Below are 57,671 nucleotides of genomic sequence, written 5' to 3'. Positions count from 1 at the left end.
CCTATCCATACCTTTATTTCACCATTATACGGATCCATTGCCATCATACCAGTATTCAGCATGACGATATAATGTCTTAAAGAATCCATAGTAGAATAATTGACATCCTGCATACCATCCCAAGTGAACACTTTCATATTTTTTTTCTTATCCAGAATTAAAAACACAGAATCCTCATTACGATAGTGTTCCATCAATTCTTTATAAACCGGAAGCTTACGGGCATGGTTTTCCAAAAAGTCAGGCAATACCTCTCCTGCTTTATCCCTCCAAGGTTCTTGATTACGCCAAGTATTTTCCAATCGCCGCTGCAACTCTTTCATCTGTGTTGCGACGACATCTTCGGCAATTTTTTGCATCCGTGAATCAATAGTAGTATATATTTTTAATCCTGCTTTGTAAATATCTATTTCATTATCTTGACTCCATTTATCCAACCAACGCTCCACAGCCGCACGCAAGTAAGAATCGCTTGCATCTCTATTATCTTGATAATTTAAGTTCAATCTTAACGAATCTTGACTGAGTTGTGCGACTTCATCTGAAGTAATAAAATTCGCTTTTTGCATTTGATTCAGTACCACGTTACGTCTTTGAAGCGCATTTTTAGGGTTTCGGGTTGGATTATACATGGTGGTCCCCTTCAGCATACCTATTAATAAAGCGCTCTCGTTCACGTTAAGAGCACTCGGTAACTTATTGAAATATCGAAGAGATGCTGATTTTATCCCATATGCATTGTTGCTAAAAGACACGGTATTCAAATACATGGTAATGATCTCATTTTTTGAATATTTTCTTTCCAGCTTATATGCAGTCATCCATTCTTTATATTTGGTAATCAGGATACTAATTCCAGGAACTTTATTCAAATATCCCTGAGAATGGGCGTAACGTGTACGATATAAATTTTTGGCCAACTGCTGTGTAATGGTACTAGCGCCGCGAGGATCCCCTTTCAACGTTGAAACAGCCCCAGAAACTAATCCCAAAAAATCAATCCCGTTATGTTTGTAAAACCGAATATCTTCTGTTGCTATTAACGCCTCCAACACGGAGGGTGCAATGCTATCGTAGAGCACTGGATCTCTGTCTTCTTCAAAATAACGACCTATCAGCACCGAATCGGCCGTATATACTTCAGAGGCCACATTTAAGGTCGGCATAACGATATCTCTTTTAGTAGGGGCGTAACCGAAAAGACCTAAGAAATTGAGTTGAACAGCACATGTAAATAATATAATGCTATAGATAGCAGTAAGAAGGTAGCGAAGTGGTTTGTTTTTAACTCGTCTAAACATGAGGTAAATATGAATAAAATGTTTGAAAAAACTACATATTAAAGGATTATTTGATATGGTCAAATAAAAAAATTAACGAATTTTAACAAATGATTATAACAGGTAAAAATCACCTTGTTACTTCTTAAAAGTATCTGGCTTCCTCTATAAAGCCGTCCTCATCACGATCCTAAATTTAAATTATCTCAATATAATTGACTAAATTTACATTTGTAATTAACTTAAGCATGTTAAAACAAACATTACAACAAAAATTACTGCAAAAATTATCGCCTCAACAAATACAATTTATAAAGTTGTTGCAGGTTCCTACTGCTTCATTAGATACCCGAATAAAAGAAGAATTGGAAGAAAATCCAGCACTTGAGGATGGCAGTTTGGCAAACATGAATGATCCTATTGAGGAGTATCCGGACAAAGATCCAGATGAAAACTTTGAAAGTAGTGATGAATCATTTGACGAAGAATTTAGTGTAGAAGAATATATACAGGAGGATGATTTCAATGATTATGGAAATAATTATTCGAATGATGATGAGGACGACCGTAAGGAAATACCCATCGCTATACAAGATTCTTTTTTCGAAAAGCTCCAAAATCAACTGGACCTACTCGCTTTATCCGATAGGGAATATCTTGTCGGAAACCAAATCATTGGAAGTCTAGATGACGACGGTTACTTAAGAAGACCCATTCCGTCGTTGATAGATGACCTTGCTTTTTCTCAGAATGTAGTTACAGACGAAAAAGAAGTAAAAGATATGTTGGCAATTATTCAGGAATTCGAACCTGCTGGTATTGGCGCTAGAGACTTACAGGAGTGTCTTCTTATTCAACTTCGGAAACGAGATCAAAATAACTTAATTATAAAAAAGGCAATTCAAGTTGTCGAAAATTATTTAGATGAATTTATAAAGAAACATTACGACAAAATAGAGAAACAATTAGGGGTGAATTCAGAAGAATTGAAAGGAATAATCAATGAAATTCTGAAATTGAACCCTAAGCCGGGCGATTCTGGGGCTGTAGCCGGAAAACAGTTGCATGTGATTCCTGATTTCCATATAATGAATAATGATGGTGTGTTACATTTAACACTAAACGGCCGTAACGCTCCAGAATTACGTGTTTCACGATCTTATCAAGATATGTTTGAACATTACGAAAAAACGGAAAAATCAGATAAGAAAATGAAAGAGGCAGTTCAATTTGTAAAACAGAAATTGGATTCTGCGAAATGGTTTATCGATGCGATTAAGCAACGTCAACAAACCCTTTTAAAAACGATGAATGCTATTATGGAATATCAATACGACTATTTCCTAACGGGTGATGACCGCATGCTTAGACCGATGATTTTAAAAGATATCGCAGACAAGATCGAAATGGATATTTCTACCGTATCCCGTGTAGCAAATTCTAAATACGTACAAACGGAATTTGGTACGTTCTTATTGAAATCATTTTTCTCCGAAGCGATTCAAACTGACTCCGGAGAAGAGGTATCGAATAAGGAAGTAAAAAAGATCTTAGAGGAATGTATAGCCAATGAAGATAAACGCAAACCATTGGCAGATGAAAAATTAACCGACATACTTAAAGAAAAGGGTTACACAATTGCCCGTCGTACCGTGGCAAAATATCGGGAAGCTATGAATATCCCTGTTGCCCGACTTCGTAAAGAACTATAACGAATAAAACGATTGGGGTAGGTAATTTGACCATCGTTTTCTTCTTTCTTCTAGTACTGACGTAAAATAACAGACCAAATAAGACGCACTTATCGCACGAAATACAAATACACAGGAGTTAAAAAGATTCAGCAAAGCAATTATAAAACTGTCAAATTTCAATTTCATATATAAATAGTCTTATTTTTTACAATTTATCAAATTTTTAGCACTAAAAATGAAGGCTATATAATATATTTGCACTACTATGAGTACAACATCATTTTTATCAAATAGGATTAACAACCTATCCGAGTCAGCAACTTTAAAAATGACCAAATTAGGTCGTGAGCTGGCTGCGAAAGGCATCAACGTCATCAGTCTTAGTGTCGGCGAACCTGACTTTAATACACCTGCACACGTAAAAGATGCCGCAAAGAAAGCATTAGACGATAACTACACACGTTATTCGCCGGTACCGGGTTATCCAGATCTGCGTCAAGCAATCGTAAATAAGCTAAAAAACGAAAATGGTCTAGATTATGACATATCACAAATAGTCGTTTCTACAGGCGCTAAACAATCATTATCCAATGTAATATTGACCTTAATAAATCCAGGTGAGGAGGTGATTATTCCTACCCCATACTGGGTATCTTACTCCGAAATGGTAACCTTAGCAGAGGGAAAATCTGTTTTTATCGACACCGATATTGAAAGTAATTTCAAAATTACTCCAGCACAATTGGAGGAGGCTATTACGCCCAATACTAAACTTTTTATGTTTTCTTCTCCTTGTAATCCTACTGGATCCGTATATAGCAAAGATGAGTTAGCAGCTTTAGTCACCGTATTTGAAAAACATCCGAATATTTTTATTCTTTCGGACGAAATATATGAGCATATTAATTTTGTCGACCAGCACGAATCAATAGCACAATTTGATAGCATCAGAGATCGCGTAATCATCGTGAATGGTTTTTCAAAAGCCTTCGCAATGACAGGGTGGCGCTTGGGCTATATCGCCGCAAATAAAGAGATCGCAGCAGCGAATGACAAGTTGCAAGGACAAACAACTTCTGGAACCTGCTCTATCGCGCAACGCGCAGGAATTGTAGCTTACGAGCAAGGACTGGAAAGTGTAAATACGATGAAAGAAGCATTTTTACGACGTCGGAAGTTGGTTTATGATTTGTTAAATGATATTCCAGGCGTAAAAACTAACTTGCCCGAAGGAGCCTTCTATTTCTTTCCCGAAATCAGCTCATTTTTTGGTAAAAAAGACCCAGAAGGTAATGAAATTAAAAACTCAGCTGATCTAGCATTATACTTGCTAAACTTCGGTCATGTTGCTACGGTAGGCGGAGATTCATTTGGAAATGACAACTATATACGTCTTTCTTACGCGGCTTCTGATGAGAGCTTAATAGAAGCGCTAAGAAGAATAAAAGAAGCACTTACCAATTTGATATAAGAATTAGGTATAATTTCAATGCAAAGGGGCTAGATTAAATCTAGCCCCTTTGCATATATTCTCAAATAAAAACGTAAGTGATCCTTTTCACTTATTATGCTCATTAAAATCCAGAAGAACAACCGATACTTGTTCCGTTAGGTATAACTGCATTTTTCTTTACCACCACAATTCCCTCCACTACTGTATAATGTTCAAAATCCCCATCATCTAGATGTTTCCCCCCTTTAATTCGCACATCGTTACCTATACGACAGTTTTTGTCCAAAATAGCATTTTCAATATAACACCGTTCGCCTACACCAATGGGGGGGGGTGTTTGTGAACTTGTAAGCTCTACCACCTCGTTCAAATCTTCATAGTAATCAGTTCCCATCATATAAGTATATTTAACAACTGATCCTTTGCCCACCCGCGATCGAATTCCAATTACGGAGCGTTCTATTTTATCCGCCATTAAGATACAACCGTCCGCGACAATCGCGCTGTTTAATGTCGAACCCGAAATCTTGGAAGGTGGAAGCATACGCGCTCGTGTATAAACGGTTTCCCCAAACAAATTGAAGGAAGGAATATCATCTGTCAATCCGATATTTGCCTCAAAAAAAGAAGGTATAGTACCGATATCAGTCCAATAGCTATCAAACTGATAACTTAAAACTTTACAATTTCCGATAGCCTCTGGAATAATCTCTTTACCAAAATCCATTCCGGGATTCTCTGACAGTAGTCTTCTCATTACACCTTTTGAAAAAACATAAATCCCCATCGAGGCAAGATATTTGCGTCCTTGCCTTTCTAAATCTTGAGGAACTTCAGAAGGCCAATCAGGAAGTAAATCTTTTGAAGGTTTTTCAATAAAAGAAATAACTTCATTAGACTCGTTAGATTTCAAAATCCCAAAACTTGAAGCCTCTTTTGCGACGACCGGAATAGTTCCAATAGTAATTTCACCACCATTTTGAACATGAAAATCAACTAAATCCGAATAATCCATTTGATAAAGTTGGTCTCCGGATAATATCAGCACATAATCGTAGTCTACATTAATTAAGTTTTTTTGCGTTCTGCGCACCGCATCTGCAGTACCCTCAAACCATTTGTCTCCATCGTTTGTTTGTTCGGCCGCTAGAATATCAACAAACCCTTTACTAAAAATACTGAAATTATAAGAGTTCTTAATATGTTTATTGAGCGAGGCAGAATTGTATTGTGTTAAAACAAAGATTTTATTATACCCGGAATTAAGACAATTAGATATAGGAATATCTACCAAACGATATTTTCCAGCAATTGGAACTGCCGGTTTTGATCTTTGATCTGTGAGAGGGTAAAGACGAGTACCTCTCCCTCCTCCTAGTACTAGCGATACTACTTTATGTTGTGCCATAGCTATTTAAGTAACTGGTTATATAATTCTACATATTTTTGAGCTGATCTATCCCATGAAAAATCAAGATGCATTGCTTTCTTACGAATCCCTTTCCATATTTTCAAATTGGAATAAATATCAAGCGATCGTAAAATTGCCTCAACAGCATCGTCTGCATTAAGCTTATCAAAGACAAATCCATATCCTCCATCTGCGACATCAACGACGGTGTCTCTAAGTCCTCCAATCGCACGTACTATCGGAATAGTACCGTATTTTAAGGCATAAAGTTGATTTAAACCACAGGGCTCTACTCTTGACGGCATGAGCAGCATATCAGATGCGGCATATACCTGATGTGCAAGGATCTCATCATAGCCAAAGAATAAGCTCAATTTTCCCTCAAATTTCAATTCCAGTTCCTTGAGCTTGTTTTGAATCTCTTCATCACCGGAACCTAAAATAAATATACTAATATTTTCCCGAACAGAAAATAATTTTACAAAAATTTCAGACAATAAGTCAGCACCCTTCTCTTTTGCAAATCTTCCAATGAAGGAAAGCAAGGGCAAATCACTAGAAAGGTTATATTTCTCACAAAGAATTTGCTTATTCTCTTCCTTACCTTTCTGCACAGTTATTTTGTTGTATTTCTTTTCAATTAATGTGTCGATCTGAGGATTCCAGTAAGCTGTGTCTATTCCGTTCACAATACCGTACCCTTTTGCAGATTCTGCATTAAACAGTCCCTGTAAACCATTGGCCTCGATAAAAAGTTCATTTAAATAACCTTCAGATACGGTCGTATACGCATCACTACATTTAATAGCAGTGGCTAGCGGATTAATCAATCCATCCCAATCCAATAGTCCCCATTTCCACGTATCAAAAGGAGGTAGCAATATCCCTTTATTCCAATTCATCCAACCTTGATATTGACCGTTATGAACTGTAAATATGGTTTTGATATCTACCAAGCTTCTAAATTCTGTACCATGTTGCAATAAAAAGGCAATCAATCCGACATGGTGATCGTGGCAGTGGATAATAGATGGATGTATACCGCTATTTTGTATCCAATGTAAAAAAGCGTGTTGAAAGGCTATCCATTGCTCTGCTTCGTCTGGATAACAGTACACCTCTTCCCTATCTAGCTTTCCTGGTATTTTAATCAGAAAAAGAGGAAATCCCAAAGTATCATTTTTTTCTTTATGCACCTCATAGTGTAACTCCTCGGATCCTTGAGAAAATGAGCCGGTGCCTACAATCTCGAATAGATGCGCTTTTACAAAAGGACGATCAAACCAAGGAATAACTACTCGTGCATCTATCCCTATCTTACGTTGATATTTAGGTAAAGCACCTACAACATCGGCTAATCCGCCAACCTTTGCTACGGGAAAACACTCAACACTTAAATGTATAACTTCCATAATAAGATATTTTACGTCGTTCTTTTAAACACTAACCCACCCAAAGGGGGTAAATTAATTTTGATAGAATTGGCTTTATGCATCCAAGGAATCTGTTCCGATTTAGCGTTTGGCGTTTCCGTACCCGAACCGAAAAAAGAGAGGTCGTCCGAATTGAATATCACTTCCCAATTGCCGGCTTCAGGAACACCCATTCGATAGCCTTGTCGGACAATTGGTGTCAAATTGACAACGACTATTACATCAGTAGAAGGCACAAATCCTTTTCTAATAAAAGCAAGCACACTATTTTCACTATCACCATATTCCAACCATTCAAACCCATCTCCACTGAATGCTTTTTCGTATAATGCAGGTTCTGATTTATATATCTCATTTAATTGCTTTATATACTGATACATACCTTTATGTGGTGCATACTCTAATAGATGCCAGTCTAATGATCGGTTTACATTCCATTCCGAAGTCTGCCCAAATTCTCCACCCATAAATAAGAGCTTAGTACCAGAAAAAGTAAACATATATAAATACAGGGCTCGCAAATTGGCAAATTTCTGCCATTCGTCTCCTGGCATTTTATCAATTAACGATTGTTTTCCATATACGACCTCATCATGCGACAACGGGAGCATAAAGTTTTCGTGAAAAGCATATACAGTAGAGAAAGTCAATTTATCATGATGAAATTTTCTATTAATTGGGTCTTCTTTAAAATAGTTGAGCGTATCATGCATCCATCCCATCATCCATTTCATACCGAACCCTAGACCATTATTAAACGTAGGACGACTCACTCCGGGCCAGGAAGTAGATTCTTCAGCAATCATCTGCACTTCAGGATAATTAGCATATACAGCTTCATTGAGTTCCTTTAAAAAATGAACGGCTTCAAGATTTTCACGACCTCCAAATTCGTTTGGAATCCACTGACCTTCATTGCGCGAGTAATCGAGATAGAGCATAGATGCAACTGCATCTACTCTAATCCCATCAATGTGATAACGATCTAACCAAAATAATGCATTGCTAATTAAAAAAGAGCGAACTTCATTTCGTCCATAATTGAAAATATATGATTTCCAATCTGGATGAAATCCTTTTCTCGGATCTTCATGTTCGTACAACGATGTACCGTCAAAATTCCGAAGTCCGTGATCATCCCCGGGGAAATGAGAGGGAACCCAATCCAACAGAACTCCAATTTCATTTTTATGAAGCAGCTCTATTAAAAACATCAAGTCCTGCGGATTACCATATCGTGAGCTTGCAGCATAATACCCCGTAACTTGATATCCCCATGAAGGATAATACGGGTGTTCCATTATTGGCATAAACTCAACATGGGTAAAGCCTAAATTTTTAACATAGGGTACCAGTTTCTCGGCCACCTCACGATAAGACAGCAGTCTCTCTGAATCATTTGGATCTCTAATCCAAGAACCCATGTGCATTTCATAAACAGAAATTGGTTTACTTAGGCTATTATTCACATTGCGATGCCGCATCCACTTCTCATCATTCCATTGATACCAAGTCGTACTTACAATAGAAGCTGTATGGGGTGGTATCTCCGTCATTAAAGCAAAAGGATCACTTTTTTCGACATGAGTGCCTGAAAAAGAAAGTATGTGGTATTTATATACTTCCCCTATTCCAATGTCAAAAATAACTCCCTCCCAAATACCACTTCCATCCCATCTAACATTTAAAGGATGACTGTGAGGGTTCCAGCCATTGAAATTTCCTACTACAGATACCACCTGCGCATTCGGGGCCCAAACAGCAAAGTAAACGCCTTGCTTGCCGTCTAAAAAAACTGTTTGAGAGCCGAATTTTTCATATAAGCGGAAATGCTTCCCGGCTTTAAAGAGTTCAATGTCAAAATCTGTCAGCAAAGAAAAAACTTCTACAGCTTTACTCATAATAGATTATTCTACGGTTATTTTTTTAAAATCATTTTCTACAACTACATATTTCTCACCATTCTCCGTAGATAACACCGGCACAGAGACACCGTCTGCTATTACTTGTTTTATTTCAAAAGGGAAACCGATCAGATATATATTGTAATCATCATATCTTTCCGTGAATAAGCCATCACGTTGCTGGAGAATCTTTACACTATTTGCTTCTCCAGTGAAAATAAAGTGCTTCTCCAAATAGACATTTTGTTCGAAAGCAAAAGTATCTCCATGATCGGTATATGCATAACTATCGTGCTCGCCCTCCGAATAGTATACATTTAATTTTAATGCCTCTATCTTTTTTTCATCTACGTATTGCATAACAGGATATTCTGGAAGAATCGTACCTCCTTTAATAAACATTGGCATTTGATCCAGCGGAGTTGATATAGACACTTCTTCTCCCCCTTTGAATACTTCATTGGTAAAATAATAAAACCATTCTCCTTTCGGAAGGTAAACCACCTTAGACATCTGGCCGGGATTCAAAACAGGAGATACCAATATTTTGTCGCCAAATGCAAATTCCTCCTCTCGAAGTAAATTTTTATAGACATGCTGTTCCAGCAATGCAACTGGCCGCAAGATTGGAAGTCCATACTTATGTTGTTGCCAGAATATGGAATAAATATACGGCAACAAACGATATCTTAATTCAATAAATTTTTTACATATCGCTTCCCACTCTGGGCCAAAGCTCCAAGGCTCCCTATCGCGAGTATCTCCGGCTGAGTGGACACGCATGAATGGTGAAAATACCCCAAATTGCATCCAACGTGTGTATAATTCTCCGTCGGGATTACCCGTAAAACCACCTATATCCGTACCACAAAATGATAATCCAGAAACGGACAAACGTTGCAATTGTAATACACCTATACGTAAATGTTCCCAGGTAGCAATATTATCACCTGTCCATACCGATGAATAACGTTGAGTGCCTGAATATGCCGCTCGTGTTATTGTAAAAGGCCTTTTATTTTTGTATAACTTAAGAAGCCCTTCATAAGTAGCGCGAACCATTTGCATACCATATATATTATGCGCTTTACGATGTGACCCTCTATATCCATCGTAATTATGACGAACATCGTCCGGAAATGTACCTCGTCCAAAAACCGCTGGTTCATTCATATCATTCCAAAATCCGGCTACGCCATCTTCCACAAGTCCTTTATACAAAGTACCCCACCAAGTTCGTACGTCAGGATTGGTGTAATCTGGAAACTGACACCGTCCAGGCCAAACAAACCCCTCCATGAAGTAATCGTCACCCCGACGACAGAAATATTTATTATCATGTCCTTCCTTGAAAACCCAATAATTTTCGTCCACTTTAATACCCGGATCGATCATTACTACAGTTTTAAAACCATTGGCCGACAAATCACTTATCATTTTTTTAGGATCTGGAAAGTAATGTTTGTTCCAAGTAAAACACCGATAACCCTCCATATAATCAATATCCAAATAAATAGCATCACATGGGATCTCACGTTTTCGGAATTCAGACGCGACATCGCGAACCATTTTTTCGGGATAGTAGCTCCATCTGCACTGATGGTAACCAATTGCCCACATAGGTGGCAAAAAATGAGTTCCTGTAAGGGCGTGATAACGTTGGACTACATCCATTATTTGAGGCCCATTTATATAGTAATACTGTAGCTCCCCCCCCTCAGACCAGAAACTCGTTTGATCCTGATGTTCTGCCGCAAAATCAAAAAATGTTTTAAACGTATTGTCGAAAAAAATACCATAAGCATCCCCTTGGGTCACACCAATATAAAAAGGAATTGTTTTATATAAAGGATCCTGATTAAAAGCAAAGGAATAGGTATCTGAATTCCAATTCTTAATTCTCCTACCTCGCAAATTCAAGCTGGACGCCTTATCACCGCCTCCAAAGAAAACCTCATCTTCATATGCTTTTTTTGTACAGTAGACATAATATCCCCCAAAATCAGGATTTTCTTCCCAATGCATAGGCGCATGATCCGCATTGAGCGTCTTTCCTTTTATATCTGAGAATGATACCAAAAAATCTTTTTTTGAAATCGTACAGATCACATTATTTGTCTTAACATGAAAATTTTTATCATCTTCTCTCAAATCATAAGAGTGCGTATGTTTTTCCTGTTCGATCACAGCATATGAAAAATCATCTAAAAAAGCACCCTGTGGAGCCAAACGTACCCTTATTACATCATCAGAGACCACTTTGATTTCTACTTGAGCTTTCCCGTCTGTAAAAACAAAATTATTTCCATCCTTAACATACCCAGTTATCGATCGGAGGTACCTTTTCTCTATCTCCGGCAAATCAAGGACTGGATTATTTACATGTTGTATAGTCCCTTCCAAAGATTCTTCTGTCACCATTTCTGATGCTATTTCCTGCTTTTTTATATCACCCATAAAATATTATTCTATCTTTTTACAATTGTCAGTATTAACTGCATTTAAAATACGACTTATTTTTTGTAAAAACACTTTTTTATGATAATAAACGAAAATTAAGTCTTTTTATAAGAACTACAATTTATCCAGAATTGTTTTCTATTTTTTACAACAATAAGAGTGCATTAATATCGAATAAAATGCTTACCTTTGTATTCTTTTTTATCTCCAATATGTAATAGGATAGAAATCATAAACATTGATTAAACGATGAAATTATCACAATTCAAATTCAATTTACCAGAATCACTATTAGCATCTGAACCATCAGAACATCGCGACGAATCTCGCTTAATGGTTTTACACCGTGATACTGGTAAAATAGAACATAAAATTTTTAAAGATGTTTTGGATTATTTTGATGACAAAGACGTTATGATCCTCAACAACACCAAAGTGTTTCCCGCCCGTATGTATGGGAATAAAGAGAAAACGGGCGCTACTATAGAAGTTTTCTTATTGCGCGAATTGAATAGAGAATTACGCTTATGGGATGTGTTAGTTGATCCCGCACGCAAGATACGTGTAGGTAATAAATTGTATTTTGGTGAGGAGGATTTGTTGGTAGCTGAAGTGGTTGATAATACTACTTCTAGAGGACGAACTATCCGTTTCTTGTTCGACGGCACAGATGAAGAATTTCGTCGTAACATCGAAATTTTAGGCGAAACACCGCTTCCTAAATATATTAAACGCAAGGCTACCCCGGAAGATAAATTTCGCTATCAAACAATCTATGCCAAAAATGAAGGTGCGGTAGCAGCTCCAACAGCAGGCCTGCACTTTTCGCGCGAATTGATGAAAAGATTGGAGCTTAAAGGGGTTGACTTTGCAGAAGTAACACTTCATGTGGGATTGGGAACATTCCGTACAGTGGAAGTGGAGGATTTAACAAAACATAAAATGGATTCTGAGCAATTCATTATTACAGATGAAGCAGCTAAAACCGTAAATAAAGGCATTGACAATAAACGTAGAATCTGTGCTGTAGGCACCACTTCTATGCGTGCGATAGAATCTTCTGTATCGGCAGACAGACATTTGAAGCCGGCGGCAGACTGGACGAGTAAATTCATTTATCCACCCTACGATTTTAGTATTGCAAACTCAATGATTACAAACTTCCATACTCCTGAATCGACTTTGTTAGTGATGATTGCGGCCTTTGCAGGATATGAAAATATTATGAATGCCTATGATGTTGCCGTTAAAGAAAAATATCGTTTTTACAGTTATGGAGATGCGATGTTAATTATTTAATTTTATAAAATATTTTATAATTTTAAGCGTGAATGATAAATTCACGCTTTTTTAATTTATCCACACCCCATGGTAAACAATATTGTGATCATTGTAGCTGGCGGCGCGGGATCGCGTATGCAATCGGATATACCAAAACAGTACCTTTTACTGGAAGGCAGACCAATCTTAATGCATACGCTTGAAGTTTTCGCACCTCTCGCTACCCACATTATTGTTGTGTTGCATACCGAAATGGAAAGATATTGGACAACTCTGTGTCAAAGTCACCAATTTAGTGTAAAGCATGATATCGTACACAGTGGTTTAACGCGCTTTCAAAGCGTTAAAAATGGATTAAGATACCTGAAGGATAAACATAGCGCAATATCATTACAAAGTGCCGCTATTGCTGTTCATGATGGAGCAAGACCATTGACCGATAAAATCTTGATCAAAAGATCTTTTGAAATGGCTCATATGGGTAAAGCTAATGTTTTGGCTGTGCAGAGTACAAATTCGGTGCGCCATGGAACAATTGACAATTCAAAAGCAATAAGACGAGATAGTATATGGTTAACGCAAACTCCGCAAACATTTCCCGCACCGCTTTTAATGGAGGCCTATGAACAGAAGGAACAGCCTGATTTTACAGACGATGCTTCGGTGGTAGAAAAAATGGGCAATCCCATTCATCTTTTGGAAAGCACTCATAAGAATATCAAAATTACGTTTCCAGAAGATATTGAAATTGCCCAGATTTATCTAAAAAAAATGAGTTAAGCGTTGCCGCGTATTACCCGCAATAAAACCACAATTATTGCTATTACTAATAAAATGTGAATTATGCCACCTGTGGCATAACCTCCAAAAAAGCTGATTGCCCAAATAATTACTAAAATTACTGCAATCGTGTAAAGTAAATTTCCCATAGTTTGAATAAGTATTAAGCCCTTTAAACAATTAATTTATAGTGTTACAATAAAATAACAAACTGAAGTACGGAAAGTTTTTGAAAGATAAATTTTTCTAACCTACTTCAATACTTAATTGGTCAAAGGAGACAAATACATTAGGAGGGAGTAGAGATTGGATTTCAGCATGTGTACCAAAACGGTGACTGATATGGGTAAGATAGGCTTGACTAGGATTGACATCATCAATGAAGGTCAGTGCTTCCTCCAAAGTAAAATGGGATATATGCGGCATCATTTGAAGAGCATTTACAACAATAACCTTTACCCCTTCTAACAGCTTCCTCGATTCGGCCGAAACAGTTTTGGCATCCGTAATATATGCAAAATCACCTATACGAAACCCCAGCACGGGCATTTTATAATGTAGCACCTCAACAGGCATGATCTCGTTTTCAAATAAATAAAAAGGTATTCCAGCTTCAATTTCTCGCAATTCCAAAAGAGGAACACCTGGATATTTGGTATCACTAAATGCATAGTAGAACTCTCGTTTTAAAGCTTCATGTGTCTCGACATTAGCATATATCGGAATGGACGCCTGCTGTAGATAGTTAAACGCACGTACGTCATCTAACCCAGCTATATGATCTTTATGGGAATGAGTCATCAATACAGCATCCAAATGGGTCACCTGTGCTCTCAACATCTGGAATCTAAAATCAGGCCCTGTATCAACCACAATATTATACTTTTCCAATTCGATAAGAATAGAAGACCTTAATCGCTTATCCCGTACATCTGTCGATCGACACACTTCACATTGACAAGCAATGACGGGTACACCTTGTGAGGTTCCAGTTCCTAGAAATCGAATTTTCAAAATTTATGCAGTTACTTTGATTAAAGATCTAAAAAATGTATACTGTTTATCGTCCAGGTTCCCCTTTTCTAAATCGAAGTCTTTTAAAAGTTGAACCAAAGACAAAATCTTGATTTCGAGATTAGAGAATTTGTTGACCACAACAACCTTTGAATTCTGGATCAAACACGCACCAGTTTTGAAATTTCCTTTCTCATACCTTACTTTATACCCCAAATCATTAAAGAGATTTTCTATTTTATCTAAATTATATTGCGTAAATGATAGTACCATATTCTGCTCAATATACTAATCCTATTTTTCAAAACAAAAGTTTACCGTACCGTATTTTTTTTCAACGCGACGCGATCTATATAATTTTGAATAAATCCGCTTCCATATGCTATCAATTGCGTAAATGAAGCTAATACAGACAGCATCGCTACACGAATACTTTTAGTCGAAATGAGACTGTGTACGAATAATACTGTGCAAAAAAGCAATATCAGCGTATTCCCAATCAAAGCCAAATAGTGCAAAAGAGTCATTTCGTCGAAAGTAAGGATGTTAACGAAATTTAAGATCAGCAATACGATAATGCTAACGGTGAAACAAGAAGGAAGTACATGAACGAATTTCAATTCGTTCGGATACAACTGCGCAATATCTATCCTTCCTTTACCAAATGAGTATATCTGCTTGTAAAATTGCGCAAAATTCACTCTTCGTTTATGGTACACAAATGCTTCAGATATTAACCCAACTTTGTAACCGCTTCCAATTACCCGAATACTAAACTCAATGTCCTCTGAACGTCTAGACAACTTATATCCCCCTGTTTTTTGCCATACCGTACGCGATATGCCCATATTAAAACTGCGTGGATGAAATTGTCCCACATGCCGTTTATTTCCGCGTATTCCTCCAGTAGTAAAGGGACTTGTCATAGAGTAGCTGATGGCCTTCTGAATAGAAGTAAAAGAGGAGTGCGTAGCATCTGGCCCTCCAAATGCATCCCATTTATTCTTTTCAATACTAGATAAGACCATAGAAAGATACTCAGAAGGAACAATTACATCGGAATCGAATACAATAAAAAAATCACCTATCGCTCTTTCAAATCCATAATTTCGGGCAAATCCTTGGCCTCCATTTTCTTTAAAAAAATACGTAATTTGGAGATCGGTAGAAAATAACTTTACAATATCTTCTGCCAAATTTGTAGATCCATCTTCCACAACAATTACTTCAAAATTGCGATATGTTTGAGAAACTAGGGATTCTAAAAGTTCCTTAATTTCTTGCGGTCTGTTGTAAAGAGGGATAATAATGGAAAAAAACATGCTGATTAAACTACGCGTTCGATTTGGTATTTATTTCGCTCCGAACTATTTCTAGATATCAGCTCCGCAATAAATCCGGTCAAAAACAACTGCGTACCTATCACAATACTTAACAATGACAAAAAGAATAAGGGCTGATCTGTTACATTCCTATAGGCAGTTCCTTGTGCTATACTCATTAATTTTTCACAGATTAAGTAAAAAGTAATGAAAAATCCAATTAAAAAGCTAATTACTCCAATGGGGCCAAAAAAATGCATTGGTCGTTTACCAAACTTGCCTACAAAAAATATCGATAACAGATCCAAAAATCCCTTTACAAATCTCCCAGGACCAAACTTAGTAGTACCATATTTTCGAGGGTAATGCTGGACTATCTGTTCCTGAATATCTATAAATCCCGCCCATTTGGCCAATACTGGAATATATCGGTGCATTTCGCCATAGACTTCAATGCTTTTTACGACATCTTTATGATAAGCTTTCAATCCGCAATTAAAATCATGCAGATTGTGAATCCCAGACATACTGCGGGTTACCGAATTAAATAATTTGGTCGGTATAGTTTTTGTCGGCGGATCGTACCGCTTTTGCTTCCACCCCGACACGAGATCAGCCCCTTTATTTTTCACACGATCATACAGCGCCGGAATTTCATCAGGGCTATCCTGCAAATCTGCATCCATTGTAATGACTACGTCTCCCTGCGCAGCAGCGAAACCAACATTGAGTGCAGCAGATTTCCCGTAATTTCTCCGAAATTTGACGCCCGTAATATATTCATTTTTCTTTTTCAAGTCCATGATTACTTGCCAAGAGGCATCCCTGCTTCCATCGTCAACAAGAATAATTTCGTAAGAAAAACTATGCTGATCCATTATCCGTTGGATCCACTCCGTCAATTCGGGCAAGGACTCTGCTTCGTTATATAAAGGTACGACTACCGAAATATCCATAAAAGATCTATAATTAATCGCTTAGTTAACTTTTTGTGTATTACTCCTAAATAAAAGAGCTAAAATCAACGCAAATATAAAATTCAAAAGTAAACTGATAAAAATTGGTGGAATAGTATTTCTAAAAGTCATTGGACTAAAAGCAAATTCACGATCCTGTTCAATAACCTCCATTTGTTGATCTATCTCTTCGTTGCTCGCTCCTTTCTCTTCCATCTCTACTATTTTTAAGTTCATCAAATTTTGATAACTTTCCTCCAACACAGTCTTATCCATTGTCTTCTGATATATGGTGATACCAAGTGAACTAACAATTATGCTAGCCGCTAAAAGGATATAAATGCTTTTTAGTGCTTTGCTAAATATCCATTCTCCACCACAGCTACGTCTTAATAAGTAGATAAAAAACACAGGAGTGGCTATCGACCCCACAATCTTCAATACAGTGCTGACAATGTATAGGTTGAAATAAGTCTCCGCATTTCGAGTATAATAAATACTCAGAACGGAGAGGATTATAGATATTACACCTACTACTGCTCCGAATATCAATCCATTTCTCTTTTCCTTCGCACTTAAATCATTCATAACTACTATTTATTAAAATTAGTAATGATCTGATAAAATGCCGTCTCTAGTGATTTATTTTTAGCATGTTTGGTGAATTCGGCAAGTTGATCGGACGACGGGTTTGGTTCGTAAAAGAAGCTAACGATAGGGTTAAAAAGCTCGTATAATTCATCTTCATCATGTACTGTCGTAGATACATTTGCAATTTCAGAATAATCACTTTCAACAAGTATCTGATTTGCAATGACTTTTTCATAAATGCGATACTCATCCTGAAACTCATCTTCTTCGACCAACAAAAACTCTTTCAGATAATCTTCCAGTTCTGGAGCAATATTATCATCCGCACATTCTTTAAGGTATAGAAACATATTTAACAGTTCTGTACCTCTATCCAATGTTTCTTCTTCAATGGCCTCCCATTCTTCAGAATCGAGATAATCTTCTTCTAATTTTTGTACATCCTGGGAAAAAAAATTGATCATTAACAAATCGAAAAACACCTCGCGAAGTTCTTCAAAAGATTGATAGTCATCAAAAACAGCATCTACCTGTTTAACTTTATCCATGAATGAAACCTCCGCATTGAAAGCGCTTTCGATGGCATCTTGAAACTCTTTTGCCTCTATTTTCTCAAGGTTAGCATATATATTTATGCCTGCCTCTACTGATTTTTTTACTTTAATATCCATAGTATTAATTATTAATAATCACTTGATCATTATTTATTACCGCTAGTACTTTTCCTTTCAAAGTATGTCCGAAAAGCGGATTGTTTTTACACTTCGATTTATTTGTCTTATCGTTGAATTCCCAACTGGTCTCTGAACTAAACAGCACAATATTTGCTTTCTCGCCTATGGCTATATTAGGAGTTTCTAAGCCTACTATTTTACGTGAATTTATGGCTAATTTTTCAACGATTTGATCCTCGTTCAGTCCGGCTTTAAGCAACATTGGCAATACTGTTTGTAAACCAGTAATACCATTTTTTGCGTTATGAAATTCAACCGCTTTAAATTCGACCTCCTGTGGGGTGTGTTGGGAAACAACAGAATCTATGACGCCCTCTTTGAGTCCCTTTATCAATGCTTTTACATCCTTGAGGGTACGCAGGGGAGGGCTAACTTTGTAGTTGCTATCAAACCCCGCTACATCATCATCAGTAAAGACTAAACTGTGGGCCGCTACATCACAGGTTACTTTCACACCTTTCGCTTTCGCTCGTTTTATTAGATCTACGGATTCCGCTGTAGAAATAGTCGTAAAATGAATAGGTGCTTCATTATATTCTGCCAAATACAAATCACGCGAAACCATTAAAGCCTCTGCCAAATTTGGAACACCTTTCATACCTAAAAACGTACTCATCACCCCTTCATTCATTTGATTACCCGCGGCAATTGATTCGTCTTGTGGAAAGGATATCACCAGCCCATTAAATCCACGAGCATACAACAATGCACGCCCCATTAATCCAGCCTGCTGAACACTATGATTACCATCCGAAAAAGCAATCGCGCCATTTTGTCTCATATCATAGAGCTCCGCCATCTCCTTCCCCTCTCGGTTTTTGCTTATTGCTCCAATTGGATACACATCTACAAGATTCCCCTTAGCTATATTTACGGTTAGCGAAACTTCGGATCGACTTTGAATTGCAGGACTAGTATTCGGATGAACCGCGATGCCAGTGAACCCTCCTGCTGCTGCAGCAGCAGTACCCGTCTTCATGTCCTCTTTTGTCTCGTATCCCGGTTCACCAATATTTACATTCAAATCAAAGAATCCCGGCGCTAATATCGCGCCATTCGCCTCAATAACCTGAAGTTTTTCATCGGAATATTTAATCTTCTTATTTATATCCGCAATTTTACCTTTACTTACCAAAAGATCAACTTCTTGTTGGTGGAATTTATGTCCTGGTAAAATCAATTTTGCAGAAGTAATTAAGATCGTATTCATGAATATAATATGCTAGAAATTAAGTTTTGCTAATTAACACAAAGGAATTAAAGCAATTTAGTAAAAAAAAGAGTGGTTTAGAGTATTGCTCTATTAAAAGATTTCTTTTCGAAAAGACCGAAAAATCAAATTGCTCCATTAAAAAACAAACTTAGATAAATTTGCTTTTATATGCAATTATAATCGCCTCCAATATTAAAGCAAGCTATATGTCACCTCCCCTTTTTCAAGACTATTTATTCGTGCTCTGTCCCCATTCGTAACTATCTATCTTAAGACCAGTCAATGAGATTACCCTGTCCACCACCGTTGCGACCATTTCTTCTAAGCCCTGCGGTCGGCTGTAAAACGACGGACTAGCCGGACAAATAATTCCACCTGCCTGGGTCACCGTTAGCATGTTTTGTAAATGTATCATATTTAAAGGAGTTTCCCGAACAACAAGAATCAATTTTCTTCTTTCTTTCAAAATAACATCAGCAGATCGGGTAGTCAAATCCGAAGAGGTGCCGTTTGCTATTCGTGCTAAAGTCCCCATCGAACAGGGGCAGACAATCATCGTATCAAAATTTGCCGACCCCGACGCAAAAGGCGCCATAAAATCATCTTTAGAATAACATACGAAGGGATACGTATTAAACCCTTCATTTTGTAATTCAAACTTCCAGACATCCTTAGCATTATCTGACATAACAATACTAATCTCCTCCAACTGATCCGTCAGTAGACTCAGTTTATCCAACAATACTTTAGCATAAATTGAACCAGATGCTCCGGTAACTGCGATGACGATTTTTCGTTTCATAACGCAAAGCTATAAAAAAACCTTAAGGATTGGGGGCAACAGCGGTAAACCAAAAAGAGTAAATAGCTTGATGACTGTAAGCGGAGAGAAATACTTGTGAAAAAGAAGGGCCGAATAAGAAATATTCGACCCTACATCTACCTATGAAAAACATGCCCTTGGGGAGGGCTCTACAAAAGTACGTAACCTTTCGTTATTTGCAATACTTTATCGGTTCTTGAAGCACTAAGATTAAAAATTTGTAGTTTAAATACTACATAAAAACTTTTTTTTACATTTTAAAAACAAAAAAGTATATCGGAGAAAGATTTCGTAAAAACCAGTATTATTAATCCACAAAAGAAATTTTACTCACAATTAGTGTCGAATCCATATTTTTTTCTTTATTTCGGTGCTGAGAAATAGGAAATTCAAAAATGAGCTTAACAGTACTTGAGGAATATATTGAAACCGGTAACTTTCAAGATTTAGATTTATTACTTAGTAAACACCCTTACTTGGTTAAAGAAAATACAAGCCATGATATTTCACCTCTTTTATTGGCCTGTTATTACCATAAATCCCAAATCGTACAGACAATTTTAAAATACATTACATCAATAACCATACATGAAGCATGTGCCGCGGGGTTAGCACAACACGTGCAGATGATGGTTGAGCAAAAACCGGAAGTAATTAACGAAATTTCAGGCCACGGGTTTACCCCTATTGGCATAGCCTCGCATTTTGGCAAAGAAGATATTGTAAGAATTTTGCTGGCCCATCACGCGGATCCAAATATACCTTCGCAAAACGGCTATAACGTATATCCGCTCCATGCTTCGTTAGGCATCAATAACGATATAATAAGTAAAATGCTTATTGAAGCAGGAGCTGAAGTAAATGTAGTGCAGGCAGCGCGTATTACCCCTTTACATTTAGCGGCTCAGCATGGTAATATCGAACTAATTATTTTACTATTGGAACAAGGCGCAAATATATCAATCGCAACAGACTTAGGAGCAACAGCGGCAGATTTGGCCGCAGATAAAGGTTTTCAGGAAATAGCAGAGATTTTGAAGGTAAATTAGTGTTTTAAAAGCGATACACCGATTGCACATTGTAAACATTTTTTACCATCACAATAATTTTTCTTCAGATGCAATAAGGCTTGCGAATCGGCAGCCGTACTCGCTTTCAAGCTCATTTTTTTAAACCTTGCAATGACAGAATTGCTTTCCGTCCCTATTTCCTCCAGCCATTGCATAGCTTTATCCATATATTTTTCCACACTATAAAACTTACCATATGCAAACACAATAGGCACAAAGCAATTAATAAAAAGGTGAGATATAAAATCCTTAGACCACGCAAGGGAATGAACTTTCGTCTGCTTCTCAAACCTATAATGATCTTTCCAATAACTATTGAGGTTGAACGATTGAATCGTAGTAGAAATAGTTTCCCTATCTTCCTTCAAAATAAACTCAAACCAATAAGACTTGTTACTCAATAACGTGGTTAGCTGTGCAATACGATAAGTAGGAAAATTGTAGGGTCTCATACGTAAAAACTTCCACTCTTCTACCCTCATTGGCTCTATTTTGTGTAGCTTCCTTAAGTATTCAAATTCTGATCGTAATACTTTGGAATGATCGTCCTTCATGTCCCGATTCAAAAAACCTGCTGTTCCAAACAGCAAACTGCTCATTTTTACGCTATCGTTTTGGTACTTTTGGAATAAAGCTAAATCCAGAGTGAGCATCAACTTTTCAAAAGCGTTCGAGTTTACTTGCATACCGAATGCTCTTCCCAGTATAACGCCCAACACCCGCTCCCAATCCTGTTTGTATTCCTGAACCATCTTGAAAATATATTCGTATTTGGCCTCTAAGCGCTCAATGGTAAGTCGACTTAACCACGGATAAACAACAACGTCATCCACTAGATGAATTTGGTTTTCGCAGGGTATCCACTTCAGACTTTGGACAAGCGACTGATATTTCAACAATCTTTCCTCTTCTACATAAGATTGTAAACATAAGGTCGGAATTTTAGTACTATCTGATCGTCGTACCGAAAAGTCATTATTCCATACCACATGTAATACTGTATTATTGTATGCTGGATCAGATGCGTGACCATGTTTTCTCCAGTCTTTAGCATTAATATGAATCTCTATGTGGCCATAAAACAGTGTATCACCTATTCGAACACACGCGAATTCAAAGTCCGGGCCCGCATTAACATTATATAGTCCTATCTCTAATATACGTAACGGGTCTCCATCAGAAGTTTCTAAATTCAGGTGGCTATATAAGCGAAAACGCCAGATGAAGTGGAGTAATTCTTCTGGAAATGACATAATATAAATCTACCGCTTTAATAGGTTATTTTAAAATAAATTATTAAAGAATTGGATGATAGATCAATAACTGATCATTGGAAACGTTTAGTTTTCCATCCAAAATGCCATCTATTTTTGGGGATACCAGTCCTGCCCCCCACGTTTCTTCAGAAACAAATATTCTTGCTTCGTCCCATAAGCCCGCATTAATAAACATTTGCAGCGTTTTAGCTCCCCCTTCAATAAGGATGGACTGCACATCCATCAGGTACAACTGATATAAAACACTTTGAGGCAGATACAGATCGAAGTTTTCGATTTCAATATATTTAAGATTTAGATTCCACTCCGATTTAATGGTGTTAAAAACAATGGTTTCTGTAGATTGATCCAAAAGGTGATAGTCGGAGGGAACATCAAGATCCCTATCGAGCAAAATACGTTTTGGAGACTTCCCTTTCCAATAGCGATTTGTTAAACTCGGATTATCAATCAAAGCCGTATTTCGCCCCACTAAGATCGCATCTTCTTCACTCCGCCACTTATGCACCAACTGTTTGCTTGCTGCGTTGGTTATCCAACGCTGAGCAGTATCCGCCGGGGCAAAATATCCATCTTCAGTTTCCGCCCACTTCAAAACTACATAAGGTCTATTATTATTTATTTGAGTAAAAAATCTCCGATTTATAAATTGACATTCCTTTTCCAAAATTCCTTTAACAACCGTTATTCCAGCTGACTCAAGTTTCTCAACTCCCAAACCATTTACTTTCGAAAAGGGATCCAAGCAACCTATAACAACTTTTGGAAAACCATAAGCTATCAGCATATCGGCGCAGGGGGGCGTTTTTCCAAAATGCGCACAGGGTTCCAAACTTACGTAAATGGTGCTGTTGGTTAATAGACGACGCGCTTTTTCTATTCCATATGTTGTAATCGCAGACTGTACAGCATTGACCTCCGCATGAGGACCGCCATATGGCGAAGTGTACCCTTCTCCGATTATAGTGTCATCATAAACAATGACTGCACCGACCATTGGATTCGGGGCTACTGTTCCAATTCCTAAAACAGCAAGATCCAAACATCTTTGCATATAACGTTCATGCTTATCCATAAAACAAACTTAGTGAATTAGGTCTAAATAATGTATAATATTGTAAGTTTGTACGATGAACACATGGCGTGATATAGAACGAGCTTTTTTAGACGAATTATCCAATCTTTATGATTCAGCAGAAATTAATGCGATTTTCTATATTGCTATCGAACATATCGGACATCTAAAAAAAGGAAACTATCTTATCGAAAAAAACAACAGTATTACTCCCGACCAGCAGCAACAATTGATTGAAATGCTCGATCAGTTAAAGAAAGGTCGGCCCATACAGCATCTCACCAATACAGCACATTTTTATGGAATTGAGTTTAATGTCGATAAACATACATTAATTCCCAGACCCGAGACAGAAGAACTGGTCGATTTGATCGTGAAAACACACAGAACACAGCGAAATTTACATCTAATAGATATAGGAACAGGCACCGGATGTATCCCTATAAGTGTCGCCAAGCATTTAAAAGATGCGCAGATTTGGGCTATCGATATTTCTTCAGAAGCTCTTGAAATTGCAAAAAAAAACGCAGAAAAGCACGCTGTAACCATTCAATTTATCCTTGCAGATATTTTAGAATGGGAGTTTTTGTTTACCAACGACGAACGATTTGACATTATCGTCAGTAACCCTCCTTACATCACACCGGCAGAAAAGAAAGATATGCATCAAAATGTACTCGCATTTGAACCACAGCTCGCATTATTTGTAGAAAGTAGCGCCCCTCTAATTTTTTATGATTACATTTCTGACTTTGCATTAAAGCACCTTGAAAAAACAGGCACCCTCTATTTCGAGATCAATCAGTATTTAAGTAACGAAACGGCATCCCTACTTTGCAAAAAGGGATTTACACAAGTACAGATTTTAAAAGATATCAATGGTGTAGATCGCATGATAAGCGCAAAAAAGCTGTAATTGTTTATTAAGAAGAATAAAATAGATTATTTTTTAAACTGAAAAACAAACACTTAATACTTTTTAAATAAAATAAAAACCATTTAATTTGGTCTATATTGAAGATTTTTCTACATTTGCATCACTTCGAACATCGAAGGATAATTCGGAAACGAATTACGATTCCGTAGCTCAGCTGGTAGAGCAATACACTTTTAATGTATGGGTCCTGGGTTCGAATCCCAGCGGGATCACAACATAAGCTCATCGAAAGATTGGGCTTTTTTTGTATCTAAAGAAATGATAACAAAGGCTTTAATGGGTTCAGCAAATTCGAAATATCAAATTTCCAATTGTAATCGTTAACAAGTCCTTCTATCATATGTACAGAATCCAATTAAATCTCTGAAATAGAGTTTAAACGTTATGAAAAAAAGCAAAAAAAACTGTGATTTAAAAAGCTGCTTTATGTGCCGCTTAGCGATTGATGATTGGAAACATTCTATTGACCTAAATCGTAAAAACCTTCTATTCAAGAAAGGAGAACAGATCATCCACGAGGGAGATCCAGTTAATGGAATTTATTTTGTGTACAACGGAAAGGTGAAGGTTCACAAAAAATGGGGTGAAAAAGAAATTATCATACGCTTCGCCTGTAATGGAGACATTATTGGACATCGCGGTTTAGGTAGCCAAAATTCTATTTTCCCGATATCTGCGACTGCCTTAGAGACAACCACTGTGTGTTTTATCGAACTTGATTTTTTCTTATCGACCTTAAAGGTAAATACAGAATTAACTTATCAGTTGATGTTATTTTTTGCAGACGAACTTAAAAGTTCAGAATCCAAAATGTTAAATCTAGCCCATATGCTGGTCAAAGAGAGAATTATATTAGCTATACTCAATTTAGAAGAGCAATTTGGAATCAACGAAGCGGGATTTATTGATGTTAATCTGAGCAGACAGAACTTGGCAGATTTCGCCGGGACAACTTATGAAACTGTTTTTAGAACATTAAATGACCTATCGGCAAAGAATCTTATTCTTACAGAGGGACGTTCTATACGCATTAAGGAGCATGGAGAGCTCAAGAAACTAGTCGAAAGCTCTCTTTAAAAATGTTAGCACATGTATTTCTATGATTAATCTAAAATTTTTCGATTATTTTGTCTGCGAATTCACTCGTTTTCATTAAAAGAGCATCGTCCATAAGATTATAAAAATCTACCGTAACAGTCTTATTTTTAATAGTTTGAGACAATGCTTTCACGATAATATCAGCCGCCTCTTGCCAGCCCATATATTCCAACATCATCACTCCGCTCAGAATTACCGAGGAAGGATTCATGGTATTGGTATTCGCAAATCTGGGTGCCGTTCCGTGAGTAGCCTCGAAAATAGCATGTCCTGTTTTATAATTTATATTGGCTCCCGGGGCAATTCCGATTCCCCCTACCATAGCAGCCAAAGCATCAGAAATATAATCTCCATTCAAATTCAAAGTGGCTATTACCGAAAAATCTTTCGGGGCTAGTAGAATCTGTTGTAGAAAATTATCCGCGATCATATCTTTGACAATGATCCTACCCTGTTCTTCCGCTTCTTTTTGTGCTGCATTAGCGGCTTCCTGCCCTTTTTCAGCCCTTACTCTCTCCCACTGGCCCCAAGTATAGGTCACATCTCCATATTCCGTCTCCGCCACCTCAAAACTCCATTTTTTGAATGCACCCTCTGTATACTTCATTATATTTCCTTTATGAACAACGGTAACCGAAGGCAAACCATGTGCAATTGCATACTCTATTGCGGATCGCATCAATCGTTTAGACCCCTCTTCCGAGACCAGTTTAATTCCGATTCCGGTTGTATCTGTGAAATTGTACACAACATGAGCTTCTTGTTTCAGAAATCGCTGAAGTTTTTGTGCTTCATCTGTACCAGCAGCAAATTCAATACCTGCATAGATATCCTCCGTATTTTCCCTAAAAACCACCATATTCACATTTTGAGGATTCTTTATCGGAGACGGAACGCCTTCATACCACTTAGTAGGTCGCAGGCACACATACAGATCCAGCTCCTTCCGCAGCGCTACATTCAGTGATCTTATCCCCTCACCGATAGGGGTTGTAAGAGGTCCTTTAATCCCCACTAAATATGTCCGAAAAACATCCAAAGTTTCTTTAGGGAGCCAACTGCCTGTCTCATTAAAAGCTTTTTCACCAGCCAACACCTCTTTCCAGGTAATACTTCGCTGCCCTCCATATCCTTTATTAACCGCTGCATCAAAAACTCTTACCGCCGCACGCCAGATATCAGGTCCTATTCCATCGCCGATGATGAAGGGGATAATTGTATGATTCGGAACGGATAATTGTCCATCTGAACCCATTATGATTTTTTCGCTCATAAGTAAAATTATAAAGTTATGATTTATCTCTACCAAACATGTTGCCAATTTCTCGGCTTATTTTTCTAAATATTGGTGCGGTCTGTATATCTTCATACTCACCAATATGTAGGTTTTCATGCCTACTGGGAAATACCAAAATTAAATTCTGATGTTGATAATAGCGCCCTACCCGTTTTGCCAAACCATCCAAAGAATCCCTGTAAGACACATCGCCACTTCTAGATGACACAAATATCAAAAGCGAATCTGAATTGGAGAAAGTTGCCAGCCCGTAAAGATCATCCCACTCTTCATAATTTTCAAACGTGTAAAGCACATTGCTATTGAGCTTATCCAACATACTTTCCACTGCATTCTGCGTTCGATTATTACATACATAAGAAATTGGGAGGGATAGTTCCTGTGATAATTTCAACATTTTCTCCATCCAAAATTCAAACCCCATTTCGGATTCCGCCATGGGAGGTACAAAAATGGTAATCAATTTATTTAAAATAAAAGGTTTATCCAGACGGCACATGAACAAATTCGTATCTGTTCTATTGAGTATACTTTCCGTCTTTTCTCCTACTATTTTCTCAACAAAACTGGTTGCGCTCGGCCATCCCATAATAAGACAGTCAGCAAAAACCTCTCTTGATACGTTACTAATCCCACCAGCAATATTATAATTTATTTCAGTTATTAGCTCAACCTCGGTCTCCGCACCCGAAGCATATTTCACCATCTTATCCAGATTCTCCCGAGCCGTAGCTTTATTCCTTTCTCCGTGCTCTTCATTCGTTACCACACTTAGAATATTCAATGGATGAGGAGATTTCTTAGATTTAATCAATGTTGCAAAGTCTAATATGGGTTCCATCTTATCTAAATTGGCAATAGGAATTAAAATCCGTTCATCGTTCTCTTGAACCTGTTCAAAATGCTGCTCATCCTGATATCCTTCCAGAACCACTTTTTTAGATGCATTCTCTGTAACTAGCGAGGCAATTATACAGGTAAAAAGTATTAGCACGATGGTGCCATTCAATACGTTTTCATCTATTAAACCACTATTATAACCTACCATTATAATGGCCAAAGTAGCTGCCGCATGCGCATTGCTTAATCCAAATATTAAATTCCGCTGACTTTTGGAATATTTAAATACAAATTGAGTCGCCGTTGCGGCTAAAAACTTTCCAAAAACGGCTACCAAAGTCAATGTACAGGCTACTATGAGCGCAGTCGGTCCTTTTGTCAAAACACTTACATCGACAATCATCCCTACCGAGATAAGAAAGAAAGGAATAAATATAGCGTTTCCGATAAATTCAATTCGGTTCATCAAAGCCGAAGAATGAGGAATCAGTTTGTTAAGCGCCAGTCCTGCTACGAAAGCACCAATAATATGTTCTAGGCCAGCAATTTCCGCCAAAAATGCAGCAAAGAAAACGACTGCCAAAACAAATATATAGTGTGCTGTTTTCTCTCCTTCTATTCGCGAGAAAAACCACTTGGCGAGCCGAGGAATTAACCCGAACATGATGAAGAGAAATATAGCAAAAGACACGCCTAGAGTAATCCAGAACTCAGAACCAATATTACCTTGGTTTACGCCCTTAATAACAGCTAATATAATCAGAACAGCTGTATCAGTCAGTATTGTACCGCCAATAGTAATGGCCACAGCCTCATTTTTAGATATTCCATAACTGGTTACGATGGGGTAAGTGACCAAAGTATGCGTTGCAAACATACTGGCTATCAAAATACTCGGCAACAAACTATAATCTAATAAGTAGTAACAAACAGGAAACCCAATAGATATCGGAATAATAAATGTCAAAAAACCAAACAATGCACTTTTATTTTTCGTTTTTTGAAATTCGTTCATATCCAGTTCCAGACCTGCTATAAACATAATATACAACAGGCCAATAGTCGAAAACAAATCTATTGCATCAACACCAGTCTTATTAGCCGTCTGTTGATCTATTTTTGACAACCAATTCAAACCATGAGGCCCTAGAATAACACCAAATAAAATAAATCCAATAATACCCGGCACTTTAATAGGACGAAGAATAATTGGCGAGAGTAATATTATAAATAGAACTAGGGCAAAAACTAATACAGGATTAGTAAGTGGTATTCTAAATGCTTCACTTAGGTGATCTAAAAAGTTATTCATAAAAACTGTTATTTTAGTATGCTAAGAACCCATTATTCTAAAAACGCAGGAATATACAAAAAAATAAGCTTTTCAGTAGAACATGAAACGCAAAGCGACGTATATTATTTAAATTGAATGGTCTTGATAGGTGAAATCCGTGATATCAACATCGAAGGGATGTATAAGGTAACCAGCGCTATAAAAACTATCGCTAGATTTAAAAGGACCACATCGTACCAAGTTATTGACATGGGAACGTATTCAATATAATAAATAGACGGATCGAGTTTAAAAAATCTGGTATTTGTTTGAAAAAAATACAAACCTATTGTAATGATATTCCCAAGAACTAATCCACACCCGATGAGATAAATGGAATTGTATAGAAATATCTTTCGGATTTGCCGATTCGCCATACCTAAAGATTTCAAAATCCCTATCATGGAAGTACGCTCTAATATTGATATCAGTAAAGCAGAAATCATATTTATTACCGCCACAATCACCATCAGCACAAAAATAATATCATCATTCATATCCAACATCTTTAACCAATTAAAGACGTCCGGAAATTGTTCGATAATATTTGTTGCTTTTAAAGTCACGGGTAGTTCTTCGTCAACCGCTGCTGTAGTTTGTTGTATGTCATCAAAATTTTCAACCCGCACTTCATAAGCGCCCGCATCGGCCTCACCCAGATTGTTAAGCCTTCTTATTAAGTCCAAAGAGCCTATCACATACATTTTATCCAGTTCGGCTGAATTGGTTTGGAAAACACCTTTAACAAACATTTTCCGCTTACGAATAGGTTTCTGGACAAAATACATGATAAAGTCGTCACCGACTTTTAGATTCAACCTATCAGACAGTAGTTTGGAGATTAATATTTCTGTATCCGAATCTCGGTCTACGAAATTCAATGTATCACCGGCCACTAACGTTCTAGCTAAAAAGGACTGGTCGTAATTCTTGTCCACCCCTTTTAGCAATACTCCTTCCACTTCGCCATCGACATTCATAACCCCCGCTTTTGTCGCGAAAGGTACCACATCAACTACATTGGAAAGCCGTAGAATTCTATCCAAATCTCCAGAGGAAAGTGAAATAGGAGAGTTTTCATACGAGTCATTAAGATCATTTTTAGAAATGATCACATCGCTAAAAAAACCCCTTTGCTTCGCCGTTACCTCATCTTTAAATCCTCGCAAAATAGCTACAGAAAGTATAATAGCAATTACAGCCAACGCTAGTGCACCAATAGTCACCCTCACGATCAGTTTCGAAAAAGTTCGATGCCCTTTGAATACTATTCGTCTTGCAAGAAAAAATGGAAAATTCAAGCTTAAATTTAATTTGTAACTTCGCAAAGTTAATAAAATTTACCACTTAATAAGTGTAATTGTAAATCACAATAGAATAACACTAATTTTTAGATAAATGAGAATAATTTTTATGGGTACCCCTGATTTTGCCGTAGCTTCTTTAAGAGCACTACTTGATTCAGGCGAAGATATAGTTGCAGTTGTGACTACTCCAGATAAACCCGCAGGCAGAGGCCAAAAAATACATCAATCGGCAGTAAAAATATTCGCCGAAGCCAACAACCTCCCCATATTGCAACCCGAAAAATTAAAAAGCACTGAGTTCATCGATATGCTAAGAGCTTTTAGAGCTGACTTACAAGTCGTAGTTGCCTTCCGGATGTTGCCTGAAGTTGTGTGGAATATGCCACGGCTGGGAACGATAAACGTACATGCTTCTTTACTTCCTCAATACCGTGGTGCCGCTCCAATTAACCATGCCATCATCAATGGGGAAAAAGAATCTGGAGTAACTACATTTCTCCTCCAACATGAAATCGATACCGGAAATATTTTATTATCAGAGCGTGTGGCCATTGATGAAAAGGACAATGCAGGTTTACTACACGACAAATTAATGAGAGTAGGTGCTGGTATTTTGATAAAAACTATCGAGAAATTGAAATCGAACACTCTCCGGCCTATACCCCAGAAAGACATTGCCGAAAGCCGATTGAAACACGCTCCTAAAATATTCAAGGAAGATTGCCTTATCAACTGGAATAGCGACATTCAAACCATCTACAATAAAATAAGGGGTTTGAGTCCCTACCCCACTGCGTTTACTTATCTAGACAAAAAAGTATTAAAAATTTACGAAGCAGAAAAAGAAGAAATAAGCCATGAATTCCAACCCGGTACATATGAAACAGATGGGAAATTATATTTGAAGTTTTACGCAAACAATGGTTCATTATCTGTTAAACATTTACAGATAGAAGGAAAGAAAAAGATGTCAATAGAGGAATTCTTACGCGGTTATCATTTTGAAAACTAATCCTTCTATCAATCTTCATATACAATAATGTCGCCCGGTTGGCAATCCAATGCTTTACAGATAGCGTTCAATGTACTTAAACGAATCGCTTTCGATTTTTGATTTTTTAGAATAGAAAGATTTGACAAGGTGATACCAACCCTGCTGCTAAGCTCATTTAAAGACATCTTTCTCTTAGCCATTACTTCATCCAAACGTATTTTGATGCTCATAATTTTTAACGTAACATAAATTTACTCTAATTTAGCAATATTTGCTGGTATTTAAAAACAATTCTTGATCTAAAAGGTTTTCAGAGATATAAATATTATTGAACGGGAAAATCCCAGTAAAAATAATACAATAAAAACGATATAAATTTTAGAATATGGAACAGTTTTTGATATCAATTATATATCCCGACAACATTCATAACAACCTCTAAATGAGTTAATAAATTACACATTCTTTACAAAAGAATGGATATATTTTAGTATTTTTGCAAACATTTCAAGAAGGAAGTAATATAAATTAATGAGACAGCTCAAAATTACCCAATCGATCACTAATCGTGAATCACAATCTTTAGACAAATACTTACATGAAATCGGTAAGGTAGATTTAATTACAGCCGAGGAAGAAGTTATCCTAGCTCAACGGATTCGCGAGGGAGATCAAGTGGCATTAGAGAAGTTAACCAAAACCAACTTACGTTTCGTAGTATCAGTTGCCAAACAGTATCAAAATCAAGGTCTTACTTTAGGAGATTTAATCAACGAAGGAAATTTGGGTCTTATCAAAGCAGCTAAACGTTTCGATGAAACCAAAGGTTTCAAGTTTATCTCTTATGCAGTTTGGTGGATTCGTCAATCTATTTTGCAAGCTATTGCTGAACAATCACGCATCGTACGCTTACCCTTAAATCAAGTAGGTTCTTTAAGTAAAATCAGCAAAGCTTTCTCCAAATTAGAGCAGGAATACGAACGTGAGCCCTCTCCAGAAGAATTAGCCGACATTCTAGAGACAACAGTTGATAAAGTTTCGGATACCCTGAGTAATTCCGGTAGACACGTATCAATGGACGCGCCATTTGTGCAAGGTGAGGAAAATACATTATTAGATGTATTAGAAAACTCCGATCCCGACACAGACAGTTCGTTAATTGATGAGTCATTATCCGAAGAAATAAAACGATCTTTATCAACGTTGACTGAAAGAGAAAGAGAGATCATCGTGTTATTCTTTGGACTTGGATCCAACCACCCGCTATCACTTGAAGAAATTGGCGAGAAATTTAGTTTAACGAGAGAACGGGTACGTCAGATTAAAGACAAAGCCCTACAACGACTACGCCACACTTCACGTAGCAAAATTTTAAAATCTTATTTAGGTTAATTTACTTTGACCACATAAAGGAAAAGCGCTAGACAACATCTAGCGCTTTATTTTTTTTCTGAAGTCCTCTATTCAACACCTGCCAAGAACCGTCATTACGATTTGTGCTATCCTACTAATCGCGAAAATTTTTAGCGCACTGAACTTTACTGTATTATTGTCCATAACTCGCCTTCACGGTAATATTAGCTGTTTTCAATCTTGATGTCGTATTGAATACACCACCATACGAATATTCTTCATTATCATTCTGACCTGTAATCTGGAATATTCCTAAATCCGCCTTAATTAACCCGCCTAGGCGACTTCCAGATTCCTTAGCAATATTTTCAGCCCTGAGTTTCGCATTTTGAGATGCTTCAGCAATAAGCGCTAATTTCAGATCCTCCAATTTAGAGTAATAATAATTTGGCGAGTTAGAACTTAACTCTAGCCCCTCCGATATTAAAGTAGAAATTTCACGAGATACATTATCCACTTTGTTCAGGTCTTTAGACTCCACACTAACCGTTTGGGTAAGGCTATAGCCAGTAAACGTATTATAGCTATGACCGCTACCATCCGTTTGATACGTAAAATCCCTATTAATATTCACGGCATTAAATAAAATCTCTTCTTCTTTAATTCCCTGACGCACTAAAAAATCTTTCACGAGGTTCCGGTCTTGTCTTAGCTGTTCGGAAGCATGGCTTAAATCCATGGATTTGCGGCTGTATGTAGCAGACCATTTCACAATGTCCGATTCAAAATCCTTTTTTGCATTCCCCGTTACATTGATCGTATTATTTACTTTATACTTATACTTATAAGCATTTGCAAGTACACAAGCAAAGATAATAAAGGCTATTGCCGCGATAACACTAATTGTTACACCGATGTATTTCATATGTATATAATTATTCTTAAATCAGTTGTATTCTATACGAATATAACGAATTTTACTTACATACAATTGTTCTAGAAAAGGTTAATTCTTAGAGCATATTAAAAAGGAAAAGCTATAACAAGATTGACATCAACAAGCCCGCCTACACAAAAAAAAGTATAGACGGGGAACTAAACGCTAAAAAACAAGTAAATCAAAAATTAAAAACACAAATTAATCACCATTGGAGATAAAAAATAGGATATTTTTCAATTTTTACACTCTATTTTCATTAAAATTTTAAAAAAGTGTTTAATTTATTAAAAAAAGTATCTATTTTTGAAATGAAATTTGAAGGGATATCAAATTCGAAACAAATACATAACACATTATAAATATATAATTAAATGTCTAACCTTAGATTTGAATCTGTAAAAGCTGCTTCTTCACGACAAATCAACCCTGAAGAAAAAGTAGAGACAAAAAAAGCAACTACAATTTTCGGAAAAAATGTATTCACCATTGCTAAAATGAAAGATTACCTTCCTAAAACTACTTACAGAGAGTTAACGAGAGCAATAGGAGAAGGAGAGCAAATTACGCGCGAAATTGCAGAACATATTTCGCAAGCCATGAAAGCATGGGCGCTAAATAATGGTGTATCACACTACACACACTGGTTTCAACCATTAACAGGCTCTACGGCCGAAAAACATGATGCCTTCTTTGAACCAGATGAAAACGGTGAAGCCATCGAAAAGTTTACAGCCGATGCACTTGTACAACAGGAACCAGATGCATCTTCATTCCCGAATGGGGGTATTCGTAATACCTTTGAAGCAAGAGGATATACCGCATGGGATCCTTCCTCTCCAGCTTTCATTTACGAAACCGGTGCGGGCAAAACACTTTGTATCCCAACTGTGTTTGTATCTTATACAGGAGAGTCATTAGACTATAAAGCACCTCTACTTAAAGCGATTAATGCAGTAGATAAAGCTGCTACAGATGTTGCCCAATATTTTGATAGATCCGTTACAAAAGTAACAGCTTCTCTTGGTATTGAACAAGAATATTTTTTAGTTGACTTATCATTATATAATGCACGCCCTGATCTACAATTGACTGGACGCACATTATTTGGACACATGTCTGCTAAAGGACAACAATTAGAAGATCATTATTTCGGCGCTATACCTGAGCGTGTATTAGCATTTATGGTCGATCTGGAGAACGAAGCCTTAAAATTAGGCATTCCATTAAAAACCCGTCACAACGAAGTTGCACCTTCTCAATTTGAATGTGCTCCAATGTACGAGGAAATCAATCTTGCAATTGACCACAATCAATTATTGATGAACTTAATGGAGCAGGTAGCTATCCGCCACAATTTCAAAGTATTATTACATGAGAAGCCATATAGCGGTGTCAATGGATCTGGGAAGCACAACAACTGGTCATTGATCACCAATACGGGCGTAAATTTGCTATCTCCAGGAAAAACTCCGAAGAATAACCTGATGTTCTTAACCTTTTTCGTCAATACGATCAAAGCTGTTTACGAGCACGCCGACCTATTACGCGCCTCTATCGCCAGTCATTCCAATGACCATCGTCTAGGTGCTAATGAAGCGCCCCCTGCTATTATTTCGATTTTCTTAGGTTCGCAATTGGATGAATTATTGGAAGAAGTAGAATCAGCACGCGTAGCGAAGAAAGTAAAAGCAGAAGCTAACTTATGGCATGGTATTCCGAAAATTCCTGAATTAAAATTGGACAATACAGATCGTAACCGTACCTCACCATTTGCATTTACAGGTAATAAATTTGAATTCCGTGCAGTTGGTTCATCGGCTAACTCCGCATTGCCAATGACTATCTTAAATGCTATCGTAGCCACTCAATTGATCGAATTCAAAATTGAAGTTGATAAACAGATCAAGAAAGGTACGAAGAAAGATTTAGCACTATTAAATGTAATTCGCAAATACATTAAGGACTCTAAAGCGATTCGATTCGAAGGAAATGGTTACAGTGAGGAGTGGGAGAAAGAAGCGGAAGCTCGAGGGTTATCCAACATAAAATCAACACCTAAAGCTTTGGATGTTTACGTATCCGAAGAGTCGCTAGAACTATTTGAAAAACTAGGCATCTATACAAAGCGTGAGTCAGAAGCGCGTCATGAGATTTTGTTAGAAAATTTCTACAAAAAACTACAGATTGAGGCACGTGTTATTGGCGAAGTGGTAAATAGTCAAATTGCTCCGGCTTGTTTCACATACCAAAACGAACTGATTACGAATGTAAAAGGACTCAAAGACCTAGGCTTAAACAAAGAATCCTACAGTTCACAGATCAATTTGGTCGAACGTATTTCCAAACATGCTAATACAATATTAGAGAAAGCAGAAGAAATGCGTCAGGAACGCAAGAAAGCAAACAGTATCGAAGATCTTCGCGAACGATCAATAGCATACGATGAAATCGTAAAACCATACTTTGATGAAATTCGTTATCACGTTAACAAATTGGAGAAAATTGTAGATGACTCAAAATGGCCTTTGCCAAAATTACGTGAATTATTATTTGTTCACTAAGAATCAATCACTCCAAAAAAAGAGTCCATTTAAAAAATGGACTCTTTTTTTTTAGTTTTTTGAAACAACTTCCCTAAGCACATACACATCCTCGTTGTCCTTTTTCATTTTATATTTTTCTCGGGCTATACGTTGAATTTCGCTGGGATTAAATTGTACGTCATTAATAGATTTTTCAATCTGGACGATTTCCGAGACATAAAATTCTTTTTCCTTTTCCAATTTGGACTTTTCTTGATAATAATTGTATTGTGTAGCAAAATCATAGCGATCAAAGAAACACATCCATATTATGAAGGCAATAACTGCCAATAAAAACTTATTCTTAATTAAGTTGAGAAAACGTTCCATAATGTAAAGATATAAAACTATACACGCAATTTCTACTTAAACATATAATTTATCCTCGCATCAGGTATACTTTGTACAACTGCGGGATAAAAAACTATCAGGGAGAAGGCAACAGCTCATAGAAAAAGGGATGCAGCCAGTACATCCCTCTTATATAAACGTGGGTTGAATTTAATTATTTATTCGGGGCATATTTAAAATCCTTACCGATAAACTTGGCATTGGCGCCCAGTTCTTCTTCAATACGCAACAATTGATTATATTTTGCAATCCTATCGGAACGGGAAATTGAACCTGTTTTAATCTGTCCGCAGTTCAATGCAACAGCCAAATCAGCAATAGTTGTATCTTCGGTTTCTCCTGAACGATGAGACATTACAGATGTATATCCCGAATTTTGAGCTAAGGAAACTGCATTGATAGTCTCCGTCAAAGAGCCTATTTGGTTTACTTTAACCAAAATTGAATTTGCAGTATCATTATCAATTCCTTCTTGAAGACGTTTTGTGTTCGTTACAAATAAATCGTCTCCTACCAACTGCACGCGATCTCCGATTTTTTCGGTAAGTACTTTCCAACCGTTCCAGTCATCTTCACCCATACCATCTTCAATAGAAATAATTGGATACTTCGCTGATAATTCAGCAAGATAAGAAGCCTGTTCCTCACTAGAACGGATGGCCCCTTTATCACCCTCAAATTTTGTGTAATCGTATTTACCATTAACATAAAATTCAGAGGCAGCACAATCCAACGCCAAACAAATATCTTGACCTGGCGTATATCCAGCACTTTTAATCGCAGTTAAAACAGTTTCGATTGCATCTTCTGTACCTTCAAATGTAGGGGCAAAACCACCCTCATCCCCTACTGCGGTAGACAAGTTTCTGTCATGTAATATTTTTTTCAATGCATGAAATACTTCCGCTCCCCAACGCAAAGCCTCAGAGAATGAAGGTGCACCAACTGGCATAATCATAAACTCCTGAAACGCAATAGGGGCATCCGAATGAGAGCCGCCATTGATAATATTCATCATTGGCAGAGGTAATGTATTTGCATTTACACCGCCGATATAACGATATAACGGCTGGTGACTTTCTTGAGCAGCAGCTTTCGCTACGGCCAAAGAAACACCCAAAATAGCATTTGCTCCTAATATACCTTTATTTTCAGATCCATCTAGATCGATCATGATTCTATCAATTGCATTTTGTTCAAAAACATCAACACCTTCCAAAGCTTTTGCAATCTTGGTATTTACATTTTCCACAGCGTTAAGGACACCTTTTCCTAAATATTTCGTCTTGTCGCCGTCACGTAATTCTACCGCTTCGTGGGCACCAGTAGAAGCTCCAGAAGGAACCGCAGCACGTCCAACAAAACCGTTTTGGGTAGTCACATCTACTTCAATAGTAGGATTTCCGCGCGAATCCAAAATCTGACGCGCATGTACATCAATTATTAAGCTCATTTTTTTATTTATGGTCTATTAAATCAACACTAACTTAGTGTATCAACGACACTAAGTTAACAAAAAATATCATTATTCCAAAAATAGCAAATATTATTAAATTATTAACTAATCCTACGTAGTTTTTAAACGTTATTTTCGTTGTCTATTAGACGGAAGAAATTTGCTCTTCTGAAAGATCTGAAATTGGAAAAATAAAAAAACCGAGTGTACAACTCGGTTTCTGTATATTAGATTTTATGTGTATACTAGTTTTTTATCATCGACACGAAATCGTCAAATAAATAACGAGAATCATGAGGCCCTGGAGACGACTCTGGATGATATTGTACGGAGAATGCTCTCTTCCCTTTCACACGGATACCTTCGATCGAATCATCATTTAAATTAATATGTGTAACTTCCACTGCGTCCGAGTTTTCAATATCTTCCCTTACCACACCAAAGCCGTGATTCTGCGAAGTAATCTCACAACGGTTGGCAATGATATTCTTTACCGGATGATTAATACCACGATGGCCATTAAACATTTTTTCTGTTCGGATATCGTTTGCTAACGCTAAGATTTGATGCCCTAAGCATATCCCGAACATGGGTTTGTCAGCACGCAGAATCTCTTTTACTGTGCCAATTGCATAATCCATAGCAGACGGATCACCGGGACCATTCGATATGAAATAACCGTCTGCACCCCATGCTTCCATTTCTTCAAAAGAAGTTTTTGCAGGAAAAACTTTTGCATACACCTGTCTAGCATCAAAATTTCGTAGAATATTTTTCTTAATCCCAAGATCCAGAACAGCTATACGAGTAGGCGCATCCTCTTCACCGTAGAAATAAGGCTCTTGAGTAGACACATGCGAGGAAAGTTCCAATCCAGCCATTGAAGGTACTTTTGCCAGTTCCGACTTCAAGGAATCCGAATCTAAATTTTCAGAAGAAATGATTGCATTCATCGCCCCTTTATCACGAATATGACGAACTAACGAACGCGTATCTATATCAGAGATACCCACCAGGTTCTCTTCTTCAAAATACGTTTGTATGGATTCATCAGCCATCTTCCTGCTGTAATTAATATTATAATTTTTACAGACCAATCCAGCTATCTGGATCTTTCTAGATTCCGTATCATCTTCGTCGATCCCGTAATTACCAATATGTGCATTGGTCGTCACCATGATTTGTCCATAATAAGAAGGATCTGTAAAAATCTCTTGGTAACCTGTAGTACCAGTGTTAAAACAAATCTCACCTGTAGTGGTACCTATTTTTCCGGCAGCTTTGCCGTGAAACACAGTACCATCCTCGAGGACTAAAATTGCCGGTAATTTACTATAGTTGGTCATCTTTATATTATTATAATATTCTACTATCTTCCTTTAATTCGCTAAAATTTTAGATACAAAAAAAGCCCAAACGGGCTATCAGTATCAACAAATGATTTTTCGGATGTCGATTTAGACATATTTTCAGTCGAGATCAAATAATAAACATCAATTTTCACGGGAGACAAAAGTAAGAATAAATAGTCAAAATTCAAAAAAATAAAAGAATAAACCACTATTCTTCGACAACTTCAACTACCCGACCAATTTGCCCGTCTTCTAACCTTACTTTAATTCCTCTATGATGAAAGGGTGCAGACGTTAACAAATCTTTTACAATACCTTCCGTTAGCGTACCGGTGCGCTGATCTTTTTTCAGCACGATATTTACTACCATACCAGGCTTTATGTTTGCTCTTGTTTTTCCATCCATAGCAATATAAATTAATTTAGAATTTTAAACACCATTTCCCGCATTAAATCACCGGTTGTCGTATTTGGTCCTATTTGCAATCCCTTTGATTTAAGATCATATTCCCGAAGGGTACTTATTACATCAAAGGTTTTTCGCTTACTAAAATTACGTGCTGCCAAATCGTACTCTTTGGTGAAAAATGGATGAACCCCCAAAGCTTTTGCAACCGTCTGTGACGACTTGTCTTGTAAGTAATGATATTTTAAAATTTTGGTAAAATACCCTGTTAGCGAACCCATCACTACTACAAATGGATTAGATTTCGGATTTGCCGCGAAATAATCAACAATTTGAATAGCTTTTAAGACATCCCGTTTACCCAATGCTGCATTGAGTTCAAAAACATTAAAATCTTTACTGATGCCAATATTCCTTTCAATATCAGCAGACGAAATCTCGATATCTTTGGGCACATTGAGCATAAGTTTCTCCAACTCATTCCCTATTTTAGACAAATCGGTACCGAGATATTCGGCCATCAAAGCTGCAGCTTGCGGATGGATTCTCCATCCCTCCGTCTGCAATTGATCAACAATCCAAGGAGCAACTTTATCATCATATAGCTTATTCGATTCCAGTACGGTCCCATTTTTATCAATAGCCTTATAAAGTTTAGTACGTTTGTCAAACTTACCATATTTATAAGCGATGACCAATATCGTAGATGGTGTGGGGTTTTCAACGTATTTCATAAACAGCTCATCATCAGACTTCCACTTAAGGGACTGTGCTTCCTTAATGATAATCAATTGATATTCGCTCATCATCGGATAGCGCCTTGAAGCATTTACGATCGTCGAGAGATCAGTATCTTTGCCATACAATATAGTTTGATCAAATCCCTTTTGAGCATCATTCAATACCGATTTTTCTAATATATCGCTAATCAAATCGATGTAATAGGATTCCTCACCATGCAGCAAGTACACCGGTTTATATTTCCTATTCTTAATATCGTTTAGCGTAGTATTGATACTCATGGAAAGGCGAAATTACTGATTTATGTGCAATTATCGCACATTTCTTTTTGAATCCCAAATGATTTATACTTTGCTTAAATTTAGTAACTTTGTAAAATGTTTAAGCCGATCCCATTAAATCTGCCCGCTTATCCCCTTAAGTTAACTCGAAATCAAGAGAAGGTTTTAGTTTTTGATGTACTCAGAAAGAAAAATCTTATTTTAACACCAGAGGAATGGGTAAGACAGCATTGGATTCATTATTTGCATCAGCATAAAAAGTATCCTAAGGCATTGATGAAAATAGAAGGCGGGCTTCAGCTAAACAGTTTGCAAAAAAGAAGTGATTTATTAATATATAACAGAAAAGGTAATATGGTTCTCTTAGCAGAATTTAAAGCGCCCCATGTTAAAATTACGCAAAATACATTTCACCAAATTGCAAACTACAACAGTATTCACAAAATTCCGTTATTACTAGTAAGCAATGGATTAGAACACTATTATTGCAAAATAGATTTTGAAAAGGAAACTTTTGAATTCATAGAGGAATTGCCAAATTACATTGAATAGACAATTATAGTTGAGTTATTCACAAAATAACATTTATATTAGTCATTAAATTGATAAAAAGAAAAAAATAGTAAAATGAGTATAGATAAAAATGAATTTAGGAAATATGCAATTAAGCATCATAGAATAGGAAGTCAGCATGTTGATGGTTTCATTTCTCGTTTAGAGACAAATATGCCTTCTAATTTGACTCCTTACATTGTCGAAGAAAGACAGCTAAACGTAGCACAAATGGACGTATTTTCACGTTTAATGATGGACAGGATTATATTTTTAGGAGATGGCGTAAACGATCAGGTCGCTAATATTATTCAAGCGCAATTGTTATTCTTACAATCCACCGATGCACAACGTGATATTCAAATCTACATAAATTCTCCGGGAGGAAGTGTATACGCAGGATTGGGTATATATGATACGATGCAATATATTTCTCCGGATGTAGCAACGATCTGTACAGGGATGGCCGCATCTATGGGAGCTGTGTTATTGGTTGCGGGGGCAAAAGGAAAACGCGCCGCATTAAAACATTCGCGTGTGATGATCCACCAACCCTCAGGCGGCGCCCAAGGAGTAGCTTCAGATATGGAGATTAACCTACGCGAGATGTTGAAATTGAAGGAAGAACTATATACCATTATTGCGGAGCACTCTGGTCAATCCTATGAGTGGGTAGAAAAATCGTCAGATCGTGATTATTGGATGAAAGCTAATGAAGCAAAAGAATTTGGCATGATCGATGAAGTATTGTCCCATAAAAAAGAAAGTAAGTAAATTAAAATGAGTAAAAATAACAGAGATATACAATGCTCCTTTTGTGGTATTAACAAGAATGAAGCGCAAATGCTCATTGCTGGGGATGGAGCACATATCTGTGATCGATGTGTGACACAAGCGAATGAAATTTTGGCTGAGGAGCTAAATCAGCGCAAAAACAAATCTTTACAGTCTACGCTGAAACTCATACGCCCTCTAGAAATCAAACAACATTTAGACCAATACGTGATCGGTCAAGATGACGCAAAGAAAGTTATTTCAGTAGCTGTATACAATCACTATAAACGGCTAAATCAAAAAGTAACTTCCGACGAGATTGAAATCGAAAAATCAAATTTAATTGTTGTTGGTGAAACAGGAACCGGTAAAACATTATTAGCAAAAACAGTAGCAAAGATATTAAACGTACCTTTCTCTATTGTAGATGCCACAGTACTAACAGAAGCTGGATATGTAGGGGAAGATGTAGAGAGTATTTTGACTCGCCTCCTTCAATCTGCAGACTATGATGTAACGGCTGCAGAACGAGGTATTATCTACATCGATGAGATCGACAAGATCGCCCGCAAAAGTGATAATCCTTCTATTACCCGAGATGTTTCAGGTGAAGGTGTACAACAGGCGTTGCTAAAGATACTGGAAGGAACAAATGTTAATGTACCTCCCCAAGGCGGTCGTAAGCATCCCGACCAGAAAATGATTTCTGTCAATACCAGCAATATCCTGTTCATTTGTGGCGGTGCATTTGATGGTATTCAAAAGAAAATTTCTAATCGTTTAAGAACTCAAACTGTTGGGTATAAAATGAAAGAAGAAGATGAAATTATAGATTTAAACAATCTTTACAAATACATCACTCCTCAAGATTTGAAAAGCTTCGGTTTAATACCTGAATTAATTGGTCGTCTCCCCGTACTTACCTATCTTAATCCGTTGGATAAAGAAACCATGTTAAGTATCCTTACTCAACCTAAGAATGCGTTAATTAAACAATATATTAAGTTATTTGAATACGAGGATGTGGAGTTAAAATTTGATAATGACGTGTTCGAATTTATTGTCGATAAAGCATGGGAATTCAAATTAGGAGCCCGCGGTCTTCGGAGTATTTGCGAAGCAATCATGTTGGATGATATGTTTGAAATACCCACCTCGAAAGATGAAAATGAGGATAGAACACTGCACATTACGCTCGATTATGCGAAGCAGAAATTTGCAAAATCAGACATAAAAAAATTGCTAGTCGCTTAAAAAAGTCCCTCACAATTTGAGGGACTTTTTTGTTATTACAGTTAACCTTTTTATTTTTAAGATGTATGGCAAAGAAAAAACTAGTTGACACCCCTATTACCCCAGGATTAAAATCAAAAAAAGAGATTGTCGACAACTGGTTACCTCGATATACCGGAAGACCACTTGATGAATTTGGAGATTATATATTATTGACAAATTTTTCGAAGTATGTAAAAATGTTTTCAACGATGAACGATGATTCCCCCATTTATGGCGAGGATAAAGCCATGCAGTCCTGTTCGTCTGGAGGCATCACTATTATCAATTTTGGCATGGGGAGTCCGATGGCTGCTACAGTAATGGATCTTCTGTCAGCTATTAATCCAAAAGCAGTTCTTTTCTTAGGTAAAACAGGTGGATTAAAGAAAAAAATAGCCGTAGGCGAGCTTATACTTCCAATTGCGGCAATTCGAGGCGAGGGAACATCCACTGATTATTTTCCAGCAGAAGTACCATCTCTTCCGGCATTTGCTTTACAAAAGGCCATCTCCACCACCATACGCGATCATTCGAGAGATTATTGGACAGGTACAGTTTATACCACTAATAGACGTGTCTGGGAGCACGACAAAACATTTAAAAAATACTTAAAATCCATTCGTGCTATGGCTGTAGATATGGAGACTGCTACCATATTTAGTGTAGGGTTTGCCAATAAAATACCGACCGGTGCATTGCTGCTTGTTTCTGATCAGCCCATGATTCCAGAAGGTGTAAAAACTGTAGAGAGTGATGTAACCGTTACAGCGAAGTACGTGGAGACACATTTAACTATTGGAATTAATGCATTAAAACAATTAATTAACAATGGTTTAACGGTAAAACACCTGAAATTTTAAAATACAACATTCAATCTATCCAAATAAAACTTCTGTCGAAATACTTGCATCTCTTAATTTCAACACATATATTTGCAATGTACTTCGATAGTAGTACATCTAATCAACGTCCTGAATAGGTCTTGGTTTATAAAGAAGTGGCGAGAGACTGGCTCAATGACCCACTGGCAACCTACAAATAAAGATTTGAAAAGGTGCCAATTCCTGTCCGAAGTAATATTGCTTTGGAGCATATAAATGAAATAAGACTATGACATTAAAATTTAAGAATCATTCTATAATCATTGTTACGTGTAGACCCCTTAAAGGCCCGCAACTTTCATTAATCGCTATCTATATCCTATTTTCCATGCGAATACGCTAGTCGTCGCATCAGCTTAATATACTTTCAAGAAGTTTATTATCTGGTCAGAATGACGGCCAACATATCACATAAAAATCCACAACATTAGATAAAAATAAACCCACATTAAAATGGCAGATAACAAAACCCTAAAATTCGAGACCTTACAAATTCATGCAGGACAAGAAGCTGACCCTACGACAGGCGCTAGAGCCTTACCCATCTATCAAACGACATCATATGTATTTGAAAATGCGGAACATGGAGCAAATCTCTTTGCACTAAAGCAATTCGGAAATATCTACACCCGAATTATGAACCCCACAACAGATGTATTCGAAAAACGTATCGCAGCATTAGAAGGCGGAGCATATGCCGTGGCTGTAGCTTCCGGACAGGCAGCTCAATTTATAGCATTAAATAATATACTAGAAAGTGGTCAAAATTTTGTAGCAGGATCCAACCTTTACGGAGGCACTTACAATCAATTCAAAGTTGCCTTTAAAAGACTAGGTATCGAAGCGAGATTTGCCGATGATAGCGATGCAGATAACATCGAAGCTTTAATAGATGATAAAACCAAAGCAATTTACGTCGAAACAATCGGTAACCCGAGTTACAATATCCCAGATTTCGAACGCATAGTAGCTGTTGCAAAAAAATATGATCTTCCTTTTATCGTCGATAATACATTCGGAGCAGGGGGATATTTATTCAAACCATTAGAACATGGAGCACATGTAGTCGTAGAATCCGCTACAAAGTGGATTGGTGGACACGGCACCAGTATTGGAGGAGTTATCATTGATGGAGGAAATTATAACTGGGGTAACGGAAAATATCCCCAATTCTCTGAACCATCCGAAGGATACCACGGTTTGGTGTTTGCGGATGTATTTGGCGAGGGTGGCCCTTTCGGAAATATTCAGTTTGGCATTCGCGCGCGTGTAGAAGGATTAAGAGATTTTGGACCAGCTCTATCTCCATTTAACTCATTCTTACTGGTTCAAGGATTGGAGACCTTATCACTTCGCGTTCAAAGACATGTGGACAACGCATTGGAAATTGCACAATGGCTCGACTCCCATTCTCAGGTCGAGAAAGTAAGCTACCCTGGTCTCAAACACCACCCGTACCATCAAAATGCTCAAAAATATTTAAAAAATGGCTATGGTGCGGTATTGTCCTTTACCTTACGAGGAGGCGCGGAAAAAGCGAATGACTTTATTGATGGACTGGAATTAATTAGCCATTTAGCGAATGTAGGAGATGCAAAATCTTTAATTATTCATCCCGCAGCCACTACACATCAACAGCTGTCAAGTGAAGCACAACTTAAAGCTGGTGTATTACCAGGCCAATTACGGTTGTCGGTTGGCATCGAACACATCGATGATATTAAAGCTGATTTAGAACAGGCTTTTGAAAAAATAAAATAGCCCGTTGAACCACCTCATTAACGTATTTTGTAAGTGAGAAAACTTAAAAAGTTAAAAAAAGGGGCGCACGTGTGATTGGGAAATATTTCGGTATAAACAATATCAAGAAGAATATAAATTAAAACGGTATAAAATTAGAATGGGTAAAAAGCTAACTATTGGAATGTTTGGGTTCGGTGTAGTCGGACAAGGATTATATGACATTATCAAAACCAAAAATTTAAATTTAGAAATTAAAAAATTTGTGATAAAAAACGCGGAAAAAAAACGCACTCTTCCCGCAGAATTATTCACAACAGATGCTAACGCTATTTTAGAAGACCCTGAAATAAACACCGTAGTAGAGTTAATTGATGATGCTGATGCCGCTTTTGAAATTACAGTCAAGGCACTTCGGTCGGGGAAAAATGTCGTTTCCGCAAATAAGAAAATGATCGCTTCGCATCTTCAAGAGTTGACAGAAATACAACATGAAACCGGAACTTCTCTTTTATACGAAGGTGCAGTTTGCGGCAGTATTCCAATCATACGAAATTTAGAAGAATACTATGATAATGAATTATTACATTCCGTATCCGGCATATTCAATGGGTCGTCAAACTACATTCTATCCAAAATCTTTAATGAAAACCAAAGCTATGATGATGCCCTTAAAAAGGCACAGGAATTAGGCTTTGCTGAAACAGATCCAATATTGGATGTGGGGGGTTACGATGCCAAGTATAAATTAACTATTGTTGCGTCCCACGCCTATGGTATTTATATTAATCCGACAGCGATTCTTAATCTGGGTATAGATAAGTTAGAGAATGTCGATATCAGGTATGCCCGGGAAAAGAATTATAAAATTAAATTAATTCCCTTAGCAAAAGAAATTAATGCGAAAGAGGTTGTACTTTATGTATTGCCAAAATTCTTAAGTAAAGAAAGTATTTTATATAATGTGGAAAATGAAAACAACGGAGTACTGGTTAAAGCTGCCTTTGCCGATGAACAATTTTTCTATGGTAAAGGAGCTGGCGGTCATCCAACAGGATCCGCTGTGCTTTCAGATATTACTGCATTGCGATATGATTACCGGTATGAATACAAAAAACATATTGAATCCCATCAGATTGAATACACTACAGATTATGAACTTAAGGTATATTTTAGATATGAAGACGAAGACACATTGGAAAACATTGTATTCAATTCCATCTCCGAAAGATTTTATGGCGAAGATGCAAAATATGTAATTGGGTATATCAATCTCAGAGAAATTATTGAAAAGCGTGACATCATCAATAGGTCTGGCTATTTTATCGCAGAAATCAGTTAGGAATTCGACCTACAAATGCTCAAAAGCACTAATCTCGAGATTAGTGCTTTTATTATTTTCGGATGTTTTAAGCAGTTGTATGAATTCCCGTAGCATAAATACCTGAACTCGACTAAAAGGGAAACCATTATTCAAAAAATGTATAGATTGGCATCCTTGTTGCATGAATAATTATTATATTTAAGGATTGACAAATTAAGAAAGGAAAAATTATGAGTAAGTGGAAAAGTGTGTTACTCCTTACGCTTATAGCAAATACAGCATGGGCAGAGTCCACCGAGGTAGAACAGACTAATTCTCCTACAGGATTTCTAATCATTGGAGGATTATTGTTGCTAGTGATTATTTTTATACTATATAATAAACAGAAAAGAAAATTTAATGATTAGAAGAGAAGGTCGGTAATTACTGACCTTCTCTCTATTTTAATCTCTTTTCAAACCGAATTTTTCCATTTTACTGTACAAATGTGATCGTTGGATACCTATTTCATCCGCTGTCTTAGAGACATTCCAAGCATTTTTATCGAGCTTATGCGTAATGTACTGTTGTTCTGCATAGTCTTTGAATTCCTGAAAGGATTGAAAACTATCAAAATCCCACCCCGTACGTACATTTGTCACATCTCCATGTGTCACCTGTCTAGGTGCAGAAGGGTTCGCAAATGTATTAACCTCTTTTTCTGTAATTTTTTTATCACTCAAAATAATCAAACGTTCCACCATATTACGAAGCTCACGAATATTACCTGTCCAAGGCAATGCTTGTAAACTTTTCATCGCATCTGTCGTGATTTCCTTTGTGGGGATGTTATAATCATTACATATCTCCTCACAGAATGACGATGCAATCAGTGGAATATCATCCATACGCTCAGTTAAAGAAGGCACGTGTATGAGTATCACACTCAGACGGTGATACAAGTCCATTCGGAAATTACCACTGTCGATTTCTTTTAATAAATCTTTATTCGTTGCCGCTATTACACGTACATTCACCTCAATTTCCTTTTCACCTCCTACTCGTGTAATCTTATTTTCCTGCAATGCGCGCAATACCTTTGCCTGAGCAGACAAGCTCATATCACCTATCTCATCTAGAAAAAGAGTTCCGCCATTTGCCTGTTCAAATTTTCCTATACGCTGTTTTACTGCCGAAGTAAAAGATCCCTTTTCATGACCAAACAATTCTGACTCAATCAATTCTGAAGGAATAGCTGCACAGTTTACTTCAACTAATGGTGAAGAGACACGATTGGACTTTTCGTGCAGCCAACGTGCTACCAATTCTTTCCCCGAACCGTTTTCTCCTGTGATCAATACACGCGCCTCTGTGGGAGCCACTTTATCAATCGTATCTTTTATCAGAGATATGCCGTCCGAGCTTCCAAGTATCTCCTTTGTTTTTGAAACTTTACGTTTGAGGACTTTCGTTTCTTTGACTAAATTTCCACGCTCAAGTGCGTTACGTACTGTAATTAGTAACCTATTTAAATCAAGAGGTTTTTCTAAGAAATCATAGGCCCCTTTTCGAGCCGCTTCTACGGCGGTTTCGATTGTTCCATGACCTGATATCATGATGAATGGTACGTCAGTAATAGTATTCGCTGCGACAAGCACTTCCATACCATCCATTTTATTCATCTTGATATCACATAGCACTAGATCTATTTTCTCTTTCTTTAGTATCTCTAATCCTTCTACGCCATTATCCACATCCAATACTTTATATTCTTCATACTCAAGAATATCTCGTAGTGAGCTTCTAATAGGTCTTTCGTCATCAATAATTAATACGGTAGTCATATAAAATTTATATAAAGAATTAAGCTTAAAACACGTATTAGGTGTAAAAATAAAAAAAAGAAGCAAACCTTGTAAGCCGGGTTCTGTAACTGAAATAAATCAGTTCTCTATCATTTATCTAGGTTTGCACTCACGCGCAAGCTCCATCAACCTACCCATTGCGAATACCGGTAAACCGGTAGAAGACGAGCAGCCTTCGAATTTCGCAACCTATTTGGTCTTTCAACACACGAGGTTTACCGTAATGCATGTCGCCATACAAGACCGTGAGCTCTTACCTCACGTTTTCACCCTTATCCACCATGCTGGTAGACGGTATATTTTCTGTGGCACTTTCTGTATTCCACCGTAGTAGAATCCTTCCCGTTAGGAAGCGTGTCGCCCTATGTTGCCCGGACTTTCCTCTTTCTCGTCTAAGACGAAACAGCGATAGAACCAGTTTGCTTCAATTGCAAAACTACGTTTTTTAGTTGAAAGTAGACAACTGATTTATATACAATTAGACTTGCAGATAAAAAGAAATTTATTTAAGTTTGGTATCTAAGACGAATTGCTTGAGCCCAATACATTATCTTGAGGAAAAAACACTAATCTCTTTATTGCAGAATAAGGATCAACGGGCATTTAATTATCTTTACGACAACTATGCAGGCGCGCTCTATGGCGTCATCATACGAATAGTACGCAGCAAAACCTATGCAGATGAAGTAATTCAGGATGTATTTGTCAAAATATGGAATCATGTAGATACTTTTGATGCAACAAAGGGAAGGCTTTATACCTGGATGATTAATATTGCTCGTAATGTAGCAATAGATTGTATCAAATCAAAGGGTGTTCAGAACGAGCAAAAAAACCAATCTCTTCCAAATATCGTAGATGATAAGGAAAAACATAACTTTACTATTGCAGAGGATGTAGATTTTATCGGTTTTAAAAATGTACTCAACGAGTTAAAAACAGATTGGAAGCTACTAATTGAGATGGCATATTTTGAAGGATATACGCAGCAGGAAATTGCGGTTAAACTTGATATACCTATAGGTACAGTCAAGACACGTACCCGAGGAGCGCTCTTAGAATTAAAAAGAATATTAAAAGAATACCAATAATAGTGGACATAAAAGAATACATATCGTCAGGCATTATTGAAGCTTATGTCATGGGACTCGCCACTGAAGAAGAGGTGAGTATCTTAGAATGCGTACGCAAAAATAATCTTGAAGTCGAGCAAGCCATCCTTGAAGCGCAAAAAACGCTTGAAGACTTTGCTAGTGTTCATGCTATACCACCTCCAACAGAAATTAAAGATTTGATCTGGAGCAAAATCGCGCAGGAGCCCGTTACAGATATTTCAGAAGCGACTCCTTCCATTCTTGCGGATAATAGACCAACTATCGAAGATACATCCTTTTCGAAACGTTTGGTTACGTTCCGAAACCTAACTGTCGCCGCTTCCCTATTATGTGCATTAAGTGTAGGTACTGCTATTTATCTTCACCAAGAGAATAAACGTCGCGATACGCTGATTAGTGAATTAGCTGCAACAAATGAAACGAATCTGTTAGTGCTTCAATCACTTCAAAACAAATGGAAGTTGCTTCAAGATCCAGCTATCAAAACCATAACCCTCACGGGAGTAGAACAACATCCAAACCTTAAAGCGCATGTATTCTGGAATATAAATACGACAGATGTCTATTTAAGTATGGAAAATCTACCCGTTGCCCCTGAAGGTATGCAATATCAATTGTGGGCCATTGTAGATGGCACACCAGTGGATGCGGGTGTATTTCCATTGGATAAGCTCGATGAAATAAAGACGATGCATCGAATTGCTACGGCACAGGCGTTTGCCATCACCCTAGAAAAAGAAGGTGGAAATCCTACACCTACATTATCGCAACTTTATGTGATGGGCAATATCTAAATAAAAAAGAGGGTTTGCCAATTTAGACAAACCCTCCGGTACCACTACCTAGACTAACTTATTTTATAAACAGTTGAGCAATATTCAGCACTGCCGTTGCAGTTAATGGTTCATCAAATGATTGGGTTGCCGCATCCATAGAGACTTTTCCACCTGTACCGTTTAGCGTAGTAATATCTACACCAGCTTGCACCTTGTTATCTTCCCCTGCATAGATCGGATCCACAACAGCTCCAATTCCACTATCATTGGCTCCCGTAATCCATGGCTTTTGATTTGCTGCGGCACCACCTCGAGCTCTCCGCATCTGCCGTATATGCGAAGCATGTCTCGCTTCTACCGAATGGATCTGTAATGCAGCCGTCAATACAACTTTATTTCCCTTAAGGATAGCTGCCTGTCCTTTATAGGCACGTACTCCAGTATCTTCAAAGGCCTGCGCCAACGCTAAAAACGTATCGTAGTCGCTGAATACATTTGCAAATGTACCCCCAGCGGTAAAATCGAATGTAGGTTTAGAGACCGCATTATTTCCCAAAACCTGTTTCAAGAAATTAACATGTGCTACCTCATGATCCCTGATCGTTGTAATGGCACCCATAGGTTTACCCGAGGGTACAAGATTAGAAGCCGCAGCACCTAACGTATAATACTCTGCTTCCAGGTATTCCAACGTAAGTGCGTAATTTAGCACACCATTCACATCGGTTGGTGTCTGCCCATACGCTTTTTTGAATAAGTCGCTTATCATAAACGGCATCGCCGCCAATGTCACTTTTTTACCAAAGGAAGCCATATTGCGAATTGCTTCACGACGAGGGCTTACGCGTTCGTTGAATTCAGGATCAACTTGCGTTATCGTTTCGAAAATATTAAATAAATTCATCTTATGAGGGATTAATAGGTGGGTAAATCTTTTACATCAATTTGTGTTTTGATAAATGGAGCAGCGATCTGCAACACCTGGCTAGGACTTTTAGAGACATCCAGTCCGTTACTATCGATTACTTCGTCGTTAGCAAATGTTCCATTGTCGATCAGATCACGTACCAAAGCAGCATGCCTTGCTTCAACGGATACGATCTTACCTGCCAGTAAAAGGTAATTTTCATCTTTAATCAACCAACCGGCGCCATTGTAGGCCGACACCCCAAGATCTTCAAAAGCTTTAGCTGTTGCCAAAACACTGTTTCTGCTAGAGAAGTTCACCGCAGAAAAATTAAATTCTAAATTTTTGATCGCGCTATTTCCTAGAGCAGTCTTGAAAAATTCACGATGAGCCACTTCATGGTCGCGAAGATCAGTAAAAAGCATGCGTTCCCAATCCGTGATTCCGGTATAGAAAGAATTCGCAACTTGAATATAAAATGCCGCCTCTAATTGCTCCAACGCATAGGCATAATTGAGAATAGCGATATCTCCACTGCCAAAATAATAACCTTTACCACCCATATCGATCGGGTCATTATCCTTCTTACAGCTACTTACTCCAAGAACAGCAATTCCTGCTGCACTTGCGCCGGCAAATCGTAAGAAGTCACGTCTTCTCAATCGACCATCATGTGCTACTTCTTCCTGTGTAGCGATAGATGGGTTTTTAGTTTCTTGTCTTTTCATGGTATAATTTGTTTTTAGTTATCGTTCGATTACCTATTTAATACCATATACGAGAAGATGAAGCGAATGGATTTATTTTCTCAACTTTTTTAAAAAAAAATGAGCCCGGATAAATCATCCGGGCTCATTTTGTAGAAACATGTATTCTATTAAAAGGCTAGTACCTCTACCTCGGTTCTCCTATTTTGTTGATGTTCTGCTTCCTTGCATTTTACTCCGTTAGAACATTTGTTAACTAAGCGGGTTTCACCGTATCCTTTCGCTACCAATCGGTCGGCGCCAATTCCTTTGCTTACGATATAGTCCACCGCAGATTTTGCTCTTCTGTCAGAAAGCTTCTTATTATAAGAATCACTCCCGCGGCTATCGGTATGACTTGAAAGTTCAATTCTAAGCGTAGGATTATTACGAAGAGTAGTAACCAATTTATCCAAGATTATTGCAGCATCCGGACGGATATTATGCTTATCGAAATCATAGTAGATATTTTCAAGCACGAATTTTTCACCTACTTTATTAACAGGTTGCAAATTCAACACCACATGTATCGTAGTATCTTGTTGTGGTATTACTCCCGGTACAGAAACGCTATCTGCCATATACCCCGCTTTATCCGCCAAAACCAAATATGCTGTATTCCTATCAATATCAAAACTAAACGCCCCCTTATCATCGCTGCTACTTGTTGACACAAGCTTGCCGGTTTCATCTGATAAACTGACAGTAGTAAAAGATAACGATTCTCCAGTCTTTTTATCCCGTGTCATACCTTCCAGAGTAACCGTAATTTTCGGCTTTTCGTACCGAAAAGAATAAATATCATCCGCTCCAATACCGCCCTGGCGATTCGACGAAAGGTATCCAAAATTTTCGTCCAAATTATCCCCTACAACTACAAAGGAAAAATCATCCGATGGAGAGTTTACAGGATAACCTAAATTTTTAGGTTTTTCGAAATTACCTCTTTGTCCTCTTGCTTGAAAAATATCTAAGCCCCCCATACCTACATGACCAGTGCTGGAAAAATACAATAGATTATCAAACACCGAAGGGAATACCTCATCTCCATCTGTATTGATACTACTCCCAGCATTCACTGGTGCTCCCCAACTACCGTCGGCCTGCTTACTACAGAACCAGATATCTACACCGCCATTTCCTCCTGGCATATCTGATGAAAAATAAAGTGTATTTTCATCCGTACTCAATGCCGCATGTCCTACAGAATATTCTTTTACGTTATTATACGCAAAATCCTCCTCTACCCAATTATTTTCTTGCTTTCTATATATTTTTAATTCAAGGTTCTGTTTCCTCCATTTCTGTCCATTTGCACGATATTTTTCGACCTGCTTACCTGGATAGGTACGCGTTACATATAATACCTCTTCTTTTGCATCCGTGACAATGGGTCCTAAGTGAAATGGTGACTCATTAAATGAATCTGGCATCACATTAGGATAGCTTAATGATCCATCGTCATTCCGGGTAGCCGAGTATATTTTAAGATAAGGCTGCCCTGTCATACCACTCTTTTCAGCCAGCAAACTATTTGGTTCCGCAGCATATAATACACCACCGCTAGTGGGTATCAAGCCAAATTCTGATAGCGATGTGTTGATGTCCTGCTCGTTCATTATAACATGTTTGGAAGGATTTTCCATCCAAAATAAGGCAGAGTCTGTACCTATAATGGCACGTGATATTTCCGCTTTATCGCCATATTTCTTCTGATAATTTGCATAGGCTATTTTTGCTTCGCTGTATTTTCCCTGCAACTGCAAAACCTCGGCATAATCCCAAAAAGATTGCTCACTTGCTTTTTCATGTTCCACTATACGAGCATACCAATTTTCGGCCAATGCATATTGGTTAATGTATAGGTAAGATGAAGCGAGACGCTCCATTTGTTCGACATCTGGATTATCCTTATTAACAACTAACTCATAGGCTTTAGCTGCATTTGCATATTCCATGTTCTCATAGAGTTGCGCGGCTCTTTGCTGACGACTAGGTTGCTCTTGTGCATATCCGAATTGACTAATGCCTGTCCAGAAACCCAAAGCAAGCAGACCTACAGTTATCTTATGCATTCTTGATTGTTTCATACTTAAAAATTTATTCTAAATGTTCATATCAAATATTCACCCCGCGATGAACATAGCTGGTCTGAAAACGGATTAAAAATATCTTGGACTTAATACCTGTCTACCTACGCGACCGAATGTGACTCCTAATGTTACCTCATGTGTACCGTTCTGCAAACCACTCAAGCGATTCAACATATGATCATAAGAGTAGCCAATACGAAATTTTGGGGAAACATAGAACTGAGCAATTCCACTCACCGAATTCAAAGAGCTCAATTTATTCGCAGAATAATCGGTATAATCCCTATTAAATATTCTCGAACGAGTACGGTATCCTGCACCGATCCAAAACTTGTCATTAAAAATAAACATCGCATTGAAATCTAGTGAGGTCGGTCCCTTAAAGTCATCTTTTATCAGTATGCTGGGACGAAGCAATAAACCCCTTTCTAATTCAAACAGTGCTCCGGCGATAAAATAGCCGTGAATGTTGCGGTATAAACTCTCTAATGAATTTTGATTAAACTGATAATCTTCTCCACTTTCACTTCCAGCAAACAGATCCTGCACAGATACTCCTGCATACCAACGCGGATTGCTGTAGTAAGCACCTAAACGAATATCCGGACGCCAGGTTCCAATCTTGCCAGTAGGTAGAATGGGATCATCGTCGTCAATAGTCACCAATTTTGCACCATCAAGACTGTACTGTGTCACGCCTCCTGCAATACCCAAGCTTAAACGATGCTCATCTGCCCTATCCAATTGCAAGCGTAGCGCATAGTTTGCATAAATACTTGTGGCGGCTTGTGCTCCCAACTTATCAGCTGAGACCTGAAGACCTACACCATGTCTTCTCTCGTAAGGATCCAATACCCCATCAATCGAAATGGTTCCGGTCTGGGGAGCACCATCCCATCCTGTCCATTGACTTCTCAAACCCATTTGCCCAAACCACTCTTCTTTATAACCAGCATAAGCGGGGTTTACACTGATCGAATTAAAAATATACTGGGTAAATTGGATGTTCTGTTGTCCATACCCTTTTATTCCTAAAAGGGTGATGGACAACAACAACATATATTTTTTAGCTAATCTGTTCATGGATTATTCGTTTAAGATCTATTGTCTAATTATTTGCTTTTGATTAACACCCAACCTTTATGCGACTCAGTTTTGCCATCCATCGTCGTTTTAAGGACATAATAATATGTTCCATCGTTCAGTCCTAGGCCTCCCCATGTATTGTCATAATTTTCGTTGAAATAAATTTCGTTACCCCAACGGTTGATGATACTTAATGAAACCTTATCATACATTTCTAACCCGTTAATGACAAAGTAATCATTATACCCATCATCATTCGGTGTAATCACGTTCGGAATTTCCAATGGATTTGGCAATATGGTTACCGTTACGGTAGCATCATTACTGAATTTACCCTTAATGTCCTGCACCCGATACGTAAAAGTAACTGGATCTAAATTGTCAGTAGGTGCATAGAACTCGACCTCTCCCGATGACAACACTTCTACTCGCCCACCAGTAGGCCCTTGAACAAGTTCGACGGTAGATGGATCAATATCCCATCTCACATCGTTAACGATATCATTAGCGAGGACAGGTATTTTAACCATATCTCCAGCTTTCACCTCAGCTAAATCATCTACCGCCTCAACTAACGGGAACTCGACTGGTATTTCGGGTGTTTCGTCCTCATCATCCGGATCCTCTGTTGTTGGCTTATCTGGCCCCCAAACTTTAATACCATTTGTGATTGTCGCCGGTGCTTCCTCATCTACATCTGCCGTCACTGTCATTGTAATGGTACCACCCACTGCAACTGCGGTGCTTGTAGTCACAGTAGCTGTATTCCCCGTTCCATCTGCTTCCGCATTTCCTGAAGTCACTTCATAATTAGTGATTGTAAGTCCAGCGCTTGGTATTTCACCTAAGTTGATTACTTTTCCATTTGCAATATCCGAAGGACCGTTATTAGTGATCGTCACCGTAAATGTTGTACTTTCTCCTGCTTTCACAACGGCTTCATCTGCTACTTTCGTAATGCTCAATACAGATTCGCGATCTACTGGAATCTCAGGAGTTTCGTCCTCGTCATCCGGATCTTCTGTTGTTGGCTTATCTGGCCCCCATACTTTGATCGCATTGCTAATTGTTGCTGGCGCATCCGTCGCTACAGCAGCTGCAACTTTTACTATAATCGTTCCGCCCACTGCAATGTTAGCATTCGTCGTAACTGTTGCCGTATTGCCGGTTCCTACAGCCGCTCCGTTTCCGGATGTCACTTCATATCCAGTGATCGCAAGACCTTCACTTGGTATTTCACTCAAGTTGATCACTTTTCCACTTGCAATATCCGAAGGTCCATTATTGGTGATTGTTACCGTAAATGTTGTAGTCGCACCCGCTGTTACACGCGCTTGATCCGCTACTTTCGTAATACTTAAGTTCGACTTATTGTCTACCGGGATCGGTGGTGTCTCGTCTTCATCGTCATCTACTTCGATACCGTTCTTAACCGTACCCGTAGCATTCGCAGGAACATGACCTGTAATATTCAGTTCGATCGTACCGCCCACATTGACCTCGTTGCTCACTTCGATCG

51 protein-coding genes, 1 tRNA gene, 1 other RNA gene and 1 riboswitch (1 of these 54 cut by a window edge) are annotated in these 57,671 nt (G+C 37.7%); of the genes, 20 read left to right on the top strand and 33 right to left on the bottom strand.

Annotated elements, in window-relative coordinates:
* Positions 1–1,301, bottom strand: partial view of a transglycosylase domain-containing protein gene (locus FAZ19_RS09045; RefSeq protein WP_136820376.1) — the 5' portion only. The gene continues 1,063 nt to the left of window position 1, outside the view; only the first 1,301 of its 2,364 coding nucleotides appear in the window; the start codon lies at positions 1,299–1,301; its stop codon lies off the left edge, out of view.
* Between the two features lie 227 nt (positions 1,302–1,528).
* Between FAZ19_RS09045 and rpoN the strand changes: the two genes are divergently transcribed.
* Together rpoN and FAZ19_RS09035 are read left to right on the top strand one after the other, a co-directional pair.
* Positions 1,529–2,992, top strand: a complete 1,464-nt coding sequence (gene rpoN / locus FAZ19_RS09040; RefSeq protein ID WP_136820375.1) for an RNA polymerase factor sigma-54 — start codon at positions 1,529–1,531, stop codon at positions 2,990–2,992.
* A 247-nt stretch (positions 2,993–3,239) separates the two neighbouring features.
* Positions 3,240–4,445 (top strand): pyridoxal phosphate-dependent aminotransferase, encoded by a 1,206-nt coding sequence (locus FAZ19_RS09035; RefSeq protein WP_229707373.1) that lies wholly within the window; start codon positions 3,240–3,242, stop codon positions 4,443–4,445.
* Positions 4,446–4,548: 103 nt separating this feature from the next.
* Here FAZ19_RS09035 and FAZ19_RS09030 read toward each other — a convergent pair whose 3' ends face one another.
* Genes FAZ19_RS09030 through FAZ19_RS09015 form a run of 4 tightly spaced genes read right to left on the bottom strand, consistent with a single transcriptional unit; the run spans position 4,549 to position 11,632 of the window.
* Positions 4,549–5,835, bottom strand: coding sequence for a glucose-1-phosphate adenylyltransferase (locus FAZ19_RS09030; RefSeq protein ID WP_136820374.1), 1,287 nt, complete (start codon positions 5,833–5,835; stop codon positions 4,549–4,551).
* Positions 5,836–5,837: 2 nt separating this feature from the next.
* Positions 5,838–7,250, bottom strand: coding sequence for a glycogen synthase (locus FAZ19_RS09025; RefSeq protein ID WP_136820373.1), 1,413 nt, complete (start codon positions 7,248–7,250; stop codon positions 5,838–5,840).
* An 11-nt stretch (positions 7,251–7,261) separates the two neighbouring features.
* Positions 7,262–9,172: a 1,4-alpha-glucan branching protein GlgB gene (gene glgB / locus FAZ19_RS09020; protein WP_136820372.1), complete on the bottom strand. Its 1,911-nt coding sequence runs from the start codon at positions 9,170–9,172 to the stop codon at positions 7,262–7,264.
* Between the two features lie 6 nt (positions 9,173–9,178).
* Positions 9,179–11,632, bottom strand: a complete 2,454-nt coding sequence (locus tag FAZ19_RS09015; RefSeq protein ID WP_136820371.1) for a glycoside hydrolase family 31 protein — start codon at positions 11,630–11,632, stop codon at positions 9,179–9,181.
* 252 nt (positions 11,633–11,884) lie between these two features.
* On the opposite strand from FAZ19_RS09015, the gene queA reads away from it, so the two are divergent.
* Together queA and FAZ19_RS09005 are read left to right on the top strand one after the other, a co-directional pair.
* On the top strand, positions 11,885–12,934 hold the full coding sequence (gene queA, locus FAZ19_RS09010; RefSeq protein ID WP_136820370.1) for a tRNA preQ1(34) S-adenosylmethionine ribosyltransferase-isomerase QueA: 1,050 nt from the start codon (positions 11,885–11,887) through the stop codon (positions 12,932–12,934).
* A 69-nt stretch (positions 12,935–13,003) separates the two neighbouring features.
* Positions 13,004–13,696: a 2-C-methyl-D-erythritol 4-phosphate cytidylyltransferase gene (locus FAZ19_RS09005; protein WP_136820369.1), complete on the top strand. Its 693-nt coding sequence runs from the start codon at positions 13,004–13,006 to the stop codon at positions 13,694–13,696.
* On the opposite strand, the gene FAZ19_RS09000 is transcribed toward FAZ19_RS09005, so the two are convergent.
* From FAZ19_RS09000 to FAZ19_RS08960, 9 genes are all read right to left on the bottom strand, one after another.
* Entirely contained in the window at positions 13,693–13,845 is a 153-nt protein-coding gene (locus tag FAZ19_RS09000; protein ID WP_136820368.1) for a lmo0937 family membrane protein, read from the bottom strand. The two genes, FAZ19_RS09005 and FAZ19_RS09000, sit on opposite strands and share 4 nt — an antisense overlap.
* Positions 13,846–13,942: 97 nt before the next feature.
* The gene (locus FAZ19_RS08995; protein WP_136820367.1) at positions 13,943–14,710 is read right to left on the bottom strand and encodes an MBL fold metallo-hydrolase; all 768 of its coding nucleotides are present in this window, start codon (positions 14,708–14,710) and stop codon (positions 13,943–13,945) included.
* A 3-nt stretch (positions 14,711–14,713) separates the two neighbouring features.
* On the bottom strand, positions 14,714–14,983 hold the full coding sequence (locus FAZ19_RS08990) for a hypothetical protein (protein WP_136820366.1): 270 nt from the start codon (positions 14,981–14,983) through the stop codon (positions 14,714–14,716).
* Between the two features lie 41 nt (positions 14,984–15,024).
* The gene (locus FAZ19_RS08985; RefSeq protein ID WP_136820365.1) at positions 15,025–16,032 is read right to left on the bottom strand and encodes a glycosyltransferase; all 1,008 of its coding nucleotides are present in this window, start codon (positions 16,030–16,032) and stop codon (positions 15,025–15,027) included.
* Between the two features lie 5 nt (positions 16,033–16,037).
* Entirely contained in the window at positions 16,038–16,988 is a 951-nt protein-coding gene (locus FAZ19_RS08980; RefSeq protein ID WP_136820364.1) for a glycosyltransferase family 2 protein, read from the bottom strand.
* A gap of 21 nt (positions 16,989–17,009) precedes the next feature.
* Entirely contained in the window at positions 17,010–17,576 is a 567-nt protein-coding gene (locus tag FAZ19_RS08975) for a DUF4199 domain-containing protein (protein WP_136820363.1), read from the bottom strand.
* A 5-nt stretch (positions 17,577–17,581) separates the two neighbouring features.
* Positions 17,582–18,250 carry a hypothetical protein gene (locus FAZ19_RS08970; protein WP_136820362.1) on the bottom strand — a complete coding sequence of 223 codons (669 nt, stop codon included), beginning with the start codon at positions 18,248–18,250 and terminating at the stop codon, positions 17,582–17,584.
* Positions 18,251–18,254: 4 nt separating this feature from the next.
* A complete protein-coding gene (locus FAZ19_RS08965; protein ID WP_136820361.1) occupies positions 18,255–19,523 on the bottom strand; it encodes a dihydroorotase in 1,269 nt (422 codons plus the stop codon).
* Between the two features lie 232 nt (positions 19,524–19,755).
* Positions 19,756–20,328: a UbiX family flavin prenyltransferase gene (locus FAZ19_RS08960; protein ID WP_136820360.1), complete on the bottom strand. Its 573-nt coding sequence runs from the start codon at positions 20,326–20,328 to the stop codon at positions 19,756–19,758.
* Positions 20,329–20,744: 416 nt separating this feature from the next.
* On the opposite strand from FAZ19_RS08960, the gene FAZ19_RS08955 reads away from it, so the two are divergent.
* The gene (locus FAZ19_RS08955) at positions 20,745–21,398 is read left to right on the top strand and encodes an ankyrin repeat domain-containing protein (RefSeq protein ID WP_136820359.1); all 654 of its coding nucleotides are present in this window, start codon (positions 20,745–20,747) and stop codon (positions 21,396–21,398) included.
* Here FAZ19_RS08955 and FAZ19_RS08950 read toward each other — a convergent pair.
* Entirely contained in the window at positions 21,395–22,672 is a 1,278-nt protein-coding gene (locus FAZ19_RS08950) for a DUF2851 family protein (RefSeq protein WP_136820358.1), read from the bottom strand. The genes FAZ19_RS08955 and FAZ19_RS08950 overlap by 4 nt on opposite strands.
* A gap of 43 nt (positions 22,673–22,715) precedes the next feature.
* Positions 22,716–23,771, bottom strand: a complete 1,056-nt coding sequence (gene ribD / locus FAZ19_RS08945) for a bifunctional diaminohydroxyphosphoribosylaminopyrimidine deaminase/5-amino-6-(5-phosphoribosylamino)uracil reductase RibD (protein WP_136820357.1) — start codon at positions 23,769–23,771, stop codon at positions 22,716–22,718.
* A gap of 55 nt (positions 23,772–23,826) precedes the next feature.
* Between ribD and prmC the strand changes: the two genes are divergently transcribed.
* The 3 genes from prmC to FAZ19_RS08930 all read left to right on the top strand — a co-directional run bounded on the left by prmC (position 23,827) and on the right by FAZ19_RS08930 (position 25,785).
* The gene (gene prmC, locus FAZ19_RS08940) at positions 23,827–24,687 is read left to right on the top strand and encodes a peptide chain release factor N(5)-glutamine methyltransferase (RefSeq protein WP_136820356.1); all 861 of its coding nucleotides are present in this window, start codon (positions 23,827–23,829) and stop codon (positions 24,685–24,687) included.
* 160 nt (positions 24,688–24,847) lie between these two features.
* Positions 24,848–24,920: transfer RNA gene (locus tag FAZ19_RS08935), tRNA-Lys, on the top strand.
* Positions 24,921–25,092: 172 nt separating this feature from the next.
* Positions 25,093–25,785 carry a Crp/Fnr family transcriptional regulator gene (locus FAZ19_RS08930; RefSeq protein ID WP_136820355.1) on the top strand — a complete coding sequence of 231 codons (693 nt, stop codon included), beginning with the start codon at positions 25,093–25,095 and terminating at the stop codon, positions 25,783–25,785.
* A 31-nt stretch (positions 25,786–25,816) separates the two neighbouring features.
* Here FAZ19_RS08930 and icd read toward each other — a convergent pair whose 3' ends face one another.
* The 3 genes from icd to FAZ19_RS08915 all read right to left on the bottom strand — a co-directional run bounded on the left by icd (position 25,817) and on the right by FAZ19_RS08915 (position 30,577).
* Complete coding sequence (gene icd / locus FAZ19_RS08925) at positions 25,817–27,079, bottom strand: NADP-dependent isocitrate dehydrogenase (RefSeq protein WP_136820354.1); 1,263 nt, start codon at positions 27,077–27,079, stop codon at positions 25,817–25,819.
* A gap of 16 nt (positions 27,080–27,095) precedes the next feature.
* Positions 27,096–29,255 (bottom strand): cation:proton antiporter, encoded by a 2,160-nt coding sequence (locus tag FAZ19_RS08920; protein ID WP_136820353.1) that lies wholly within the window; start codon positions 29,253–29,255, stop codon positions 27,096–27,098.
* 104 nt (positions 29,256–29,359) lie between these two features.
* On the bottom strand, positions 29,360–30,577 hold the full coding sequence (locus tag FAZ19_RS08915; RefSeq protein WP_136820352.1) for an ABC transporter permease: 1,218 nt from the start codon (positions 30,575–30,577) through the stop codon (positions 29,360–29,362).
* A 97-nt stretch (positions 30,578–30,674) separates the two neighbouring features.
* On the opposite strand from FAZ19_RS08915, the gene fmt reads away from it, so the two are divergent.
* Positions 30,675–31,595 carry a methionyl-tRNA formyltransferase gene (gene fmt, locus FAZ19_RS08910; RefSeq protein WP_136820351.1) on the top strand — a complete coding sequence of 307 codons (921 nt, stop codon included), beginning with the start codon at positions 30,675–30,677 and terminating at the stop codon, positions 31,593–31,595.
* Positions 31,596–31,603: 8 nt separating this feature from the next.
* On the opposite strand, the gene FAZ19_RS08905 is transcribed toward fmt, so the two are convergent.
* On the bottom strand, positions 31,604–31,807 hold the full coding sequence (locus tag FAZ19_RS08905) for a helix-turn-helix domain-containing protein (protein ID WP_136820350.1): 204 nt from the start codon (positions 31,805–31,807) through the stop codon (positions 31,604–31,606).
* 301 nt (positions 31,808–32,108) lie between these two features.
* On the opposite strand from FAZ19_RS08905, the gene FAZ19_RS08900 reads away from it, so the two are divergent.
* On the top strand, positions 32,109–32,969 hold the full coding sequence (locus FAZ19_RS08900; protein WP_021069785.1) for a sigma-70 family RNA polymerase sigma factor: 861 nt from the start codon (positions 32,109–32,111) through the stop codon (positions 32,967–32,969).
* Between the two features lie 154 nt (positions 32,970–33,123).
* Here FAZ19_RS08900 and FAZ19_RS08895 read toward each other — a convergent pair whose 3' ends face one another.
* Positions 33,124–33,855, bottom strand: coding sequence for an SIMPL domain-containing protein (locus FAZ19_RS08895; protein WP_136820349.1), 732 nt, complete (start codon positions 33,853–33,855; stop codon positions 33,124–33,126).
* A gap of 386 nt (positions 33,856–34,241) precedes the next feature.
* Between FAZ19_RS08895 and FAZ19_RS08890 the strand changes: the two genes are divergently transcribed.
* Positions 34,242–36,431 (top strand): glutamine synthetase III family protein, encoded by a 2,190-nt coding sequence (locus FAZ19_RS08890; RefSeq protein WP_136820348.1) that lies wholly within the window; start codon positions 34,242–34,244, stop codon positions 36,429–36,431.
* A 51-nt stretch (positions 36,432–36,482) separates the two neighbouring features.
* On the opposite strand, the gene FAZ19_RS08885 is transcribed toward FAZ19_RS08890, so the two are convergent.
* The 5 genes from FAZ19_RS08885 to holA form a co-directional block, all read right to left on the bottom strand.
* Entirely contained in the window at positions 36,483–36,782 is a 300-nt protein-coding gene (locus FAZ19_RS08885; RefSeq protein WP_136820347.1) for a septum formation initiator family protein, read from the bottom strand.
* 175 nt (positions 36,783–36,957) lie between these two features.
* Positions 36,958–38,256, bottom strand: a complete 1,299-nt coding sequence (gene eno / locus FAZ19_RS08880) for a phosphopyruvate hydratase (protein ID WP_136820346.1) — start codon at positions 38,254–38,256, stop codon at positions 36,958–36,960.
* Between the two features lie 248 nt (positions 38,257–38,504).
* Positions 38,505–39,605, bottom strand: a complete 1,101-nt coding sequence (carA, locus tag FAZ19_RS08875) for a glutamine-hydrolyzing carbamoyl-phosphate synthase small subunit (protein WP_136820345.1) — start codon at positions 39,603–39,605, stop codon at positions 38,505–38,507.
* A 214-nt stretch (positions 39,606–39,819) separates the two neighbouring features.
* Positions 39,820–40,017: a YwbE family protein gene (locus tag FAZ19_RS08870; protein ID WP_136820344.1), complete on the bottom strand. Its 198-nt coding sequence runs from the start codon at positions 40,015–40,017 to the stop codon at positions 39,820–39,822.
* An 11-nt stretch (positions 40,018–40,028) separates the two neighbouring features.
* Positions 40,029–41,039: a DNA polymerase III subunit delta gene (gene holA, locus FAZ19_RS08865; protein ID WP_136820343.1), complete on the bottom strand. Its 1,011-nt coding sequence runs from the start codon at positions 41,037–41,039 to the stop codon at positions 40,029–40,031.
* 96 nt (positions 41,040–41,135) lie between these two features.
* Here holA and FAZ19_RS08860 point away from each other — a divergent pair, with 96 nt between their 5' ends.
* The 7 genes from FAZ19_RS08860 (at position 41,136) to FAZ19_RS08830 (ending at position 47,992) form a co-directional block, all read left to right on the top strand.
* Positions 41,136–41,591: a type I restriction enzyme HsdR N-terminal domain-containing protein gene (locus FAZ19_RS08860; RefSeq protein WP_136820342.1), complete on the top strand. Its 456-nt coding sequence runs from the start codon at positions 41,136–41,138 to the stop codon at positions 41,589–41,591.
* A gap of 75 nt (positions 41,592–41,666) precedes the next feature.
* Positions 41,667–42,365: an ATP-dependent Clp endopeptidase proteolytic subunit ClpP gene (gene clpP, locus FAZ19_RS08855; RefSeq protein WP_136820341.1), complete on the top strand. Its 699-nt coding sequence runs from the start codon at positions 41,667–41,669 to the stop codon at positions 42,363–42,365.
* Between the two features lie 6 nt (positions 42,366–42,371).
* A complete protein-coding gene (clpX, locus tag FAZ19_RS08850; protein ID WP_136820340.1) occupies positions 42,372–43,619 on the top strand; it encodes an ATP-dependent Clp protease ATP-binding subunit ClpX in 1,248 nt (415 codons plus the stop codon).
* 65 nt (positions 43,620–43,684) lie between these two features.
* Positions 43,685–44,500 carry an AMP nucleosidase gene (locus FAZ19_RS08845; protein WP_136820339.1) on the top strand — a complete coding sequence of 272 codons (816 nt, stop codon included), beginning with the start codon at positions 43,685–43,687 and terminating at the stop codon, positions 44,498–44,500.
* A gap of 124 nt (positions 44,501–44,624) precedes the next feature.
* Positions 44,625–44,740: riboswitch (SAM riboswitch) on the top strand.
* A 234-nt stretch (positions 44,741–44,974) separates the two neighbouring features.
* Positions 44,975–46,282 (top strand): O-acetylhomoserine aminocarboxypropyltransferase/cysteine synthase family protein, encoded by a 1,308-nt coding sequence (locus FAZ19_RS08840; protein WP_136820338.1) that lies wholly within the window; start codon positions 44,975–44,977, stop codon positions 46,280–46,282.
* Between the two features lie 139 nt (positions 46,283–46,421).
* The gene (locus FAZ19_RS08835; RefSeq protein WP_136820337.1) at positions 46,422–47,603 is read left to right on the top strand and encodes a homoserine dehydrogenase; all 1,182 of its coding nucleotides are present in this window, start codon (positions 46,422–46,424) and stop codon (positions 47,601–47,603) included.
* 212 nt (positions 47,604–47,815) lie between these two features.
* Positions 47,816–47,992 (top strand): LPXTG cell wall anchor domain-containing protein, encoded by a 177-nt coding sequence (locus FAZ19_RS08830; protein WP_136820336.1) that lies wholly within the window; start codon positions 47,816–47,818, stop codon positions 47,990–47,992.
* A gap of 36 nt (positions 47,993–48,028) precedes the next feature.
* Here FAZ19_RS08830 and FAZ19_RS08825 read toward each other — a convergent pair whose 3' ends face one another.
* Together FAZ19_RS08825 and rnpB are read right to left on the bottom strand one after the other, a co-directional pair.
* On the bottom strand, positions 48,029–49,408 hold the full coding sequence (locus FAZ19_RS08825) for a sigma-54-dependent transcriptional regulator (protein WP_136820335.1): 1,380 nt from the start codon (positions 49,406–49,408) through the stop codon (positions 48,029–48,031).
* Positions 49,409–49,464: 56 nt separating this feature from the next.
* An RNA gene (gene rnpB / locus FAZ19_RS08820) (RNase P RNA component class A) lies at positions 49,465–49,854 on the bottom strand.
* Positions 49,855–49,962: 108 nt separating this feature from the next.
* Between rnpB and FAZ19_RS08815 the strand changes: the two genes are divergently transcribed.
* Both FAZ19_RS08815 and FAZ19_RS08810 read left to right on the top strand, forming a co-directional pair.
* Positions 49,963–50,520 carry an RNA polymerase sigma factor gene (locus tag FAZ19_RS08815; protein ID WP_136820334.1) on the top strand — a complete coding sequence of 186 codons (558 nt, stop codon included), beginning with the start codon at positions 49,963–49,965 and terminating at the stop codon, positions 50,518–50,520.
* Positions 50,521–50,522: 2 nt separating this feature from the next.
* Positions 50,523–51,338, top strand: a complete 816-nt coding sequence (locus FAZ19_RS08810) for an anti-sigma factor (RefSeq protein WP_229707374.1) — start codon at positions 50,523–50,525, stop codon at positions 51,336–51,338.
* A 58-nt stretch (positions 51,339–51,396) separates the two neighbouring features.
* Here FAZ19_RS08810 and FAZ19_RS08805 read toward each other — a convergent pair whose 3' ends face one another.
* The 5 genes from FAZ19_RS08805 to FAZ19_RS24095 form a co-directional block, all read right to left on the bottom strand.
* On the bottom strand, positions 51,397–52,224 hold the full coding sequence (locus tag FAZ19_RS08805; protein WP_136820333.1) for a ferritin-like domain-containing protein: 828 nt from the start codon (positions 52,222–52,224) through the stop codon (positions 51,397–51,399).
* An 11-nt stretch (positions 52,225–52,235) separates the two neighbouring features.
* Positions 52,236–52,955, bottom strand: a complete 720-nt coding sequence (locus tag FAZ19_RS08800; RefSeq protein WP_136820332.1) for a ferritin-like domain-containing protein — start codon at positions 52,953–52,955, stop codon at positions 52,236–52,238.
* A gap of 149 nt (positions 52,956–53,104) precedes the next feature.
* Complete coding sequence (locus FAZ19_RS08795) at positions 53,105–55,063, bottom strand: OmpA family protein (RefSeq protein WP_136820331.1); 1,959 nt, start codon at positions 55,061–55,063, stop codon at positions 53,105–53,107.
* 72 nt (positions 55,064–55,135) lie between these two features.
* Positions 55,136–56,149: a PorP/SprF family type IX secretion system membrane protein gene (locus tag FAZ19_RS08790; protein WP_136820330.1), complete on the bottom strand. Its 1,014-nt coding sequence runs from the start codon at positions 56,147–56,149 to the stop codon at positions 55,136–55,138.
* A gap of 29 nt (positions 56,150–56,178) precedes the next feature.
* The coding region (locus FAZ19_RS24095) for a T9SS type B sorting domain-containing protein (protein ID WP_211245464.1) at positions 56,179–57,671 on the bottom strand (1,493 nt) is incomplete at its 5' end.

It is taken from the genome of Sphingobacterium alkalisoli, assembly GCF_005049105.1.
Lineage (GTDB): Bacteria > Bacteroidota > Bacteroidia > Sphingobacteriales > Sphingobacteriaceae > Sphingobacterium > Sphingobacterium alkalisoli.
The sequence above is the reverse complement of the archived record's forward strand: the minus strand, read 5'-3'. Positions and strand labels throughout refer to the sequence as shown.

Excerpts from the sequence above, each read along its gene's own strand:
- rpoN (WP_136820375.1), top strand. The coding sequence starts at position 1,529 with ATGTTAAAACAAACATTACAACAAAAATTACTGCAAAAATTATCGCCT.
- FAZ19_RS09035 (WP_229707373.1), top strand. The coding sequence starts at position 3,240 with ATGAGTACAACATCATTTTTATCAAATAGGATTAACAACCTATCCGAG.
- FAZ19_RS09030 (WP_136820374.1), bottom strand. The coding sequence starts at position 5,835 with ATGGCACAACATAAAGTAGTATCGCTAGTACTAGGAGGAGGGAGAGGT.
- FAZ19_RS09025 (WP_136820373.1), bottom strand. The coding sequence starts at position 7,250 with ATGGAAGTTATACATTTAAGTGTTGAGTGTTTTCCCGTAGCAAAGGTT.
- glgB (WP_136820372.1), bottom strand. The coding sequence starts at position 9,172 with ATGAGTAAAGCTGTAGAAGTTTTTTCTTTGCTGACAGATTTTGACATT.
- FAZ19_RS09015 (WP_136820371.1), bottom strand. The coding sequence starts at position 11,632 with ATGGGTGATATAAAAAAGCAGGAAATAGCATCAGAAATGGTGACAGAA.
- queA (WP_136820370.1), top strand. The coding sequence starts at position 11,885 with ATGAAATTATCACAATTCAAATTCAATTTACCAGAATCACTATTAGCA.
- FAZ19_RS09005 (WP_136820369.1), top strand. The coding sequence starts at position 13,004 with ATGGTAAACAATATTGTGATCATTGTAGCTGGCGGCGCGGGATCGCGT.
- FAZ19_RS09000 (WP_136820368.1), bottom strand. The coding sequence starts at position 13,845 with ATGGGAAATTTACTTTACACGATTGCAGTAATTTTAGTAATTATTTGG.
- FAZ19_RS08990 (WP_136820366.1), bottom strand. The coding sequence starts at position 14,983 with ATGGTACTATCATTTACGCAATATAATTTAGATAAAATAGAAAATCTC.
- FAZ19_RS08985 (WP_136820365.1), bottom strand. The coding sequence starts at position 16,032 with ATGTTTTTTTCCATTATTATCCCTCTTTACAACAGACCGCAAGAAATT.
- FAZ19_RS08980 (WP_136820364.1), bottom strand. The coding sequence starts at position 16,988 with ATGGATATTTCGGTAGTCGTACCTTTATATAACGAAGCAGAGTCCTTG.
- FAZ19_RS08975 (WP_136820363.1), bottom strand. The coding sequence starts at position 17,576 with ATGAATGATTTAAGTGCGAAGGAAAAGAGAAATGGATTGATATTCGGA.
- FAZ19_RS08970 (WP_136820362.1), bottom strand. The coding sequence starts at position 18,250 with ATGGATATTAAAGTAAAAAAATCAGTAGAGGCAGGCATAAATATATAT.
- FAZ19_RS08965 (WP_136820361.1), bottom strand. The coding sequence starts at position 19,523 with ATGAATACGATCTTAATTACTTCTGCAAAATTGATTTTACCAGGACAT.
- FAZ19_RS08960 (WP_136820360.1), bottom strand. The coding sequence starts at position 20,328 with ATGAAACGAAAAATCGTCATCGCAGTTACCGGAGCATCTGGTTCAATT.
- FAZ19_RS08955 (WP_136820359.1), top strand. The coding sequence starts at position 20,745 with ATGAGCTTAACAGTACTTGAGGAATATATTGAAACCGGTAACTTTCAA.
- FAZ19_RS08950 (WP_136820358.1), bottom strand. The coding sequence starts at position 22,672 with ATGTCATTTCCAGAAGAATTACTCCACTTCATCTGGCGTTTTCGCTTA.
- ribD (WP_136820357.1), bottom strand. The coding sequence starts at position 23,771 with ATGGATAAGCATGAACGTTATATGCAAAGATGTTTGGATCTTGCTGTT.
- prmC (WP_136820356.1), top strand. The coding sequence starts at position 23,827 with ATGAACACATGGCGTGATATAGAACGAGCTTTTTTAGACGAATTATCC.
- FAZ19_RS08930 (WP_136820355.1), top strand. The coding sequence starts at position 25,093 with ATGAAAAAAAGCAAAAAAAACTGTGATTTAAAAAGCTGCTTTATGTGC.
- icd (WP_136820354.1), bottom strand. The coding sequence starts at position 27,079 with ATGAGCGAAAAAATCATAATGGGTTCAGATGGACAATTATCCGTTCCG.
- FAZ19_RS08920 (WP_136820353.1), bottom strand. The coding sequence starts at position 29,255 with ATGAATAACTTTTTAGATCACCTAAGTGAAGCATTTAGAATACCACTT.
- fmt (WP_136820351.1), top strand. The coding sequence starts at position 30,675 with ATGAGAATAATTTTTATGGGTACCCCTGATTTTGCCGTAGCTTCTTTA.
- FAZ19_RS08905 (WP_136820350.1), bottom strand. The coding sequence starts at position 31,807 with ATGAGCATCAAAATACGTTTGGATGAAGTAATGGCTAAGAGAAAGATG.
- FAZ19_RS08900 (WP_021069785.1), top strand. The coding sequence starts at position 32,109 with ATGAGACAGCTCAAAATTACCCAATCGATCACTAATCGTGAATCACAA.
- FAZ19_RS08895 (WP_136820349.1), bottom strand. The coding sequence starts at position 33,855 with ATGAAATACATCGGTGTAACAATTAGTGTTATCGCGGCAATAGCCTTT.
- FAZ19_RS08890 (WP_136820348.1), top strand. The coding sequence starts at position 34,242 with ATGTCTAACCTTAGATTTGAATCTGTAAAAGCTGCTTCTTCACGACAA.
- FAZ19_RS08885 (WP_136820347.1), bottom strand. The coding sequence starts at position 36,782 with ATGGAACGTTTTCTCAACTTAATTAAGAATAAGTTTTTATTGGCAGTT.
- eno (WP_136820346.1), bottom strand. The coding sequence starts at position 38,256 with ATGAGCTTAATAATTGATGTACATGCGCGTCAGATTTTGGATTCGCGC.
- carA (WP_136820345.1), bottom strand. The coding sequence starts at position 39,605 with ATGACCAACTATAGTAAATTACCGGCAATTTTAGTCCTCGAGGATGGT.
- FAZ19_RS08870 (WP_136820344.1), bottom strand. The coding sequence starts at position 40,017 with ATGGATGGAAAAACAAGAGCAAACATAAAGCCTGGTATGGTAGTAAAT.
- holA (WP_136820343.1), bottom strand. The coding sequence starts at position 41,039 with ATGAGTATCAATACTACGCTAAACGATATTAAGAATAGGAAATATAAA.
- FAZ19_RS08860 (WP_136820342.1), top strand. The coding sequence starts at position 41,136 with ATGTTTAAGCCGATCCCATTAAATCTGCCCGCTTATCCCCTTAAGTTA.
- clpP (WP_136820341.1), top strand. The coding sequence starts at position 41,667 with ATGAGTATAGATAAAAATGAATTTAGGAAATATGCAATTAAGCATCAT.
- clpX (WP_136820340.1), top strand. The coding sequence starts at position 42,372 with ATGAGTAAAAATAACAGAGATATACAATGCTCCTTTTGTGGTATTAAC.
- FAZ19_RS08845 (WP_136820339.1), top strand. The coding sequence starts at position 43,685 with ATGGCAAAGAAAAAACTAGTTGACACCCCTATTACCCCAGGATTAAAA.
- FAZ19_RS08840 (WP_136820338.1), top strand. The coding sequence starts at position 44,975 with ATGGCAGATAACAAAACCCTAAAATTCGAGACCTTACAAATTCATGCA.
- FAZ19_RS08835 (WP_136820337.1), top strand. The coding sequence starts at position 46,422 with ATGGGTAAAAAGCTAACTATTGGAATGTTTGGGTTCGGTGTAGTCGGA.
- FAZ19_RS08830 (WP_136820336.1), top strand. The coding sequence starts at position 47,816 with ATGAGTAAGTGGAAAAGTGTGTTACTCCTTACGCTTATAGCAAATACA.
- FAZ19_RS08825 (WP_136820335.1), bottom strand. The coding sequence starts at position 49,408 with ATGACTACCGTATTAATTATTGATGACGAAAGACCTATTAGAAGCTCA.
- FAZ19_RS08805 (WP_136820333.1), bottom strand. The coding sequence starts at position 52,224 with ATGAATTTATTTAATATTTTCGAAACGATAACGCAAGTTGATCCTGAA.
- FAZ19_RS08800 (WP_136820332.1), bottom strand. The coding sequence starts at position 52,955 with ATGAAAAGACAAGAAACTAAAAACCCATCTATCGCTACACAGGAAGAA.
- FAZ19_RS08795 (WP_136820331.1), bottom strand. The coding sequence starts at position 55,063 with ATGAAACAATCAAGAATGCATAAGATAACTGTAGGTCTGCTTGCTTTG.
- FAZ19_RS08790 (WP_136820330.1), bottom strand. The coding sequence starts at position 56,149 with ATGAACAGATTAGCTAAAAAATATATGTTGTTGTTGTCCATCACCCTT.